Here is a 57,671-nt window from a genome sequence, read left to right as displayed (position 1 = left end):
TCCAAGTAAAAATAAGGTTCTTCCAATACGAGTGTAGGCTGATGCGCAAAAAAGACACGCAGTAATGTCACATACATTCTTTTCGATGAGCTTAGATCCTTGATTTTTACCTTTCGTTCTTCTTTTAAAGCAAAATAATCCACTAACAGAGCGACCCGCTCATTCCGCTCCGTTACATGGATTAGAAAAGTGATCAGCTCTTCCACCGTTAAATGCATATACTCGTTTTGCCCCGCTCGAAATAAATAATATCGGGAATGATCCTCCAATTGATTCATTAAAAGCTGCTTTCGCTTCAAGTCCGTTATAATGCCAATCGATTGGTTCGATGTCATATCGAATTCGATCTTCGGTAGAAATAATTTCCCATCAAAATAGATTGGTTGAAATTGCATGCCATCCTCCTGGTCAGGCCGATATAGGATATATAACAATTATAAGGTTGGGATACTTTTTTGTCAGTTTCTAATGAAAGAGATAACGACATATCTTCTCTAAGCCTAATCAGAATATAAAAAGTCGTTTGATCCTTATGCTTTACATCCGATCCATCTAGCAGGCTATAGTTAGGAATAGGGAAAGTCCCGGTGTTACCAAGTGGCTTTGCCTTGCTCATCATCATCCGAAAGTCGGGCAACGACGTCAACAAAGAAAAGTAGTCGACCCGGAATAATCCCTTCTGGCGACTACTTTTCAAATAAACTACATTTGACAACGGGAACTGTCTCTCAAGCAGTTTTCAAACCACTTTTGGGTTTTAAAAACTTTTCCTGATCCTAGAATATTTTTGAATGGCTATCGTTATCTTCTAAACAACAACTTGCGCTTCTCCAAACTTGGCCCCTGCTCCGCTGCTGCCGAAATTCCGGGAGAGAGATGATATGATGTCAAAGAAAGCAAAAAAAGGGTCGCAACCCTTTTTTCAACATAAAAAGACGCTTGAAATTGTAAGCTACAAATTAAAATTGGATAATTCCAGATTCGGTGTTACGCCAAAGGGCTTGACTAAATCGTTCAATTGAGAAGGCTTTTTTCAAAATTCGGGAACATAAATAAAGGCTCGCCTTCGCTATTGCAAAAACTTATCGGGATCACCGTAACCTCGTTAAATCTCCCGAATGAAATTTTCGATACGTTCCATACCGGTCCTCGCTTTATAAATTTTCCCAACGGGAGCTGATGAACAAAGTGTAAATGCGTTTCCAGACAATTTTCAGCATCATGTATACCGGAATGACTACCAGCATCCCGATAATGCCAAACCAATTTCCGCTTCCCAAAACAAGAAGGATCGTCGTCACCGGATGGATGTCCAGTTTTTTTCCGAAAACATACGGTGAGATCACATTATCCTGAATTTGCTGCGCCACTAAAATTATTACCAGTGCCCAAATACCGATAGATGGAGACTCGATTAAACCAATAATAACAATCGGAACAGATGAAATAATAGCGCCAAACATGGGGATAAAGTTGAGGATAACCGCAATCAAAGTCAATAATAGGGCGTAAGGAAGTCCTATTATAATGAACCCGATAAACATAAGAATTCCTAATGCTAAATTGACAATGACCCTCCCGATAATATAATCATTTAATCCTTTGTCCATATCTCTGGTTACGCGATACACGGTTCTCCGGTATCGAACAGGAAAAAGTTTGGCTAGACCCCGCTTGAAGCGATGGCCCTCCTTCAGCATGTAATAAAGCAAAATCGGAAAAGTAAACAAAACGATAGCGAATTGGGACAGAAAAGAAATAAAGCTGGATAAATAATTGCTTAGAAAGGCGATTCCTTTGCTTAAATAATCAGTCAGATTAGCAAGCAAGTTCGAATCAGACGGAAGGATCTTCGAGAGAAATGAATCCTCTCCCAGATTTTTAATTTGGACATCAAGCTTAACCAGAAAGTTCGGAATGTTTTGCACTAAATTAAACAACTGATCGCGAAGGAGCGGCCAGACCCCTGCAATAAATCCAATAGCCAATATCACCAAGACAACATAAAGTATTAGGATCGCTATAGACCGTTTGATTTTATATCTTTCCATGTAAGCAACTACTGGCCGAAGCAAATAATAAAAGAAGCCCGCAAGCAGCAAAGGGATTAAGATCGCACCCATGACTGCTTGCATCGGCAAGAAAAAGGGTTTTACAAGAGAAAATAAATAAACGATGGCCAGTATAATCAGAACAAACTTCCCACCGCGTGTCCATTTATCAAGCAAGCTCATCTGCATTCACACCTACCTTCAAAATTTGTACATGCCAAATATTATAATATAAACTTTACTGCTTATAAAGGTTGGCTGCTCCATGAGTTGTCCTACTTACAACACGAAACGATGTCCCTTGCCCCTTTAACCGACATGGAAAAGTAACCCGTCTCGCTTGGTGAGACGGGTTTTGATTCCGGCTCTCCCGTCCTTTTCGCTATTGAACCCTCCAGACCTACATCCAAACAATCCCGGCGATATTTCCCCTCCCCCAGCTTCATGTCGATAAAATCGACGACCTGTTGCAGCGAGGCGATTGGGCTGATTGTTTTTTGTGCATTCTACATCTTGGAGCTTACTCCAAGATATAGAATGTGCGCTATCAGAGAAATTTCACGTAATCAGGAGGAGATGCACAATGAAGAAGAACCCGCATGAACATATCGCATTGTTTATAGGCGCAAGCGCCGGGATCAGGAATTGACCCGGAAATTGGACTGGCAGGTGATCACTTTGAACCATTCCGACTTTCCGGAGAACGATATGAGCATCATAAATGCGATCAAGGACGGCATCATGATCCGGAGTGCAGACCAGGCGCGGTATGTATTGAAAAGATTTCAAGCGATTTATGAACAGGAATTTTTACGGGGAAATTTTCAGCTCACCAGGAAATCACTAACCTAAAAGCTGCGTTAATAAACCTTTTTCAACAGTTCGACCATCTCTTCCAAGGTGAGCCCGAAGGACTTGTAATAGGACACCTCGCCAGCCAATTGTTTCGTAACCATTTCGTTACGTATTCGCAGCATCTCGCCGGGCGGGAAATCGGCCACAAAGCAACCTTCTCCCGGTACCGAATGGATCAAACCGCCCCGGATCGTCGTTGTTTTACCTGCACCGTTGACACCGATAAAACCCATGATATATGTTCCCTTAGAAAGCTGGTAATTGAAGGATAAATCGTGTCGATATTGTATTGATCCCGCACCACTAGCGGTTCAAGATCTAACAAGAACCCTGCTGCTGACAACCGATTATATTCATAAATACTTAGCTGAAGAACATCCAGTTGTTCTTGTTCGATAGACTGTTGGAGAGCTTGCACATAGTTCGAAGCAGTCTTCTCAAGTTTCATACTTTTGGGTCTAACAAGCTCAATCTCAATCGAATCGTTCTGGGCATGGAACATGTCACCGTATGTATCATTAAAGTATCTTTTTTCATTGTCGCGATTCATCACCTTCAACTTTAAAGCGTCAGGCGCCGTCAAGCTTGTACAACCTGCCAGTCCAATCACAAGTGAACCTATAAGCAGCAAAGATATTAAATTGAACTTGCGCAACGTAATCCCCCTTTTTTGAAAAACTGATTTCATTTCCCATAAGCTTTGAAGTATGTACACACGCGGAAGTGCGACGTTTGATAAATAATCAAGTGAAATAATTCACAATTATATACATTCCCACACCCTAGCACCTCTAATTTTTATATTAATCTATTATCGGATAAAATAACAGAATCTACTCGGTCCACGACATCGCCGGCTTCCGTGCCCAAAATAGCTAATAGCGTAATCTCATTTCTTCTTTTCGGTTTTAACGCTTTGGGCACGAAACAATCAATATCATATCGCATATAAACAAAAGCCACTCCTGAATAAAGAGTGGCTTTTGGATTTGTTATAAACCTTTCACGCTCGACAGAAAAGCTTCTTCCGGAAATACATCCCCCTAATGCTCCTTATATGTGTTACATTCACAAAGTAAAAAAACAGACTGATTCTCATCAATCTGCCCGTAGAAACTCTATTAAATCTTTGTACAAAATTACTTTTTCTTATAAAACTCATGATACAGCTTCATCAGCGCCCGTTTCTCTATTCGGGACACATAACTCCGGCTGATGCCGAGTTCCTTCGCGATTTCGCGCTGGGTCCGCTCTTCTCCCCCATGTTCCAGCCCGAATCGGCCTTTAATGACTTCCTGTTCCCGCTCATCCAGAATGTCGAGGTTCCGGTAAATCTTGCTCTTCTCCATTTTGAGCTGGACCCGGTCCACGACATCATCCGCTTCCGTTCCAAGAATATCTATTAGCGTAATCTCATTTCCTTCTTTGTCCGTTCCGATCGGATCATGCAGGGATACATCCTTTCGGGTTTTCTTTAGTGACCGTAAATGCATAAGTATTTCGTTCTCGATACAACGGGCCGCAAACGTGGCCAGCTTTGTGCCTTTGTTCGGTCGGAAGCTCTCAATCGCCTTGATGAGTCCTATCGTTCCGATGGAGATGAGGTCCTCCAAATCCTCGCCGGTGTTGTCGAATTTTTTTACTATATGCGCCACCAATCGTAAATTATGCTCGATGAGCAAATTGCGGGACACCGCGTCGCCTTCGGCCATCCGTTGCAGATGCCTCGTTTCCTCTTCTTCCGTCAAAGGCTGGGGAAACGCATTATTTTTTACGTAAGACACAAGCAACGTCAGCTGTTTGATGAACAAAGCTATGGCAGTAATCAATCCGGGCAAAGAAGACACCTCCTGCTGAATCACAATAGAGCAACCTTTAACCATTCCTTCCGGGTCACTTCAATTGTATGTGGGTAAGCGCCTATCTGTGCCTGTACGGGAGAAAAGAAAAAGGATAGCACAGAATGCTGTCCCAATAGAATATAGTGCCGAATTTGTTGAATTACCCCTTGCTCTTCACTATCCATACTCTGTAAAAAACGGTCCAGCATGTCTTCTTCCTTACTGCATAGGCTTTTCTCTTCTGCTGCAAACCAGTGTCGGGCTACTTCCAAGGCCGAAGTGCTTTTGTTCCACATTCACCTCGACCTTCCATGGAGCCAATGCGCATACGACCATCCACTCGGGGGGATCAGATTGAACTCCAATTCGCAGCCAGGCAAGTACGGCTTTCCATATTCGTCTGAGCGGATTACGAGTCGCTATCCGGTGATGATAATTCACTCAGCAAATCTTGCTTCAATCTCTCGATAAACTGCAGTTGTATTTCACATTGGTCATAAATGTTCTCAAAAATCATGAGCACATTCTTTGGGATTTCGGAATAAGCCTCCTTCTCCTTCTGACCGGCCTTCATTTCATCATAAATGTTGCGGATGGCCTGCTGCTGGACCTCTAAGGCTTGGATAATGTTTTCCTTGGGTGCTTCATCGATAAAAGTCAGGACGGTATATAGGGGGGTTGGAAAAACAACGGAAGTTTTCTTAAACGAATCGACCAGCATCCGGTCAAACTCATGCTTACCTTTGGACGTAACGGAATAGATCGCTTTCGAGCGGTTGCCGGTTTGCTCCAAGCTCTGCAAGCTCACCAATTCGTCCTTATCCAGTTTCCTCAAAGCATGATAAATGGACGCAGGCTGCACATAAGCCCATTTGTCTGTCTTTGCAGATTGCATTTTCTGTTGAATCTCATAACCAGACATCGGGCCGTATTTTAATAACAACCCAAGCACCATCACATTTGTCATAAATCTCTCTCCACTCAAAAGTAAATAATAAATACTAAAATTAGAATATTTCCATAATAGTATCGCTGTTTTCAGCATCTGTAAAGATCAGACAATCAAAAAAAGTGCGGTTACTCACTTTACATGCAGCAAACTGGTTGCTATAATTTAACAGAAATCAATACTAAAATTATAGTATTTACTTTTTACTATAATTGATGGAGGACCTCATATTACGAGAAATCATCCTTGGATTTTTAAGCTGGGCTGATTGTTTCGCAAATGTTGGAACAAACAGGAAACCGATCCCGAGCGATTTACAGCATCATCCCGAAAGCTGCTGTGTTGTTCAAACAGCTTCTGATCGAGGCATTCAGCAACTCTTCCGTTATTTTCCCGAGAACTTTTTACACCAGTTTGATTTTAATGGAGGAAGAGACAAGGACGATATCAACGCTGCCTTGGAGCAGCAGGAGTCTGCCATTCTTCAATTGAATGCAGATTAAAGTACTGTCAGGAGAACAAAAAGCAAAGGAGGGGAATCTCTGCAAATATTCAAACGATCTTCAGTCACATAATCGCTCATTGCCAGCTACAGGCCGGCTTAAAACTGAAGAATCAACTGCAATTGATGGATGCTTAATCTATATAACTTAATCATAAACAAGGAGGAAACTATGAACACGTATTCCAATTCCAAACAAAAAGCTGCTTTGCTCGTTGTTGGCCTGGCGATATTTCTGGATATGATGATTTACGGCATGATCGTTCCCATACTTCCGAAATACGCCAGCTCCCTGGGAGCATCCCAAACCGACATCGGCCTTCTCTTCGGAAGCTATGCAGCCGTATTGTTCATTGCAACCCCAATTTTCGGCTTCCTATCGGACCGTATCGGAAGACGCGGCCCTATGCTGTGGGGACTAATCGGCTTAGCTGCGGCAACCTTGTTGTTTGCATTCGCTGAATCTTTTTGGATGCTTATTGCGGCAAGATCCCTGCAGGGTCTCGCAGCAGCCGTCACCTGGACATCCGGTTTGGCTATCCTGGCGGATTTGTACTCTTCTGAGGAACGCGGGAAAGCTATGGGTCTGGCATTGTCGGGTCAGGCGGCAGGCATTCTTCTCGGTCCGACGATCGGCGGTTGGCTGTACGAACTGGGAGGTTACCAACTCCCGTTCCTGTTCGCAGCGGGATTGGCATTAGTCGACGGATTACTCCGTATTTTCTTGCTGCGGGATCTGCCGGAGAACAAAACGAGCAGCTTCCTTTCACCGTTCGGATTGTTACGCAACCGCAGCCTGCTGTTGATTACAGGAGTCGTTATTATAGGAGCAGCGGTACCCAGTGTGCTGGAACCAACCCTTCCCATTCATCTGCAACAAGAGTTCGGCGCAAAGCCGGGCATGATCGGTATGCTGTTTGCCATCCCGACGTTAGCCTATGGTCTTGCAACACCTGTGATCGGCAAGCTTTCCAGTAAAATCGGATACAAGCGTGCAATGCTTGTCGGATTGGTCGCGGTTGCCATCAGTCTACCGCTGGCTGCTCTGCCCAATTCCATGTGGATGCAAGCTGCATCCTTGGTTCTGCTCGGTGTGAGCATGGGCATGGTGCTCGCCCCTTGTCTTCCTGCCCTTGCGGAATTATCGGAAAATAGCGGATTGTCCTCCTATGGAATTACCTTTGCCATTTATAACACGGCCTATTCCATCGGCATGATGCTCGGTCCGGTATCCAGCGGCTTCTTAACCGAAGCCATCGGACTCAAGTATTCTTATCTCGCGGTAGGCTGCGTAGCCCTGTTGTATATGCTGCTCATTCTTCCAGCCATCCGCCGGGTTGATACCGTTAGATATAAGGGGTAGGAACCTGGCAGTGAAGAAGTTACATTAGGGCAAACATAAGCCTTGAGCTGCTGTAATGAACAACAACACGCCGAACGGCAATCGGACAACATGTCCCGGTTCTTCAACGAGATTATGTTGTTCATAAAGGTCGATTTGCCGGGAGGCGGACAAAATCACCGTCTTAAGCTAGTTGATTTTTCTCCGCTTAAGATTGGACCGAGCCTCCGGTTCCGGTCCCGGATTGCGCTATTCCCTTACTCGACTTCACCCCCTTCCTAATCATCGGTAACAAACAAAGCCGTCCCTCGCCCCGAAAGGCGATAGACGGCTTGTTCAATGAAGCGGATTAATTGACTACATGGGCCTGATGCCGAAGCTTCAGCACAAAAGTGCTGCCGATATCCGAACTGCTGTCCAGCTTTAACTCCCCACCCTGAGCACGGGCAAGTAAACGGCTGTAGGTCAATCCCAACCCCAAGCCGCGCACCTTGCGTTTTTTCGATTCCCCGCGATAAAAGCGTTCAAAAATTTGGCTTTGTTCTTCCGCCGCAATCCCGCTGCCGTTATCGCTGACGGCAATTTCAATATGGTTATCGCACGCCGTAAGCAGGATACCGATTTGCAGCGGGCGCTCACAAGTTGAAGCCTGAAGCGCGTTATTCAGCAGATTGACGATAATCTGCTGGATTCTGAGCGCATCCCCGCCGGTTAGCAGATCACCGTCTTCGGAATTCACGGTGACGGTGACTTCATCTTTCTCATGCGCCAGTTTCCATTGGTACACGATCTCCTCAACGAGCACCTTCACATCGAGGCGATCGCTCCGCATCTCCAAACTGCCCGAGGACATCGCGTTGTAATTGAGCAAATCGGCGACCATCCGTTCCATTCGTTCCGATTCTTTGAGCGCGATATCGAGAAACTCCTCTGCTTCCTCCGGGCTAACGACGTCCTCGCGTACAGCCAGCAACAGTCCCTTTATGGATGTGACCGGAGTTTTCAGTTCATGCGTAACGCCGGCTAGCGACAAGGCGCGCCATTCCTCCAGCTGCTTCAGCCGTAAGGCCATGTCTTTAAAGGAACCGACCAGTTCATTGATCTCCCGTTCCCGCGTCTTCACGTTCAACTCGACATCATACGAGCCCGCCGCAATTTGCCTGGCGCTGCGAGCCACGCTGCGAATCGGACGGGACAACTTCCGGGACAAGGAATACAGGGTGATCCAGCCGCACAGAATGAGCGTAAGCAGTAGCACCGCGATCAAGATAATTTCATTCGGACTGTAAGTAAGCGAGCGTTTGGATTGTAGCAGCGATACCTGACCCATCGGCTCACTGCCGCTCATAATCGGCGTTGTCACGGCGAGAAACCGGTGGTCCTTCGAGCGGGCAAGGTCATCCGTCAGTTTGTTTCGCATTTGCCCCTCACTGATCTCCGGCCGGGAAAAGATCAGATTTCCCTGTCTGTCGGTAATAATCAGACAGAGTTCGTTCTTGTCCAAATTGAAATAGACAAACCTGCTTTTCAACAGCTTATCAAATTCAGGCGGGATCACGATCTCTCCGCCAGGGGCAGCTACCCGCTCGGAAATTTCCTGCCCCAACAGGCCCGTCGTCTTCAACCGGTTATCCATCGCCGTTTCCCGGATCCAGTAGACGGCTGCCAGGGCGATGATGGCCAAACCGAGACATAAAATAATAAAATACCGGATCGTCCAGTATGACAAGATCGAGGTTTGTTTCTTATTTATTCTCTGATCCACAACTGATACCCCATTCCCCGTAGCGTACGGATTTCTCCTTCTTCGATCGGCCAATGGGACAGCGATTGCCTCAGCCGCTTGACGGACAAATCGACCGCACGGTCGCTGCCGTCGTAGTCGATTCCCCACACCTGTTCAATCAGCTGCTCCCGGGTAAACGTCCGGTTCGGCCATTCCGACAGAAACAACATCAAAGCCAACTCCCGGGGATTTAACGCGACCTCCGCCCCGTTCACCATAACCTGCTTGGCGGCAAGGTCGATGACCAAATTGCCGTAAATTCGCTTGCTCCCCCGGTCAATCCAGTGCGGCTGTCGGCGCAGTACGGCATTTACCCGCGCAACTACCTCTTCCGGAACGAAGGGCTTAATCATATAGTCATCGGCACCGCCATCGAGGCCCGCCAGCCGGTCGGCAATTCCGTCCCGCGCCGTCAGCATAATAACGGGGCAGGCGCTGGTTTTCCGAATCGTGGACAGCAGTGCCATCCCGTCGGTATCGGGCAGCATCAGGTCAAGCAGAACCAATTCCGGACCATTCACCTCGAATTGCTCCAATGCCGCTGCCCCGGTAGACGCCCTGAGGGGCAAAAATCCTGCCTTCTTAAGATAGGCGGCAAGGACGCGTGAGATCGCCTCTTCATCTTCTACAATAAGTACGGTTTTCACGGCATCCTCCTTTAAATCGCGTAATATTTGCGAATAACTTATTTTTGATATACGTAGATTCTCGTATTTAATCATTTAACATATCCTCGCATCCCCCGCAAGTATCTCAAAACCTTTTATCCACCTAAATTGGTATCCGGTGGAACTTTCACTCGGACATCTTCCCGACACATTAGGGTGTTAGATTAAAAAACAGATCAGGATAGGAGGAATAAATCCATGAACAAAAAAACTAGAAATTGGATTATTACAGGCGCTGCTGCAATTCTACTCGTCGGTGCGGGCGGCTATGCATTTCTAGATCATTATTTAGGCAATCAGGTACAAATAACAAAAGCTATTCCTGCAGGAAGCTCAACCGTTAACTCGGCGCCTGCCGATGCCGCGGCCAACGCGGCGGGCAACCAGGAAGGAGCGGTAGTAGATCCTGCTCAGTTGAATGGAGAATGGGTGACCGCCGCGGACTCGAAAGTTTATTTTTCGGTCACTACTTCCAGGGAGACCGTTAATTTTGAAAATACGGCGGTTAGCGGCAACTGGGTTATCGACCTGGAAGAACCCGCCAAGATGAAAGCTGACGGCAAGATTAACATGACCCAAGTAAGTTCCGGAAACGGCCAACGGGACGGGCATATCCAGCAAGCGGAATTCTTCAACGTAGCGGAATTCCCGGAAGCTTCCTTTACGGCATCCTCCTTCGAGGGGCTGCCTGCAAAATGGACGGAAGGTTCGATCTATGATCTCACCATGAACGGGACACTGACCGTCAAAGGGATCGATAAGGAAGTCTCGTTTGACGGGCAGGCGCTGTATCAGGAAGGTCAAGTTAGATTATCGGGTCTTACGAAAGTAACCTTCGCCGACTTCGGCATGGAAAATCCGCATTCGGTCGTACTCGAAACCGAAAATGACATTTCCGTCCAACTCGAGCTCGTGCTGGAGCGCTAAACCAAATAAATAAGGGCAATGCCAAGGTCAAAGACCTCGGCATTGCCCTTTATTTTTACTTGCTGCATACCCGAATAATTAGCTTACGCCTTAGCTCCGGCCGTTGTATGAGTAACCTGGTTACCCTCTTTTGCTTCCTGCGGAGCTGCATCTGTTGGGGCCGCTTCATTTGTCGTGCGGAGCGGAAGTTCCTTCAGGAAGAATACCAGAACGAATGCCACAACCAGTACGAGCGTAGCCGTCAGAAACACGACGGACAACGTATCGCCGAGCGCATCGCGAATTCCTGCGATCATTTGCGCGAACAAGGGCTGTACATCGGCAGGCAAGCTTGCCTGCGTTTGCTCGATCAGCGGCTTGTTCATCAGCGCTTGCGGATTGGCAAATGCCGTCAATTGCTTCGCCATCTCCGGATCTATTTGACTGAAGTCAGGAGCGTCTGCCGACGTCATCGCTGTCGTCAGGTTGGTCGTCAGGCTGTTTGACATAACCGTACCCATCACCGCGATACCGATCGTACCGCCGAGGTTACGGAACAATTGGGAAGAAGCCGTAACCACACCGAGTTCCTTATGCGGAACCGCATTTTGCGTAGCCAGCGAGAATACGGGCATCCCCAAACCAAGGCCCATACCGAACACGATCATGGCCAGAACCGCCATCCCGACGCTGTTCATAACTACCATCAACGCCATACCTACAATCATGATCGGTACACCGATCAAGGCATAGCGCTTGTACTTGCCTTTTTTTGCAATGAGTTGGCCTGTAATGGCACTCGTTACGACCATAAAAATAGACATTGGCATCGTAACATACCCGGAATAAGTAGGCGAAATGCCCATAACGCCCTGTACGAAGAAAGAGATATAGATCATGGCGCCCATCATGCCGAAGTTCATAATGAATCCGATGATATTTGAAATCGTAACGACGCCGTTTTTAAACAGATGCATCGGCAAAATCGGATTTTTGGTTTTCAATTCCACGAACACAAAAATGATAGCCGAAACTAAAGTAACCGCGAGAAGGCCCAAAATTTGTACCGAACCCCAGTCATATTGCGTACCGGCCCAAGAAAACGCGAGCAACAGCGGTACGATGGTCGTTGTCATGAACAACGAACCGAGATAGTCAATGCTTTCTCCACGCTTGCGATCCACTTTCGGGAACAAGGTAAGAATCATAATGAAGGCAACGATGCCGAGCGGCAGGAAAATCCAGAACAGCCAGTGCCAATCCAGATGGTCTACCAGATATCCGCCAAGCGTCGGGCCAAGTACGCTGGAAAAACCGAAGATCGCAGTCATGAAGCCCATCCATTTCCCGCGTTCACGCGGAGCGAACAAGTCCCCTACCGCCGTAAAGGCCGTGGATTGAATAATGCCGGCGCCGATCCCTTGGATACCCCGGTAAGTAATAAACTGAAATACGTCGTTGGAAGTCCCTGTAAGAAAGGCTCCAGCCATAAACAATAAAATACCGATCAATACAAACGGTTTTCGTCCGAACATATCGGACAGTTTCCCGACCAGCACGGTCGCAATCGTCGAAGTTAACAAATAAATGTTAATCGTCCATGTGTAATAATCCATGCCGTCCAGGATCGAAATAATCCGCGGCATCGCAGTACTCGTGATCGTCTGGTTAATTGCCGCAAAGAACATGGCCGCCATAATGGCGATCATAATCGTTACTTTGCGCTTTGATGATAAGTGTTCCATTTTCTCTCTCCACCTCTGTTTATCTGTTTATCTATGCTTATCTATCTTTCAATAGTGTCAAGCATGGCCGTAAAAATACGCTTCAGATGCATGATATCCTCATCATTCAGCGTATTGAAAATCGTTTGCGTCGATTCCTCGTGATTTTCCGTAATCGTCTGGATAATTTCTTGCCCTTTTTCCGTAATCGCAATGTAAACAACCCTGCGGTCCTTCTCGTCCCGATCCCTTGTAACATAGCCTTCCGTCAAAAGACGGTCCGTGAGGCCTGTGATGGCCGCCGAGGTTAACCCCAGCTTTTCTGCCAGATGCGAAACCTTTTGCTGTCCGGTCTTATTCAAAATATGAAGCATTTTGAACTGCGGAAAGCTTACGTTATATTCTCCTCCCCGTTTGTTCCACTCCTGCGAAATGGCTTTAATGAGAGTGCCGAACATCGTGGTTACTTCAAGCAGCGTTTCCCTTTGTACCAACTGGATTCCCTCCATATTTTCCTTCTTTTTTGTTTGCACCTCGCTTGCGTTGCTTATATTAAAATTTTAATTAAATAACTGAAATAATTATGACTTAATTATTAAAGCATTTACTAATATAATGGAATTGAATGAACTAGTCAAGTGAAATGGTCCGGGAATTTTTGCATCAAATAACAATGCCAAGTACAAATAAGCAAGAGGAATAGTCCTCTTGCTTGAATAGCTTGCTGATTTACTTGTTATGGAGGCTTCGAGCCGCCGGCTGTCGGCCGTCGGGGAACAATTAACTGTGTTTCCTCCAGTTAATTGTTCCGCATATTCCCAAAAATCAAAATTAGATGGAAAACCTCCATCTAATTAAACCTATCCGCCCACAAGTCCCTAACATTCGCAAAATTAACTGGAGGTTTTCCAGTTAACCCCAGCATTTTAGGCAAATCAGCAAAATTAGCTGGAGGTTTTCCAGTTATTATTTCCTTGCGCAAAAATGAAGTGGAGTTTAGTAATGTTAAGTGGTGCTGATATGAGCGCCCAGTAGAGCCAGCAGTTCACTGGTGTTCCTTAATGTGTTCCTTAATGTGTTCCTTAATGTGTTCCTTAATGTGTTCCTTAATATGCCTTAGCGTGCCTTAGTGTGCTTATTGCGCCTTAGTTAGTGTGCCCTAGTGTCCCCTAGTGTTCCTTAGTGTTGCCTTAGTGTGCCTAGTTTGCCTCAGTTTGCCTCAGTTTCCTCAGCTTCCTCAGTTTCCTCAGTTTGCCTCAGTTTCCCCAGTTTCCTCAGCTTTCTCAGTTTCCTCAGTTTGCCTTAGTGGATCCCTGTAAATCTCAGCCACACCCCATTACTCCTCTGTAACTTCCACTATGTTATACTGACCCAAATTATTGCACCCTTCATCCTCAACCTTTATAAGCATGCTTATAAAGCTGCTCGGCCAGGTCTTCAATCAAATCGCCGTAGGCCAATTTGTTGACCCAATGCCCGGGAATTGCCGCGAAGCCGTAGAAGGCTCCCGCCAACTGCCCATATACCGCCGCTGTCGTGTCTGCGTCTTCCCCAAGATTTACCGCCAGCAGAACGCCTTCCTCATAAGTGTTTGACTTATGGAAGGCCCATAAAGCCGCTTCCAGTGATTTAACGACATAGCCGGTACCGCGGATGAGCGGGGGTTCGCTATCTTTATACGACCCTCCGAGCACTTCCTCCACCTTCGGAGCTAATGTAGCAGCCCCCAAGAACTCCTTGATAGGCTTATCCGACAAAATGTCCTCCTTGCTCCATCCGTAAAGCGCGCCGAGAATGCAGGCGGCAAATCCCATGCAGGCATCGATGCATTCCGTCGCGGCATGCGTTGTTTTGGAACTTAGCCCCGCAAAGTGAATGGCACTCTCCGGCTTTGCTCCATAAAACATCGGAACGGGTGCGAGTCTCATGATGGAGCCGTTGCCTGCCGAATTAGGATCTTGCGATCCGGAGTAGCCTTCTCCCGTTCTTTCAAAATTCAAGATCGCCTCTCTGGTGGCGTTTCCGATATCAAAACATTCCCCGGTGGAGCTTAAATAGCCGTGCCGCATCCAGCTGTGATAGCGGGCCATCTGGGCTTTGGGATCGAATCCTTGCTTATTCAGCAAACTCTCCCCCAGGCAGAGCGCCATGGAAGTATCATCCGTCCATTGTCCGGCCCGGAGCTGAAACACGCCGCCGCCAACCATATCGGTCACGGGGGCAAAGGAACCCGGCGCCTGGAATTCGACGGTCGTCCCGATCGCGTCGCCTACCGCCAACCCGATCAGACATCCTTTGTAACGGTCAAGTGAAGATGCTGTCATTTTCTCACCTCATCCAATAGGTTTCGTAGTATAAGCCACTATAATATAATCATAGGAAGCAGGGTTTGGGCCAAAGCACAAACACAAAACAAAACAAAGTAGCAGAGAGCAAGGTAAAGTAACCAAACTATCCAAGCAAGCCAAGCAAAGGAGTGAAATTCATGTCCGCATCCGGTCTTAACCCCCGTTTTCGACATTATACCATCATGGGATTATCCCTTTTGATGATCATTATGGCCTGTAGCTTCACCCGTGAAAGCAACGCGGCTGCCGCCACGGACAGCAAGCCTCATCCGGAGGGCATAGAGGAGCCTGTCGTCATCAAGCAGAACAAACTGCCGAAAGGCTTTGTTTATCTGGATGAAGTCATTCCGACCGCCCAGTATGATATCCGGTATTATAGCGATAATAACTTTATCGGGCAGCAGATTAAAGGGTATGAAGCGCCGCTGGCTATCCTGACGTCCAAAGCGGCCAAAGCTCTGAAAAAAGCGAATGAGGAGTTGGACAAGCAAGGATACCGGCTCAAAATCATCGATGCCTATCGTCCGCAAAAAGCCGTAAACCACTTCATCTCCTGGTCCAAGAAAAGCGATGATATCCTGATGAAGGACCTGTTTTATCCGGACGTCGACAAAAAGAATCTGTTCAAGCTGGGTTACCTTTCCGGCAAATCCGGACATTCCCGGGGTAGCACGGTCGATCTGACTCTCGTCTATAAAAGAACCGGCGAAGAGGTCGATATGGGCAGCCGGGTGGACTTTCTAGGCGAAATTTCCAGCCATGGCACGAAGCTGATTACGAAAGAGCAGCGGAAAAACCGGTATATTCTAAAAACCGCCATGGTGAATCAAGGCTTCAAGCCTTATAGCAAGGAATGGTGGCACTATACGTTAAAAAATGAACCGTATCCCTCCACCTATTTTAACTTTGACATTGAGTAATCGGCTCGCTTAAAAAAGTTCTGATCCGGCCCGGACGGCCCCGTGATCTTCCGCATTCACGTAAAAGCCGGGCTGCGTATCAGTCAAGACTTCATATTCTTATTCACAGCTCCATCCATTCCGCTCGTCCTTCGACCTTCACGAGCGTTTTTCAGATTGTGCCTCGCTATAAACTCCACGATATTGCCCGCAGGATCTTGAAAATATACTGAGTGGGCATTCCATGAGTAAAACACACTTCATCCTCTTCGTCTTCCATCTAGAGCGTAACCCGGCTGCTCAGCCATATCCTCAATAATCTCTAGTCCCAAGACCTGGCCGTAAAATAATTTAAGTTGTTCCAGCGACCCTGTCTGCAAAAATGATGGGCGACCGGTGTCAAACCTTGGTTGAAGCGCTAATCAAAAGACCGGCAGTTGCACAGGCAACAACCGGTCTATTCTTTAACTATTCTATGGAATCGGCAATCCGGTCGCTTTGCGGAAATAACGCATCATAGGCTGGACAGGGCTCCCGGTCAAGAAACTGACGCAAGGGATCCGGCATTTCTTCGTATAAATGCTTGAGCGAAGATCCATTGTAGATATTGCCGATGATCACCGGGTGGCACAGCTCGGAAATGAGGATATCTCCGTTGCCGTGCAAATGAAGCTGCTTCTTCCCTTCAATACAATGGGGAAAATAGACGCCCGGCTGCTCCGCGAATCCAAGTTCATTCATAAAGCGGTCCATGCAAGTGAAATATAGGGCCATATCCTCTTTTTTTCGGGCGATCAGTCCGTTAACCGCGCTCTTTAAAGCTTCCCGCGCAGCGATCGATTTCCACCCGGTGTGATCCATCACAATGCTGTTCTGAATTTCATGAGTGCGGACGCCAAGCATATAGACATGGTCGCTTATTTCATCCATGTGGTACTCGGTTTCGTTGAATAGCAAGGTTTCCAGTACCGTATCCAACCCCGCTTCGGTACAAAGCGCGATATTTTCCCGGATTTTATGATACACGCTGGGATGAATCCGATAATAATCGCTAAACGATTCGGCGTTCACGAAATTAAAAGAAATATGGATATTCGTCAATCCGGCATCGGCCAACTGGCCAATACGTCCTTTATCCAGCAGACTGGCATTGGAATTTAATTGCGTATGAATGCCCCGTGACGAACAATAATTTACAACTTCCACGCAATCCCGGAATTTCAGGGTCACTTCTCCGCCGGATAGACGCACTCTTTTCAAACCCGGCAATTGTTCCAGCACTTCGATAATTTTCCCGGCACTAATGCTGTTTCCGTCATTTCGGTTATAGGCACAGCAATAGTCGCACCGAAAATTACAATTTGAGGTCACGCCTACTTCCAGCCCCTCAAGCTCATACGTTTCCGGTCTTTCCAGTTCCAAAGCCTTATAGGTCATTCCGTCCGATCCTCCTGTTTTTTCGCCCTTACGCGGGGCGTTTCAACACTAGCGATTATAAGGGCAGACGCGGGATAAAAATATGAGGAAAGCCTCTTTTTTGCCTAAAACTTGATCTGAATCAAGGTTTGAAGCAGGATTCACTGATAGAATAAAACCAAGGAGGGATTCACAATGGAAAAAAAATCGCTTGGCACACTCCAGGATTATCAAGAAGATAAATTTACGAAGCGCATTGCCTTTCAAAAAGGGGAAAGCGTGGTGTTCGTTTTGAATTTCATGCCGGGACAAAAATTACCGTCTCATCGCCATCCCGGCACCGATGTGTACATTCTGGCTCTGGAGGGAAGCGGAACGGTTACGGTTGACGGAACCGAGTCTGGACTTGCCAAAGGGGAGATCGTCCATCTTCATGGTGACGAAGAATTCTCCTACGCCAATGATGGAGACACCCCCGCCTCTTTATATGTCATCCTGACGAAGGTACCCGAACCCCGCTACGCTGAAAATATTTAATTGAACGAAGCCGAAAATAGAAGCAGCCTTATGCCGCATACAACGGAATAAGGCTGTTTCTTTTTCTGGTTTGTAAGCCCCTAATTACGATTTATAACTTCAAACGGTAGATTGCTTTGTTCTCCAGCCCTCGGATAAAAGGCGTCCAATCCTCCGTATCCGGCGTCGTATTCAAGGCGTCTTCCACCATTTGCAGCTTGGCGTCCATGGCATCGATGAAATGGAGCGCCACGGCTTCCGCCATTTGCGGCTGAACCGGGCTCCCCCATTCGCCGAGGTTATGATGCGACAGCACCAGATGTTGCAGGCCCATCACCTTGGACGATTCAAGCTCGATGCCCAGCCGGACAGCCGCCTCCGTAATCCAGTTGGACGCCATCGAAATATGCCCGACCAGCTTGCCTTGCACGCTGTATTCGGACACGATGCCGAGTTGGGCCACCATCTCTTCCGGCTTGGCGATATCATGCAGGATGATGCCGGCTTTCAGTAAATCTTCGTTCAGAAACGGCCGCTGTTTGCAAATAAATTCGCCAAGCTCCAGCATCCGGACCGTATGATAGGCGAGCCCGCCGAAGTAAGCATGATGATGGCTTTTTGCCGCCGGAGCCTGCTCCAGTTTCTCCTCCACTTTGCCGACGCAAAAACTGACGATGTCCCGGATCTCCTGATCGGCGATTCCGGCAATCACCTGCTTTATAGTATGAATGAGTTCCACCGATGAGATCGGAGCGGATCGAATAAAATCCGTCAATTTCACGCCGTCCTCCGGCTTTGCAGGACGGATTTGCCCAATTTTCACCTGTAATCTGTCACGGTAAGTTTGCACGAGCCCCTTCACCTTAACGAGACCCATCGGAAAAAAAGCCTCCTTATCGACAGCAGAGGCGTCCCACAGTTTTGCGGGCAGCTCCCCGGTCGCATCGGAAAGCACGATATCGAGATAATCCTTCGGCGGCGTACTGTTGGTCTGTTTAACTTCTACCTCCTTGAGCAGGTAAAAGCCTACAAATTCATCCTGATTCCCCAGTTGTCTAATCAATGTCACGCTAGATTCCCCCACAAAAGTAATAGTTTCATTATACTACGGGATTCGGTACAAAGATCATCGTTCGACAATAATTGTCAAAAACAAAAATCCCCCCCGGGTCACTTAGCAACCGGGGGGGGATTTCGTTACGGCAGGGGAATTTTATCTGCCTGCGGCTTCAAGGGCCACTTTTATAGCATCGACCACTTTGCCCGACAAGGTTTTGATCGAGTCGGTATCACCAAATGCAGCCGGACGGTATGCGTACTTATGCATGGCTCCGGTCGTCGGAGTTTCAATCTCTTGCTTCACGGCCAGTTCGTCCGCCGACAACTTGTCGGCAGCCTTGATCTTGCCGTTCGCATCCAGATAGAATACTTCCATCTTGAACGGTACATTTTTCTCTACGGTAACCATGACATAAGCTGATTTGTCGGCATTGGCACCGGCAAAAATACCGTTGGCATAGGCCGTTTTATACGATTCGGCGATTTCGGCTTTCTTGAATGCACGGTCCACTGCCGATTTAAACGCATCGCTGCTGCTCGTAGCGCCGGATACGGCATCCACATCCGCAGCTTTTTCACGGGTTACGGCTTGAAGATAGCTGGTCTTCAGAATCGGGATCGCTCTTACCACATCCGCATAAGCCGATGCCCCTCTGTCTTGAAGATCGACACCGACACGGAACAAGTCAATGCCGACAATGTTTCCGTTGCGCAGCGTAACGTCCGCCCGGTTGGTTCCTTTGTCGTAAGCATCGCCATAAGCGGTAAACTTACCGTCTTTATAGCTGCCTTGCACGGTGGACGCATTAAGCAGTGCATCCGCAAAAGCGGCTTTAGCTGCCGACGAAACAACTTCCTGACCTGGGATCAGAGCCAGACTCGTGCCCTTTTTAACCAGACCATCACTCAAAGAAGCAATCAGCGCCTTTTGGCCTTCGGTCAGATTTTCCACTTTAATCAGCTTGCCGTCTTTATCGAACAGATGAATTGTAACTTTGGTTACTTTGTAGGCTTGGAAATCAGCCAAAACGAGAGCCTGCGAGCGGTTGTCTACCCCGGCAAAAGTACCTTCAAAATAGGTTTTGCCTACAGGTATTTTCAACGCTTTTTCAAAAGCTCTTTCTACAGCTTCGTTCCAGCTATGGCTGCTTTCCGTTGCTCCGGAAATGGCATCCGTATCGCTATAGTTCTCGATATACGAACCGTTGGCAAGCAGTTTTGCAATCATCGGGGCATTGGCTTTTACGACATCTTCATAAGCGGTTTCGCCGCGATCGATCAGGTTGGCCCCCAATCTGTACAGCTTCACGTCAACCAGCTTCCCGTTGCGGATATATACGTCGGCACGTTCAACGCCTTTATCCCGGGCAGCGCCATAAGCGGAGTAGAAACCGTCAACATATTTCGAGTCATTGTTGATCTTCGCATTTTGCTCGGCATCCCAGAACGCGTTAACCGCAGCTTTAAAGTCAGCTTCCAGACCTTTAACGGCAACGGCTTTCGTTCCCCGGTACAGCAATTCATTAGCAATCGTGTACACCGTTTTTGCTTGTTCAAGAGTCATTGCGGTTTCGTCAATGGCTTCTCCTTTTTCATTCATAGGGTACACCTTCACGCCTACCAGTTTAGTTTTGTCGTAGTTGGCAAACACCATATATTTACCTTCCGGGTCCACACCCATATGTTCGCCTTCAAAATAAACCTCGCCTGCCGGCTTCTCTGCCAGCGCTCTTACGAACGCCCGGTCCACCGCCAGCTTCCAGCCGTTGCCGGAACGGGTGGCTCCGGAAACGACGTCAACATCGGCGGCTTGTTCCCGTGTTTTGCCGCGCAGACTGTTTTCCATAGGCTCATAAGCCTGCCACAGCCCGTTGTAATTGTTCCGCACATCCCGATCGATCAGTTTCGTGCTGGTTCTCAAAAGCTCTACGTCAGCAACCTTACCGTCCCTGATCGTAACCTTAGCGCCCTCTGTTCCCTTCGAATAGGCAGTTCCGTAAGTAACGTATACCCCGTCTTGATAAGGATTTTGAGGTTTTTCAGCAACTACTGGAGTTTTTGACGTAGTCTTGACTGTTTCTTTCACGGCTGGAACAGTCGTCTTCGTGGTAGCCGGCTTAGTTGTCGCTGGTTTTGTTGCTGGTTTTGTTGCCGGTTTTGTTGCCGGTTTTGTTTCCTGTTTCGTTGTCGTCTTGGCAGGCGTCGATTCTTTCGCCGGCGTTTTCGTTGTCGACTCCGCTTCCGAGGCGGCGGATACGACGTCGATGTTGGAAATCTTCAGCGGCGATAAATCGACCGTTAATGCCAGCGAAGATAACACCATCGTTGCACACACTGTTAAGGAAACAAGCTTTTTCAAATGCAATCCTCTCCTTTAATTAAAATCAGAAGTTATGTACCCGACTCTTAAAGTCAAACCAATTTAAAATGGATCGCCCCTTCCTTCCAATCGATCCTCCGCCTGCTCCGGTAAGCAATAAGGTGAAAATTTTCACAATTAATTGCAAAAAAAATCCCGCCAGCAACGGTTTCGATTTATGATACTGAATATCCTTTATCTATAGCTGTACCATATATCACAAGGGTGGCAACATATATCACTTTCATTATTTCGTTGTCTTTTCCAACCTGTAAGTTTCCTGATCCGGGTCGCATCCTCGTCAAAAGCCCTTACCATGATCGATGTCAATCTTCCGATATCCTGTTCGTAAATAGGTTCGAATTCGAGTTGGACATGGTCATCCATACAGCATTCCTCCTGCAATTGGTAAACATCTTCAGTAGACCATCGCCTCTACCTACGTGAAAAAACAGCCTCCGAACATTTTCGGCGGCTGTCCTTCTTTTACCTGCTATTCGTTTGATGCTGCCTATCACCTTTAATCGATGTTTCCGATGGCGATCCAGGTAATGAAGCCATAATTGATATGGCTTTCTTTAATCCTTGTTACTTCCACTATAGCCATCTCCGGCGTTTGTTCCTTCAGGGTAGCGTAATAGGCCGATTGGTTCGTCATCGCCACAATAACATATTGCGAGTTTGAGAAAGGCTGTTCGAACATGACCGTAATGTTTACGGACTGCTCATTTTTTATCAGTAAAAATGCACACATTCCGAACTGCTGCAAAGCCGGCTGCCCGGCAAGCGTCTGCACGGGTGTAGCAGCCAGATGTTCCGGTTGAACCGCTCCCGGCTGCAGATGGCGGGAACTGACCACAGCCTCGCCGAGATGCTGCTCAAGCACTGCCCCGTCAATTAGATGAAGACTGGACACGGTATTCGGCTGCAAATGATCCGGGCCTACCGCCTGATTGCCGAGCACCTCGGCATTTACTGCCCCCGATTGCAGATGTTTTCCTCCGATCGAATCCGGCCGCAGATCGGTACCGTTGATTCCGCCCTCCGGCAGCAGGCCGTCCCGCTGCAAGTCGGAGGACAGATGCCACGCTGTCACCGTATTCGGCTCGATATGGTGCGCCTGAACCGCAGCTTCTGCGAGGTGTACGGCTTCGACGGCGCCCTCGCTCAAATGTTGCGGGAGGATCACGCCGTTGCCCAAATGTTGCGGGAGGATCACGCCGTTGCCCAAATGCTGTTCGAGAACTGTGCTGTCTGCCAGGTGCTGACTGTGCACGGCTCCCGTTTGCAAATGATCCGGGCCTACCGCCTGATTGCCGAGCACCTCGGCATTTACTGCCCCCGATTGCAGATGTTTTCCTCCGATCGAATCCGGCTGCAGATCTGTACCGTTGATTCCGCCCTCCGGCAGCAGGCCGTCCCGCTGCAAGTCGGAGGACAGATGCCACGCCGTCACCGCATTCGGCTCGATATGGTGCGCCTGAACCGCAGCTTCTGCGAGGTGTACGGCTTCGACGACGCCCTCGCTCAAATGTTGCGGGAGGATCACGCCGTTGCCCAAATGCTGTTCGAGAACTGTGCTGTCTGCCAGGTGCTGACTGTGCACGGCTCCCGTTTGCAAATGATCCGGGCCTACCGCCTGATTGCCGAGCACCTCGGCATTAACGGCCCCCGATTGCAGATGTTTTCCTCCAATCGAATCCGGCTGCAGATCGGTACCGTTGATTCCGCCCTCCGGCAGCAGGCCGTCCCGCTGCAAGTCGGAGGACAGATGCCACGCTGTCACCGTATTCGGCTCGATATGATGCGCCTGCACCACGGCCTCTGCAAGATGAATAGATTCGACTGCGCCCTCGCTCAAATGCCGCGGGAGGATCACGCCGTTACCCAAATGCTGTTCGAGAACTGTGCTGTCTGCCAGGTGCTGACTGTGCACGGCTCCCGTTTGCAAATGATCCGGGCCTACCGCCTGATTGCCGAGCACTTCGGCATTAACGGCCCCCGCCTGCAGATGTCCACCGCCAATCGAACCCGATTGCAGGTCGGCCCCGTTGATTCCGTCTATCGGCAGTAAACCGCTTTGCAGCAATTCAGCCGATAAATGCGCAGCCGTTACCGCGTTGAATCCGATATGGCCGGACTCCAGCACGCCTTCGGCAAGATGACGCGCCTCGATGATGCCTTCTGCCAAATGCTGTGAATGAACCGTGCCGTGGCCTAAATGATGCTCCAGTACCGCTCCGATCGTCAAATGTTGACTATATACGCTATTCATCTGCAGATGGTCCGGGCCTACGGACTGGCGGCCCAATACCTTGGCATCCACGGAAGCTACCTGCAAATGTTTACGGCTTATCGCCCCCGGCTGTACATCGCTGCCGGTAATCCCGTTCTCCGGCAACAAACCGTCCCGCTGCAAATCGCTGGACAAATGCCACGCCGTCACCGCTTGCGGCCCGATATGGCCTGAATGTATTGCTGATTCCGCGATATTATCGTCCTTAACGGCGCCTTCCGCCAGATGCTCGGTCTGGATTATTCCAAGGCCCAGGTGCTGTTCAAGCACGGATCTCTCCGCAATATGCTGACTTTGCACGGCCCCGGCCTGCAAATGTTCCGAGCCTACGGACTCACGGCCCAGCGCCTCACCGATTACGGCTCCCGCCTGCAAATGCTCGCTTCCGATCGAACCGGGCTGCATATCTTCTCCACGGATTCCGCTCTCCGGCAACAAACCGTTCAGTTGCAGGTCCTCGGACAAATGCCACGACGTTACCGCTTGAGGTCCGATATGGTCGGAATGTATTGCCGATTCCGCGATATTGGCGCCCTCAACGGCGCCTTCCGCCAGATGCTGCGTCTGGATTACGCCGCGGCCCAAGTGCTGTTCAAGTACCGAACTCTCCGCAATATGCCGGCTTTGCACCGCTCCAGGCTGCACATGTTCCGAACGTACGGACTCGCGGCCCAACGCTTCACTGTTCACGGCGCCTGCCTGCAAATGCTCGCTTCCGATCGAACCGGGCTGCACATCTTCTCCGCTGATCCCGTTCTCCGGCAGCAAACCGTTCAGTTGCAGATCCTCGGACAAATGCCACGACGTTACTGCTTGAGGTCCGATATGCCCGAAATTTATCGCCTCTTCGGCAATATTGACGCCCTCAACAACGCCTTCCGCCAGATGCTTCGTTTGAATGATGCCCTGACCAAGATGCTGTCCGAGCACCGCCCCGTCAGTCAAATGTTGGCTTTGGAGTACCCCGGTTTGCAAATGTTCCGGGCCTACCGCTTCACGGCCCAGCGCCTCGGCGGTTACCGCTCCGGTTTGCAAATGTTTGCCGCCAATCGAACCGGGCCGCACATCTTCTCCGCCGATTCCGTTCTCCGGCAATAAACCGTCCCGCTGCAGGTCCTCGGACAAATGCCACGCCGTTACCGCATTTGGTCCGATATGGCCGGAATGTATCGCCGATTCCGCGATATTGACGCCCTCAACAATGCCTTCAGCCAGATGCTTCGTTTGAATGATGCCATGGCCCAGATGCTGTCCAAACACCGCTCCGTCAGTCAAATGCTGGCTTTGCAATACCCCGGTCTGCAAATGTTCCGGACCTACTGCCTCACGGCCCAGCGCCTCGGCGGTTACCGCTCCGTTTTGCAAATGTTTGCCGCCAATCGAACCGGGCCGCACATCTTCTCCGCCGATTCCGTTCTCCGGCAATAAACCGTCCCGCTGCAGGTTCTCGGACAAATGCCACGCCGTTACCGCATTCGGTCCGATATGACCGGAATGTATCGCCGATTCGACGATATGGGCACCTTCAACGGCGTCTTCTCCCAGATGTTTCGCCTGGATTACACCGTGGCCCAAGTGTTGTTCAAGTACCGTTCCAGTACCGATGTGCCGGCTTTGCACCGCCCCGGCCTGCAAATGTTCCGCACCTACGGACTCGCTGCCTAACGCTACAGCGTTCACCGCTCCCGCCTGTAAGTGACTGCCTCCGATCGAACCGGGCTGCACATCTTCCCCGCTGATCCCGTTCTCCGGCAGCAGACCGTCCCGCTGCAGATCGCCCGCCAAATGCCACGTGGTCACCGCGTTCGGTCCGATATGAATGGCTTGCACCGCCGCCTCCGTGAGATGCCCGCTCTCGACGGAACCTTCTGCCAAATGCTGCGGTCCGATTGCGGCGCTGCTCAAGTGCTGTCCGAGCACTGCTGCGTTGCCGATATGCCGACTTTGCACGGCTTCAGCCAGCAAATGCTCCGGACCCACGGACTGGCTGCCCAGCGCCTCAGCGCTTACGGCCCCGGCCTGCAAGTGAATCCCACCGATCGAACCGGGTTGTAGGTCCGATCCGCCGATTCCCTCTTCCGGCAGCAAGCCTTCCCGCTGCAGGTCCGTGGACAAGTGCCACGCCGTCACCGCGTTCGGTCCGATATGAATGGCTTGCACCGCCGCTTCCGTGAGATGCCCGCTCTCGACGGTGGCTTCCGCCAGATGCTGGGCGTGCACCGCGCCGCCGCCAAGGTGCTGTTCAAGCACCGCTCCGTTTGTGATATGCCGGCTTTGCACCGCCTCAGGCTGCAAATGATCACAGCCTACGGACTGACTGCCCAGCGATTCGGCGCTTACGGCATCCGCCTGCAAATGAGTGCTACCGATCGCCCCCGGCTGAATATCCGATCCGCCGATTCCTTCTTCCGGCAGCAAACCTTCCCGCTGCAGGTCGGCGGACAAATGCCAGGCAGCCACCGCGTTAGGTGCGATGTGTCCGGAATGCACGGCCGCATTCGTAATATGTCCGCCTTCAATGGCGTCTTCCGTCAGATGCTGCGCACGGATGACACTTTTGCCGACATGCTGGCTCAGCACCGCACCAGTCGTCAAGTGTTGGCTGTACACCGCGTTCGATTGCAAATGTTCCGAACCTACGGATTGGATCCCCAACACCCCGGCGTTTACGGACCCTGCCTGCAAATGCTTGCGGCCGATCGATTCCGGCTGCACATTTGCTCCGCTGATTCCCGCCTCCGGCAGCAATCCATCACGTTGCAACTCGGCGGAAAAATGCGACACCGTTACCGCATTGGGCGCGATATGACCGGATTGCACCGCCCCTTCCGCAATGTGGCCGCCCTCGATGATGGCCTTAGCCAAATGGCGGGACTGAATATTACCCGGAGATAGGTGCTGGCTCTGCACCGCTTCATCCATAAGATGATAGCATTGGACCGACTGGAGCTTCAGATGCAAAGCGCCTACCGATTCGTTTTGCAGTACCTCGCCATCGACCGCCCCTTTCAGAAAATGCTGACGGCGAATCGATCCCGCCTGAAGATCCTCTCCGCTGATCCCCGCCTCCGGCAGCAAGCCGTTATGCTGCAATTCGGGAGATAAATGAGCGACCGTTACGGCATTGATTTGAATATGGCGGGGTTCGATCACCTGGTCGGCGAGTATCCTGCCATTCACGCTGCCCGTCGCCAGATGGCGGGGCTCAATCAACTCTTCCGTGAGATGCTCGCTGCGAATCACCGCTCCGGCAAGTTGATGGCTTTGAACGGCCTGAGGCTGCAGATGGACGGCGCCCACCGATCTTTCTTTCAGGACATCGGAATCCACGATCCCCTTTTGCAAATGAGCACGCTGGATGGAAGCCGGCTGAAGATCTGCGCCGCTGATCCCTTCGCCCGGCAGCAGGCCTTCTTTTTGAAGACCGCCGGATAAATGCTCCCTTTTTACCGCGCCCGAGGTCAGATGGCGGGAATCGACGACTCCGGTCGCCAGATGAACTCCCTCCACGCTGTTTTCCCCCAAATGACGGGTCTTTACCGCGCCTGCTGCCAATTTCCCGGCCGTAACCGCTTCGCTTTGAATCGTGCGTTCCGAAACGGCTTCCGATGCGAGATGCGGTTCATGTACCGCACCCTGCTGAACCTGCTCCGTGCCGACTGCGCCGGCTGCCAGATGCCGGTTCGCGATGGCATCCTCCGCCACTCCTTCGGCTTGGATCGCCCCCGGGGCAATGTGCCAGGATTCCAAGGAACCCGGAGCGATTTTGGATGCCACAATGCTACCCTCGGCCAGCTTCGGGGCGGTAACCGCCAAATCGTTCAGCTTGTCGGTTGTGACGCTCTCCGGCGATAGTTTTAAAGAGGTAATCGCATGGTCTTGCAAATGTCTGGAAAATATCGCTCCGCTGCCTATGTGTTCCTCTTTAATCGTTCCGGCCTGAAGGAGACTGCTGTCAATGCTGTTCTCGGCCAGATGGAGCCGGAAGATCGATCCCGGCAAAATATGCCTGGAAGCAATTTGCTCCGGGCCGATGGCGGCTCCGGTTACCGCTCCGGGTGCAAGCTTGCTCTCCGTAATATTGCCGTCGGCCAGCTTGGAACCCGTAACACTTCCATTTTGAAGATGCCTTTCGGCTACCGACTCCGATGCAAGATGAGCCGATGAGATCGACGCCCCCTCAATTTTGTTGCCTGTCACCGCTCCACGTCCCAGATGGCGTTCCTGAACGGCCTCTATGGCGATTTGCTCGCCCATCACCGAGCCGGGCGACAAATGAAACGATGTTACCGATTCCTGGGCCAACTGCGGACCATGAACGGCGGATTTGGCAAGATGACGGGTCAGGACCGCTTCATCGGAGATTTTATTCGGCAAAATGCTCTGGTCGGCAATTTTGGATGAAGTAATCGCCTGATCAACCACTTGCGAAGTACCGACGGATTGGTCGGAAAGTTTCGTGGACAAAATGCTTTTATCCGCCAAATGTCTGCCATGGATTTCCCCGTTGCCGATCTGAACTTCGCCGACGCTTCCCGGCTTCAAATGGTAGGACTCCACGACACCTGGAAAGATGTGGCGGGACTGGATGACCTGATCGCCGATATGGGAGGAAGAGACAATCCCGCCCCTGAGTTGCTCGGTTCCCACGCTCGATGCGCCCAAATGTTCATTGCTGATCATGCCCGGAGCCAAATGCCGAACCGTGATGGCATTCTCGGCCAAATGTCTGCTCTCGACGGCCCCTTCCTGCAATTTCGACGCCGTAATCGCTCCATCCCGAATTTTGGAAGCCGTTACGGAGGCTTCTCCCAGCTTCGAAGTATCTACGGCTCCGTTTTCCATATGAATGGAACGGATTGCGGCGCTGCGGATTTTCTCCGGAGTTACGGCCTGATCCTGGATCAGATCCGTAGTCACGATCCACTCGCTCAGATGGCGACTCTCGATTGAGTTGTCCGCAAGCTTGCCGCCGTCAATGATCCCGTCTGCAAGCTTATCCCCGGTGACGCTGCCGTCTTCCAGCTTGCTGCCTCCGATCGACCGGTCGCGGATATTTCTCCCTTCCACGGCTCCGTCAATCAGATGGTCGCCCCGAATCGACAACGGGGCTACTTTGGAAGCGACGACGGCACCATCGGCCAGCTTGCTTCCAAGCACCGCATAGTCGGCCAGCCATGCCGAGCCGATCGTCCCGAATTTGATTTTGCCGGAATCGATAGTATACGGTGCGATTTTATCGCCCGTGACCGATGCATCCGTCAAATCGTCGGTGTAGATGATGCCCCCTTGAGTTTCCGGAGACTGCTTCTCCTCCAGCAGCGTCTCCAGTTCCTTTACATGATCCTTTTTCGAAAAAACCGGTACAGGAGCCTCTTCAATAATAATGACCGGCTCTTTTTTCACCTCCTGTTTTATCTCAGGTTTTACCACGGGCATTACCTCGAAAGGCTCCTCCTCCTCCACCTCTTCCACGTTCGTAACTTCCAAGACAGGAAGAGACTGATGAATTTTCATCTCTCTGGCCAGATCACTTCTGATACCGGAATTCCCTTCCTCCAGCATAGTCAACTCGTTTATTTCCGGATTATCCACATAGTAGAGCGACTTTCTCGCTCTGCTGGGTTTCGTGGTTCTGATTTTCTTTTTCAGAGCCGTCCTCTCCTTTGCCACAAGATGATCGTCTTAGGCATCATATGCGGAATTTTGGGCCCTTGTCACAGCTTCGCTTCCCAGCGCGATCAAAAAGCAGAAAAGTTTCTTTGCAATTCTTCCATTATCCCGCCGGCAAAGCGGGTCAACAACAATTAGTCTATAAACAGCAAAAGGCTCCTGCATGGATACAGTACGAGAACTTGACTAACTAGCCGCCATTCGAGGCCCGTCTTGCTGTCCACTGCCCCACTGTTCAGGTCCGTTGGTCCGTTCCTCATCTGTTAAAGTTAATATGAATGTTTTCTCTCGCTACACACGGCCCATTGCTCCAGATCCCACTACCAGAGTCCGCTCCAGGTCCTCAGAGAATTTAACTGGAAAACATGTAGGTAATTCTCGCAATTGGCCGATTCCGACTCCATTAACTGGAGAATCTCCAGCTAATTAACGGATTGAAGCTGAAATCGGGCCAATTGGTCTAATTTAACTGGAGGTTTTGCAGTTATTCTCCCAAAACCAGCCGCAATCAGAAAAATAACTGTAAGAAATCCAGTTGATTGCCACAAGGAACTCTCTCGCACGCACCACACTCCTACACCTACGCCTACCCCACCCCCTCCAAAAGCACAGATACATTCCCCATAAACCTCATAAAAAAGACCGTCCCTATCGCTGCTGCTAAAAACAGCGATGGACCGGCCTTTTCCCGTTCAAATGTTTACTGCTCTCTTACCCACACGCTCATTTCGCCTTCTCCGCGATTCGCCCAGGCGTAGTAAGGGATGAACTTGACGGTGTCGTTCTTCATTCCCGGCGCCGGTTCCGAGCTATACAGTCCGCCGGGCCATTCCTCGTCCCGCAGCCGAAGCGCTTCGGCCTCGATGGATACGATACCGCCGAGAAGGCTGTCTTCCTTTCCGGCCCTGAATTCCGCATCCCGCGGCAATACGATCTCGTGCAAATGTGGTCCGTTATCCGCCTGTTCCAGGCAGTAAACGAGCGGTCCCCTTTGCAGCGCAACCTTCCCGGCATTCGCGCGGACCAGTGGATGGCTGTATATTCGCGTGACCGGCATCTCAACTCGCAGCTCAAGAATGTCGCCCGGCTGCCATGCCCGCTCAATACGGGCATAGCCGTTGATCATAGTCTGATCGTTCAGCGGATAGCCCGCCCCGTTTACCGTCAGCGATGCCTCTTTGCACCAACCCGGAATGCGCACCGCCAAACCAAAAGCTTCCCCGGCTTCCGCCCGGATCACTTCCAGCTTGATCTTGCCGTCCCACGGATAGTTTGAAGTTTGCTTCAGTGTAACTTTGTTTCCTGCAACCTCAAGCGCCGCTTCCCCGCCGATATATAAATGCGTGTACAAGGTGTTCCCTTGCACCGTGTAAATATATTCGCCCAAGGAAGCCAGCAGGCGGGCCACGTTAGGCGGACAACAGGCGCAGCCGAACCATTCCTGGCGCACCGGCTTGATATGGTCGTACTTGCGGTTCGCTCCGCCGCAAGCCTTCGGATCGACCTCCAGCGGATTTACATAGAAGAAATGCTTGCCGTCGCGAGACATGCCGCCAACCACCGTATTGTACAATGCTCTTTCCATCACGTCGGCAAATTGGGACTCCGGCGCGATCCGCAGCATCCGCTGGGCAAAGAAGATCAGTCCGATCGAAGCGCAAGTCTCCGCATACACCGTATCGTTCGGCAGATCGTAATCGAACGAAAAGGCTTCTCCCTGCGGCATGGAGCCTACACCGCCCGTAATGTACATTTGCCGGGATACGATGTTATCCCATAGCTTCCGGCAGGCGGCAAGCAGGGATTTATCCCCCGTTTCGGCCGCTACGTCCGCCATCCCGGTCAGCATATAGAGCAGGCGAACCGCATGGCCGATGGCCTTCTCCTGCTCCCTCACCGGCAGATGCGACTGGTTATATTCCAAGTCGACCGCTTCATTACCTGACGGCCAATGGGTTTTCCCGCCGCGTTCATCCAACTGGATCTGATAAAAACTCGGCTTTTGCCCCCGTTGATCCACAAAATAACGGCCGAGCCGCAAATAGCGTTCATTCCCCGTCGCCTGATACAACTTCACGAGCGCCAGCTCGATCTCCTGGTGTCCGTCATAACCCGCCAGTTTCCCCGGCTCGGTTCCGAAGACGGAGTCGATATGATCCGCGAACCGGCTGACGACGTCAAGCAGCTTTCTTTTTCCCGTAGCTTGGAAATAGGCTACTCCCGCTTCGATCATATGGCCCGCGCAATAAAGTTCATGGCATTCCGCCAGATTGGTCCACTTCTGACCCGGTTCTTTTACCGTAAAATATGTGTTCAAATATCCGTCATCCTGCTGGGCCAGTGCAATAATATCGATCAGTCCGTCCGCAATTTCCTCCAAGGCCGGATCACGCTTCGCCTCTAACAGATAGGCCACCGCCTCGAGCCATTTGGCAATATCGCTATCCTGAAACACCATGCCGTAAAAATCGCCCTGTTCCAGACCTGCCGCAATTTTAAAATTGCGAACGGCTCCACTCGGCTCCGCACTGCCTACCCGGTCATTAAGCGCTTCCCATTGATAAGGGACGACCACATCGCGTACCAGTTGAATATAATAATTCCAGAATTCATCCTGAATCTGAACTTGATTTAAAGGCACTCTTGCAGAGTGAACCATTTTATCCGTTCCCGTTCCGTACATAATTGAAGAGCCCTCCCTTTTTGAAATATCATACTGACAAGATTTATTCTAGCTTATGTATATAATAAATAATATAATTGTAACCAACCTAATATTTATAATATTTCACACAAAAAAATGAGGGAAACTATATGATCAAAGCCACCGAAATTGTCCACATCCCTGCACCGCCGGCTCCATATTTCCTGGATTGCGGCTATGCCGTTTATAACGCCGGGGATCAGCATCCAAACCGTAATAACATCGGCATATTCGATTTGCTGTTTATCGAGAGAGGCACTTTGTTTATTGGAGAGGAACAACGTCAGTGGGAACTGAAGGCCGGCCAATCGCTGTTACTGCTGCCGGACCGGTACCATTACGCCGTCAAACCCTGCGAGGACCGGTGCACGTTTTACTGGCTCCATTTTCATACCATCTGTTCCTGGCAGGAGACCTTATCCGAAACCCCCGCTACCCTTCCGACGGAAGAACACTCCAGATTCTTCAAAACAGCTCCGTATTCTATCCAATTGCCAAAAATGTGGAATCTGCCCTATCCCGGCCAGACCTACCAGTTGATGGACCGGTTGCTCCAGTATTCTGCCGAACGGCAATCCAGCGCCTACTGGTTGCAGCAGCAGACTTTCGAAGAATTGCTCAGGATGATGGACCTGCGTCAACTGGAACAGTACGCTTCTCCGGTCGTTACCTTGGCGGAACAGGCGGAAGCATACATCAAGAACAATTACCGCTCCGAACTGACGAGCCAAAGTTTCTCGGAGGCGCTTCATTTTCATTACAACTACATTACCCGATGCATGAAGCAGGTCTACGGCATGACGCCTAACGACTATTTGCTTCACCATCGCCTTGAACAGGCCAAGCTGCTGCTGCTCAAAACCGAATGGCCGATTTCGGAAATCGCCAAGGAGGTCGGCTTCAGAAACGCTCCCTATTTCTCTAACCGGTTCACCTTGAAAAACGGCTGCTCTCCCCAGCAGTTCCGCAAGCAATATTCGAAATAAAATAAAAAGCTGCTTCTTCCGCCAAAGGATGGGGGTAAGAAACAGCTCGCAATCCGACCGTTATTCAGCGGTATACGTTCATGGGCTGATGGAACGGGACTTCCTGATACATCTGCCCCATAGTCTGCAGGGTTTGATCCGGGGCCTTAGCCACCATGTACCAACCTTTGCGAACCATGTAATTCCATACTTCAAAGGCTTGATGGGAGCACATCCGGAATGCATCCTCCAAAAATACCCGTAATTGGACCGTCGAACACTCAAATGTAGCCCATGCATACTCCCGGCCCGCTCTCTTTAAGGTAAGCAAGTACGAGGTTGCGATGCCACGGTCGTCAAGCTGATTCAGCTTGACCTGCGGCTGAATCGGTATATTACCAGCAGTTACGCTTGCTGTTGCAGGCGTCATCGGATTCACGGTGAGCTTAGGCACATCCAATTGATCTTGGGAGCCTTGCATTTTTGATGCAAACTCCACTTTCATATTGTAATCCTGGATATGCACGGCATAGTGGCGGGAAATCATATCCCGCAGTTCAGGATCCTGGGCCTGGTTCAAAAATAGCGCCATACTTTGGATGGAGTTCGTGCAACTCAGCAGCAGTTCGCTTAATTCATACGCTTCGTGGGCACCTAATATCAAAATTATCCTTCCTTTCGAATAAAAGAATCGGGATTTTCCCCATCTTATTTTCCCATCCTCCGCATTTCTTATCCCGATAACCTTCATAAACAAAAAAAGGGAACCCCGTATCCACGGAATCCCCTACTTTTCAATAAAAATCCATCATCATCCGGTTTTGCCCAGCTTGGTAATCGTTTTCTGCTTGAGCGATGCTTCGCCCTCTATTGCCTTCTCTTCATATTCAAAATTCACGGCATCGTCGGGGTTCAACCCGTCCGCTGTTCCTTGAACACTTTCACTCAATTGAAAAGATTCCGGTACCCCGTTCATCATGATTTCAGCGGAATGACTGTCCTCGAGTCCCACCCAGGTTCCTGTTCCTTGTTTCGTTTTCGAGGTATTTTCGGAATCCGGCTGATTCGTTCCCGTGTTGCCCGTACCCGTGTCATTCTGGTTGTTTGGCGAGGACGGATTTGCCGCGTTTCCGTCGTTCTCGGTATTTCCGGTATTTCCGGTATTTTCAGTATTACCGGCATTTCCGGCGTTACCGTTGTTTCCAGCGTTATCGGCGTTTCCGCCACAAGCTGTAAGCGCGAGTGTCAGAACTGCTACTGCTGCACATGTTAGTAATTTTTTATGTCTAGTCATAAGTAACACCTCCATAATAAAGAACGAAGGACCGTCCGGAAAAGTTACAGGTTTAATCATAGTAGCCTGCGTTATCCTCCATAAGCGTTTCGGCCTTCACTGTTACTATGGATTAACCGTTGGCATGGATCATAAAACAAAACCGCCTGCTAGTATAAAATCTGCTAGTCAGGCGGCCCTCTTTTTCACAAAATATAACATTTCTATTGCTTCTATTCGGCTACCTCTCCGGTATCCTCCGATTCCTTGCGCGCCGCGGACATAAACAAAATGATCAATAGAAATGCGATTAGCGCCATAAACGGAATGGTAATGAAGCCCCACCAGTTCAGATAATCGAAATTGCACGGAATCCCCACTTTACATGGAAGCAGCTTGGACATAGCCGGAATTTTTTGCTCGGCATAGTGGTACAAGGAAATGCAACCGCCGATCACACTGAGAGGAATGGCATAGATGGCTGCCGAACGGTCATTGCGGTAAGCGGCGATCCCCAAAACTATGACCTGAGGATACATGAAAATCCGCTGAAACCAGCACAATCTGCACGGTTCATAATGCAGTACTTCGCTCAAATACAGGCTGCCCGCAGTAGCTATAAGCGAGACCAGCCAGGCGAGATAAATGCCGTAATTCCTAAAAAATGATCGCATCCGCCCATTCCCCCTACTAAATTACTTACTTAACGCTTCATCGATGGCTCGCTTGAACTCATCGTAGTTTCCAAGATTCCCTGTAAACTCTATGCCGTTAATATAGAAGGTAGGTGTGCTGTCGATATTGAGCTTACCGGCTTTGCCGTACTGCTCGTCCACTTCGTTTTGATACGTTTTATTTTCGATGTCTTTCTGAAGCAAGTCATAGTCGACCGGAAGATTGATTTCTTTCGCCAGCCCGACCAAAAAATCAACCGTAGCCCATTGGGTCTTTTCCTCGCCTTGATTCTCATAAATAGCGTCAAAATAAGTCCAGTATGCCTCTTTGTTCTGGTGATAAACGGATTGCACAGCTAGCGCCGCCGTCGATGAATCCGGTCCGATAAACGGCAGGTTCATGAAATGAAAGGCGACGTCACCCTGCTCTATATAATCGCTGACTAACTGAGTTTTGATAGTATCATTCGCTATTTTACAAGCCGGACATTTGAAATCTCCGAATTCCACGATTTTAACCGGTGCATCGCTTTGGCCGAGCACGGGCAGATTATCGTAGTCAAAAGATGCAGCCTTTACGACAGGCTTCGGATCCAATGACAATACAACAGCGATGAGAACGAGCAAAACTCCCACCGTCGAGAACCAGATCAGCCGTCTTTTCCGCTGTTGTTGCAACTTCTTTTCCGCTTCCGCTTTTCGCTGCGCCAAGGCGTTTCCTTGCTTTTTCGGTGGCAATACAACCCCTTCTTTCTTCATTTAGAATAATTCCAATGTTTGATCCTGCAACCATTCTAGTTACAAAATCACTTTTCGTCAAGCTGAGAGGAAAAGTGAGGAAAATGCAAATTTTCACTGTACTAAAAACAAAAAAAGATGGCCATGCGGCCACCTTTTCCATTCGTGTCTTATGCGTCATTTCCGTCCGCCGTACCTGTGTCACCTGCATCCGACTCGCCGGCCGTTTCCTCCGATTCAGCACCCGTGCCGGTATCCACTTCCTCATCAACCACCCGCGGCAGCACAATCGATGCCAGCAGTTCCTCTTCCGAGCCAATGAGCGTAACGCCTTTCGGCAGGGTTACATCCGCCGCCGTTAATTTGTCGCCCGTGCCGAGCTCCGTCACATCGACTTCGATGCCGGCCGGCAAATTGTCCGGCAATCCTTCCACTTCCAGTTCCGTAGCCTGAACTTGCAGGATGCCTCCTGCCTTCGTTCCCTTGGCCGTTCCGCTTAAATGCAGCGGCACCTTGACGCGAATCGGTTTATTTTTGGACACTTTCTGGAAATCCACGTGGACGACGACTCCGCTCCGTTGCTGAATATCTTTAATCAATGCCGGGAAGGTCTCCCCACCCTCGATCCTCAGATCAAAAAACTCGGACCGTCCCGTGCGCGATACTTTCGCCAATTCTTTGGCATCGACATGAATCGGCAAGCTTTCCGCCTGGGCTCCATATATGACCGCCGGAATCCGTCCGCCTTGTCTCAGAAGCCGCAGCGACGCCCGGGTAAATTCTTCCCTCCGTGAAGCATCCAATTGTTGGGTTTGGTGGTTCGTTGCCATAATGCATCTACCTCCTGAAATTTATGCCATATGACTATCTTACCCAAATCAGGCTGTTCCTTAACGGCGAGGGACATAAAAAGAGGACATAGCCTTCGATTCCCATAGTCAGGTGAGAGTGGAAGAAGAACCGGAGTAGCAAGCGGTACACGCTAGCAGATACGGATGGATGCGTTAGGAGCTCGACGGGGCCGACGGATACCGGATCACGATTCGACGAAGCTGATTAGTTACTGGTCAGTTGCGGGTTAATTACGGGTTAATTACGGATTAGTTACGAGTTAGCTACGAGTTAGTTAATGATCAGTTACTAAATCAGTTACCGGATTGACTCCGAATGTTACTAACCGTTGCGCGTAAAGTTCGGGTGAATGTTCGACAATTGCTTTAAACGGATGTGGAGGGGTGAGACTGGCATCAATAAGGGCTCTGAGGATGATAGGCAATACTGAATGCTCAGTAATGGTGAATGCTAGAGTGCGTTGAAACTTTAACGGACATAGGAGACCTTAACTAACCGTTTTTTTGGCCTCCTCGCAATCTAACGGACACAGGAGACCTTAATCTCCTAAAATGGGCTCATTTCGTTGAAATTTCGCGGGAATAAGCGCTCTGGTGTCCGTTAGAATTCCCCCCCCCATTTTCGGGAGGGTTAACGTCTCTCATGTCCGTTAGAAAATAAAGCCGCAGGTTCATGAGCCAGGGAGCAGATTGCCTAGACAGCAGACTGCATAGATAGCAGATTCCATTAACAGCAGACAGTATGGACATCCAACAAATAAAAAACCGGTGCCCAAAGGCACCGGTTGAATAGATGAAACCCAAAATGCTGGAAAAGAAAAGTTCAAAATGGTTGCAGACCGAAGAACAACAAACGGTCACCCGTAAACTTGCTTAATGTCCGATTCCCCGGACAAGCTGCACGACCTCTTCAGCCGTCTGCTTTTGCAGGGCCAGATCCGCCAGATCCTTCATCTCCGCTTTGGACAGCTTGGAGATTTGCGAACGAGCCGGAAGGATCGAGGTTGCGCTCATGCTGAATTCATCGAGTCCCAATCCGAGCAGCAACGGAATCGCCGTGGCGTCGCCCGCCATCTCCCCGCACATGCCGGCCCAACGGCCTTCCTTGTGAGCGGCGTCGATGACCATTTTAACCAGGCGCAAAATCGCCGGATTGTACGGCTGATACAGATAAGATACGCGCTCGTTCATCCGATCCGCAGCCATCGTATATTGAATGAGATCGTTCGTGCCGATACTGAAGAAATCGACCTCTTTGGCGAACTGATCCGCCAGCACGGCGGTCGAAGGAATCTCGACCATAATGCCGAGCTGAATGGAGCCGGATACGGCAATGCCTTCCGAAACCAGCTTCTCCTTCTCTTCCAGCAGAAGCACCTTGGCCTGCCGGAATTCATCCAGCGTTGCGATCATCGGGAACATGATCCGCAGGTTCCCGTACGTGCTCGCCCGCAACAAGGCGCGCAACTGGGTGCGGAAAATATCAGTCCGCTCCAGGCAAAGCCGAACGGCGCGGAAGCCGAGGAACGGGTTCATTTCCTTCGGAAGATCGAGATAAGGGAGCTCCTTGTCCCCGCCGATATCCAAAGTTCTGACGACGACCGGCTTGCCTTCCATCTTTTCCAGTACTGTTTTATAAGCGTTAAACTGGACTTCTTCAGAAGGCAATTCGCTCCGACCCATGTACAAGAACTCGGTGCGGTACAGACCGACGCCCTCGCCGCCATTCTCCAACACGCCCGTAACATCGTTCGGGGTCCCGATATTGGCCGCGAGCTCAACATGTACCCCGTCCTCCGAAACGGTCGGGATCTCACGCAGCTTTTTCCATTCTTCGATTTGGCGAAGATGGTTATCGCGCTTAGTCTTATACTCCTCAAGCACCTCCGGGGCCGGGTTTACGATCACGACGCCGTCCAGCCCGTCGACGATAATCATGTCGCCAGAGTTGACTTGAGCCAGTACATCTTTCGTTCCTACGACAGCCGGAATTTCAAGGGATCGCGCCATAATAGCCGAATGCGAAGTTCTGCCTCCGATATTCGTAGTAAATCCCTTCACGTATTTCCGGTTGAGCTGAGCCGTATCCGAAGGAGTCAAATCTTCGGCAATGACGATCACTTCTTCGCTGATCTCTGCAGGATTCACATAGGAAAGTCCGAGCAGATGCGTCAGCACCCGCTTGGTAACGTCGCGCATATCCGCCGCGCGCTCACGAAGATACGCGCTTTTCATATTCTCAAACATGCTGATAAATTGCTTGGATGTTTCATCCAACGCATATTCAGCGCTCACTTTTTCCGCCGTAATTTTATCGCGAACCGGAGTCAACAGCTCCGGATCATTCAAAATCAACAGATGAGATTCGAAAATCTCCGCTTTTTTCTCGCCCAGTTCTTGAAGCGTGCGCTCTTTAATCGCTTCAAGCTCCCGTTGGGATGTTGCCAGGGCTTCCTCCAAACGGGCAAGCTCGGCAGCCGGATCATCACCATTTTGACGTTTCACTGTATAGTCAGGATGCTCCAATTTGAAAGCAGCGGCAATCGCAACCCCGGCCGATGCGGCAATGCCGTCTATCTTAAGCATTCACTTCGCCTAACCCTTCGTTAATCATCACATCCGTGAGCGCTTGAAGGGCTTCCGCAGCATTTTCACCCTCTACTAATAAAGTGATCGAATCCCCTTTTTCCAAACCGAGAGAAAGAACGCCCAAAATCGATTTCAGCGTTACTTTTTTACCGTTGGCTTCCGCAAAAGCTTCCGCCTCTTTAAATTTATTAGCGGTGTTTACCAATGCCGTTGCAGGGCGTGCGTGAATACCGTCTTCGTCTGTAATTCTGAAGTTTTTTTCCATTGTGTATACATCTCGCTTTCTTATTATGAGTTCTCCCTTTATTTTAAGGGATCGTAACCACCAAATCCAACTTTTGCCTTCGCTATAGTGTCTTAGCGGATCGTTATGATATTCTCTTCGCCCTTTTTCAAAGCACCGGATTTCTTCAGAGTTACCTCCGAACCTTCCGGCAGATTGGAGAAGATGATCGGCGATATAATGGAAGGGGCGTGCTCTTTCACATATTCGAGATCCACTTCCATGATCGGCTGTCCTGCGGAAACCAGGTCTCCCTCATTCACAAGAACGTTGAAGCCTTGCCCTTTCAGCTTAACGGTGTTTACCCCGATATGCACGAGCACTTCCTTGCCTCCGTCGGACATGATTCCCACAGCATGCTTACTAGGGAATACATTGAATACTTTACCGTAAACCGGAGAGCAGATCGTGCCGTCATGCGGAAGAACCGCGAAACCATCACCAGTCATCTTTTCGGAAAATACCGGATCAGGTACTTTAGTGATGTCCATCAGTTCGCCGTTCACCGGCATTACGATATCCTCCTGGATGACCGCATCGCCGTCCTGGGCTGCCTGCTGTTCCACCGCCACAGGTTTTTGTTCCGCTGCCGGAGCGTCAGGCTTCGTCGGGATCGCCGGCGTTTTACCGCTCATAATATCCGCAATCTGTGATTTGATGGTGTCCGATCTTGTACCGAAAATAGCCTGAATGTTGTTGCCTACTTCCAAAACGCCGGAAGCTCCAAGTTTTTTGAGCCGGTCCTTATCGACATTTCCTTTGTCCTTGACTTCGACCCGCAAACGGGTAATGCAAGCGTCCAAATGGGCGATATTGATTCCTCCGCCAAGCGCGGACAGAATGTTGTGCGGAAGTTCATCCTGCGTAACGGCTTTTCCTTGATTCGTACCGCTCTCCTCTGTTGCCGCGGCGTCCTCGCGACCCGGCGTCCTCAGATTGAATTTGCGGATCACGAACCTGAATCCGAAATAGTAGATCACGGCGAGAATTAATCCGACGATGATCACATACCACCAAGGGGTGCGTCCCGGTATAACCCCAAAGATCAGATAATCGATCAATCCGCCGGAAAAAGTCATTCCGATTTTCACGCCGAGGATGTGCATGGTCATGAAAGACAGACCTGCAAATACGCAATGCACCGCAAAAAGTATCGGAGCCACGAACAGGAACGAGAATTCCAACGGTTCGGTGATCCCTGTCAAAAACGATGTCAGGGCCGCGGAACCCATGATACCCGCAACATACTTTTTGTGCTCGGGTCTTGCTTCATGATAAATGGCAAGCGCAGCGGCCGGTAAGCCGAACATCATGAACGGGAATTTCCCTGTCATGAACGTACCTGCCGTAAACGGTTCGCCATCGCGCAATTGCGCCATGAATATCTGCTGGTCGCCTCGGATAAGCTGCCCTGCATGGTTTACATATTCCCCAAATTCAAACCAGAACGGGGAATAGAAAATATGATGCAATCCGAACGGAATCAGGGCACGTTCCACAATCCCGAAAATGAACGCGGACAGCGTCCGGTTCTGCTCCAGCATAAAATGCGACGCAGAATTCAATCCGGACTGAATCGGCGGCCAAATAATAACCATGATCAAGCCCAGAATGACGGATGTCGCAGCCGTCATAATCGGTACAAACCGTTTACCCGCAAAAAAACCGAGGTAGGAAGGCAGTTCGATTTTGAAGAAGCGGTTGTACATGCTTGCCGCCAAAATCCCGACAATAATACCTCCAAACACACCGGTAGCGAGCGTCGGAATCCCCAGCACGTTCGAATACGCGGGATCGGTCCCGATCATGGACGGTACGACGCCGATCACCGAGCCCATCGTTACATTCATAACGAGGTAGCCGATGATCGCAGCCAATCCGGCTACGCCTTCACCGCCGGCCAGTCCCACCGCTACGCCAACCGCAAACAACAGCGCAAGGTTCGTAAATACGATTTGCCCCGCGTTCATCATTACAGTAGCAATGGCGTGTACTGTATGGTTATCCAGAGCTGGCACGAGATCCAGGAACTCCGGACTAACCAGCATATTCCCTATCCCAAGAAGCAGACCGGCAGCTGGCAGCAGAGCAACTGGAAGCATAAGCGCCTTCCCGACTCTTTGTAAAACGCCGAATAACCTCTTAAACATATACATCCTCCTACGCACAATCTTTGAAGTTTTAAACAACAAAAAGACACGAATCAATAAAGTTTCCTAATCGTATATCCTTATTTACGGTTATAATACCCCGCAAATCGGCGATACAATCAAAAACCTTTTATCAACTCATGCCTGATCGAATCAGTCACACATTGTGATATGTTGTTGTTTATCGCAAAGATTATAACAAACCTGCTTAGCAAGCGCAAGTTACGTTATTGAAGTTGAGGAGGAGCCACGCGGTGTAAATGCATAGTCAAGTAACTGACTTCCGCGGGATAGACGGGCTTGTTCAAACGCTGTTCCATTAGCGCCGTCAACTTTCCCGCAAGGGAATAAAGCACGGGATATTCCTGTCTTAAGAGGTTATCGAGTTTTTCCACTTCACCGACCTGCTCGCCGCGGCGAATACGTTCAATCGCAAACCGCAAATGCGTCAAGAGTCGGGAATAATCCAAAGAGTTTCGCAAAATCGTAAACTTCAGTTCGCTTTCCACCAAGGCAACCAGTTCGGCAATCAGTTGGGTATGTCCCCGAACTTCGCTGATATGCCGGTTTGTTAACGCGCTGTTGATATGCAGGGCCACGAATCCGATTTCATCTTCCCCTAGATCGACTCCTAATTTCCGGTGAATCAAACCGATTGCATACTCCGCCAATTCATATTCCTCAGGATATATTTCCTTGGTTTCATACAGAAACGGATTATGAAAAGCGAGATCCTGCTCAGCCCTTTTGATGGCAAAAGCGAGGTGATCCGTGAGAGCGATATGTATATGCTCGTTAAGTTTAGCCTGTGTCTTTTTTGTGATATACATAATGATCTCACCAATGATCTCAATCAATTGCTCATCAACCTGCGGAACAAGCTGTTTGTACTGCTCTTGTTCATGCTGGTTCGTCAGAATGAACATTTTTTCTACCGATTCGAGAGGAATAGAATCGCCAGTCTTCCGGTTAAAACCAATGCCTTTTCCGATCACGACCACTTCGCCGTGTTCGGGATGATGGGCAATGATGACGTTGTTATTCAACACTTTGGCCACTTGAAGGCTATTCACAATTGCACCTCATTTTAAATGCATTATTCTATTCTCCGGAACGCTAATGCCTATTATAATCGACGTCTCTTATCCTTGCCAGCCTTTGCATTAAATAATACAAAAGCATCCCTCAGGCTTGAGGAATGCTTCAGTATAAACGTAATTTATTGCCGATTTATGGGGTTTCCTGGGATGCCGCGCTTTCGAGCAACACGGAAGCTTTGGCCGCCGGTACCGGCGCTGCGGCTGGCTGCGCTATCTTGCCTTTGGTCAGTCCCTGGATAAGCTGATCCAAATCGATGCCGGATACGTTCTTTAACATTTCGGGCGCCGTCGCCATCAGCTCGGTGACATAGTTGCTGACGCGTGCAGCCCCTTCGCCTTTGCCGGTATCAACTACTGTCAGCTTATCGATCGTTGAGAGCGGAGCCGCGATTTTACCGGCCAGCTCAGGCAGCATCTTCACGACGATATCGAGGATGGCCGCCTCGCCGAACTTCTGGAACGCCTCGGCAAGCTTTTCTTTCGCCTCGGCCTCGGCCAGCCCCCGCAAACGGATGATTTCGGCATCCGCCGTACCTTTGGCCCGTTCCGCATCCGCGATAGCGAGACCCTCCAGCCGCTTTTGTTCGGCCGATGCTTTTGCCTGCGTCTCTATGGAATACTGCAGCGCATCCGCTTCGCGCATCTTCCGGGCTTTATCCGCTTCCGCCGCTTGCTCCACGGCATAACGGTCCGCGTCGGCTTTTTTCTTTACCTCCGCGTCATATTGTTTCTGCCGGACCATAATTTCTTTATCTTGCAAATCAATTTCACGTTCTTTGCGGACAAGTTCAACCTTCATTTGTTCCTCGACCATCGTCTGTTTGGCCCGGGCTTCCTGAATATGATAAGCCTGGTCCGCTTCGGCTTTGGCGGTATCCTGTTCCTTCTTAAACGAAGCGACCTTCAATTCTTTCTCTTTGGAGGCTTCCGCAATATTCGTATCCCGCACCAGCTCTGCCTTTTGTCCGGATTCCTCGGCAAGCGCTTTCTGAATTCGCGCGTCCCGCACCGCTTCCGCCTCGGCAATCTCCGCATCCCGCTTGACCGCCGCGATCCGCGGCTTCCCTAGCGCTTCAAGGTACCCATGCTTGTCGCGTACGTCCTTGATCGTGAACGAAACGATTTGAAGACCCATTTTTTTCAGATCCCGTGCCGCCACGCCTTGAACTTCCTGGGCAAATTTATCGCGGTTCCGGTACACTTCCTCAACAGTCATGGAGCCGAGAATGGACCGCAGATGCCCTTCCAGCACTTCCTGCGCTTCGCCTTTGAGCGATTCAATCGGCTTGCCCATGAACTGTTCCGCCGCTGTCGCTACATCCTCCACCACACTCCCTACCTTGATGATCGCAACCCCGTCTGCAGATACAGGAACCCCTTGTTCCGTGTACACTTCCGGCGTCATAACGTCCAGCTTGTGGGACAACAGGGACATGAATTCCGCTTTTTGGAAAATAGGCCATATAAACGCGCCGCCCCCACGGACGATTTTGATCTTGCGGCCTGATTCATCCCCGGATATATTTTTGCTCCCGAGAAAAGACCCCGTCACAATCATCGCTTCATCCGGGCTAACCGTTTTGTAGCGAGCCCAGAAAGCCAACCCAAGCACGATAATGACGGCAATCACGACAATGGGGATCAACAAGAAGTCAGGTACTGTTTCAAACAATCACATCATCTCCTTTTGTTGTTCTGTTTCATAAAGCTCGGATACTTGAACCACACCGTCTTTCAAATCAACGATCACCACCAGGGCTCCCGCGGGAATGTCCCGTCTGTCCCAGCTTGCTGCCGTGTGCAGCGTATTGCCGGCAACGAATTTGACCATAATCTCCCCGTAGCCTTTCGAGGGGATCGGTACGGTAACTTCACCGAGCTTCCCGGGAAGTTCGGCATGGGAATACCCGATTGAATTCTCGCTGTTCTCCATCGGCTTCACATAGGCAAAGTAGATGATCACGGAAATCAAAAGCGCAATCAGAATCGCCAGAATCATTACGGCGGTGTCATTAAGGCTAGTGTAGCGAATTAGCAGAACTCCGGCTCCGCCAAATGTCGTGATTGCGGATGCCGTGACAACCGGTTTTAAAAAATCCGCCGAGATAGCATCGAATATGCCTTCGAGCCAGCTTCCCAGCAAATCTCCGAGAATGGCGCTAATAAATGCAAACAATGCCCCGCCGACGAAACAACCCCAGAATAAAATCTCCAAACCGTTCCCCCCTTTCAGGTTCAATCTTTCACTATATGTTATTTGTTACGTAAATACTTCTCTATTGTTTCAATAAATTCCCTGCTTACGAATGAAAAGACCCTCTTCCTTTCGGAAGAGGGTCTTGGTAAATCCCTGTATTATAAGGAATTTCTGTAGATATTCAGAACATCTTGTTTATCAAGCTGCGCGAAATTTCCGAAGGAACCGAAGCGGACCGCTTTATCGGCCATAAACTCCAAACTGCTGTCATCGATCTTATAATCGGCCAACCGGCTTGGCGCACCAATCGAATTCCAGAAACTCCGCAGCGCTTTAACGCCTTCCTCGGCTATTTCACGATCGCTCTTGCCTTCCGGATTCACATCGAATACATTGATTGCCATCCGTTTAAACCGGGCAACGTCATGATGCATCACATGCTTCATCCAATTCGGGAACAGGATGGCAAGCCCGCCGCCATGCGGAATATCGTATACTGCCGATACGGCGTGTTCAATATTGTGAGTAGCCCAATCGCCGGATAACCCCATATTTAAAACCCCGTTGAGGGCCATGGTGCCGCAATAAAGAATCGTTTCACGGTATTCGGTGTTTTCCAGGTCTGCAATCAATTTAGGCGCTGTTTCGATCACGGTGCGGAGCACGGTTTCACAGAATCCGTCCTGAACGAGCGTGTTGGTTTCTTTATGAAAATAGTGCTCGAATACATGCGACATGATATCTACCAAGCCGTATACGGTTTGATCCTTCGGCAGGGACACTGTATTTTCCGGTTCGAGGATCGAGAACGCAGGGTAAGCTAATTTGCTGCCCCAGCCCAGCTTCTCTTTCGTTTCTTCATTCGAAATAACCGAGCTGCCGTTCATTTCCGATCCGGTCGCCGCCATCGTCAGCACCGTACCCAGGGGAAGCGCATCCTTCGGAGCGGCTTTCCGCTCGGCGAAATCCCACATATCGCCGTCATATTTAGCGCCGACCGCAATCGCCTTCGCACAGTCCAGCACGCTGCCGCCGCCGACCGCCAGCACCAGCTGAATCCCGTTCGCTTTGCACAAATCCACGCCGCGATGCACGGTCGACAGCCGCGGGTTCGGCTCCACGCCGGCCAGTTCGGTCACTTCAGCGCCGATTTCCTTCAAAATAGCCGTCACTTTCTCATATAGACCACTACGCTTAATACTGCCACCACCATAAACGAGCAGCACTTTACTGCCGTACCGGGGAATCTCCTGTTTCAAAGCCTTCAATTGATCCTTGCCGAAAATCAGCTTGGTTGGGTTATGGAATTGAAAACGATCCATGTTCGTTCCCTCCTGGTTATATAAATAAGTTAAACATACCACCTTTAATTATACTTCCATTCAAGTCGCGAAAACAAACGCCTGGGTAGCCAAAGTCTCATCCCGCTTCCGACAAGTCCAGTATTTCGCCGACCTTAGCCGACCAGTTCCACGCAGTACTTCGGAACGCTCACGTCTGGCTTCATTGGGTCAAGCTAAAAGAAGGTCAGGTCTGGTTGGATACATTCAAACAGGACGGTAATTTCAAGCCAATCATCGCAACCTCGATTTGCTGCAATGCACAAATAAGCCTCAGGCCACATCGGCCTAAGTCTGCCAATATATAAAAGCTGTCCTCCTTAGGAGGACAGCTCTTGATAACCGGCGGCGCCGACGAAACGACGGAACGCTTCGCGTCCGGCTTCGTTTACCTTAAATACGCCGGCGTGGCCAAGAATCTCCGCAAACTTGCGGCCTACTTCTTCTTTGAGCAGCGCGTCGGCTTGCTTGCGCTCCAGCTTCATGCCGTGGCGGTCAACCAGTTCGCGAATCCAATCGGCGTGCACGGCCAGCGGGCTGTCACCCTTCGGATTCGAAACCGCCGCATCGTACAATCCGGCATCGCCGCTCAGTATGCCGGCAATATCGGCGAGTTCCTGTTTCAGGCGGCCCGGCAAAATCGCGAGGCCCATCACTTCGATCAAGCCGATATTCTCTTTTTTGATGTGATGCATTTCCCGGTGCGGATGGAACAACCCCTCGGGATGCTGCTCATTGGTACGGTTGTTGCGCAGTACGATATCCACTTCGTATCCGCCGTCCGCGCTCCGCCGGACGATCGGCGTCACCGTATTGTGAGGTACGGGTTCGCCTTCGGTATCTTCGCTAAAGGCCAGCACTTCTGCTGCAGGATCGCTGTAGGCTTTCCACTTTTCATACATATCGTTCGCTGCTTCCAGCATCACGTCGGGATCCTGCCCTTTAAGCCGCAGCACCGACATCGGCCAATGCACCATGCTCGCTGTCACTCCGGCGAATTCCGGATGGCTGAACACCGCTTCGATCGGTGCTTTTTCCAGCGGGAACGTGTGCCGTCCGCCCTGGAAGTGGTCATGCGTCAGAATGGAGCCGCCTACGATCGGCAAATCCGCATTGGAGCCGATAAAATAATGCGGAAACCGTCCGGTAAAATCAAGCAGACGCTTAAAGGTCAGCTTCGTCAGCTTCATCGGCACGTGATCATGATGGAACACGATACAATGTTCATTGTAATAAACGTAAGGCGAGTACTGGAAAAACCACGGTTCCCTGTTCAATTCGAGCGGGATGACCCGCAGATTTTGCCGGGCAGGGTGGTTGATCCGCCCTGCATAGCCCACGTTTTCCCGGCATAGCTGGCACTTCGGGTACACCGGAGGCGGCAGCAGCTTGGCCATCGCAATTTCCTTCGGATTCTTTTCCGGCTTGGAAAGGTTAATCGTGATTTCCATGTCGCCGAAGGACGTCGGCTGGTTCCAGTAAATATTTTGCGCAACCCGGTCCATCCGGATATAGTTGCTGTCTACGGACAGCTTATAGAACTCGTCCGTAGCTGCTTGAATGCCGCCATTCTCCGCCGTTTTACCGAATTTGGCGATCGTTTCCGAAGGACGCGGCATCAAAAGTCCCATAATGCGGGCGTCCAGCAAATCGCGATAAGTATCCGTATTCTCCGGAATCAGCCCGATTTCAACGCCGTAGTCGATCAATACGTTCAGCGGCTGCTGCGGTCCAGTCAGTACTTCCTCTGCGGTTTCGCCCGCGAATGGCTCGTCAAACCCGTACAACTCCAGCAGCCGGTTTCGGGAATAATCAAGGTCCCACCAGTCAATCAGCCCTTGCTGCAAAGCATAGTGAGTCAGCCGTTCAATCGCATGCTGCGCATTTTGTCTGTTATGGTTCGCTTCAGCTTCCACTATTCTTCACTCCTTAGTTGTCACCATAGCCGTCAGGATGATGGAGATGCCACTCCCAGGCACTGCGGATAATATCGTCCAATTTGTTGCGGGTAGGCTGCCATCCGAGCACGGTTCTCGCTTTGTCCGAAGATGCGATCAAAACGGCAGGGTCTCCTTCGCGCCGCGGGCTAAGGACGACCGGAAAATCGCGGCCGGTAACTTCTTTGACCTTGGCGATAACCTCTTTGACCGAGAAGCCTTGACCGTTGCCGAGATTGAACACGTTGCTGTCCCCGCCGCCGATCAAATACTCCACCGCGCGCAGATGGGCATCCGCCAGATCGCCGACATGAATATAATCGCGGACGCAAGTACCGTCCGGTGTATTGTAGTCGTCGCCGAACACCTTGATGGAATCCCGTTGCCCCAACGCCGTTTGCAGAATCAGCGGAATCAAGTGGCTTTCCGGATTGTGATCCTCACCGATTTTCCCGCTTTCATGAGCACCTGCGGCATTAAAGTAACGGAGAGCCACATACTTGATGCCAAGTACCTGATCAAACCAGGCCATCATCCGTTCCATCGTCAGCTTCGTTTCTCCATAAACGTTCGTAGGATGAGTAGGATCCGTCTCTTCAATCGGCACCTTATCCGGCTCGCCGTAGGTCGCCGCCGTGGAGGAGAAAACGATTTTCCGCACATTTGCGGCATCCATCGCTTCCAGCAGGCAGAGCGTTCCGTAAACGTTGTTGTCATAATATTTAACCGGATTTTGCATGCTTTCGCCGACCAGGGAATTGGCGGCAAAATGAATCACCGCTTCAATCTCATTCTCGGCAAACAGTTTGGCGAGCAGTTCTTTATCGCGCAAATCCCCTTCATACAACTTCCCGCCAAGCAAGGCTCCTCTGTGCCCGGATTGCAGATTGTCGATGACTACGACTTCCTTGCCTTTGTCCAGCAGTTCCGCTACCGTATGGGAACCGATATATCCGGCTCCGCCAGTCACTAAAATCGCCATGTTCAGCTCTCCCCTTTCACTTCATGGACTCCATTGCCGACGCCGCATACATAAAACTCGCCTTCCAGGCCGGTACGTTCCTTGTAAGCCGCACCTACCTCCGATACAAAGCGATCTACGGCATCTTCATGAACGAGGGATACCGTACAGCCGCCAAAGCCGGCTCCGGTCATCCGTGCGCCCAGCGTACCTTCAATCTTGCGGGCTTCCTCGACCATTACATCCAGTTCCATACAGCTTACTTCATACAGATCGCGCAGGGAATCGTGAGAGGCGTTCATCAACTCTCCGAATGACACCAAGTCGTTTGCGCTAAGCGCATCTACCGATTTCAGCACGCGGGCGTTCTCTTCCACCACATGAGTTGCGCGACGGAGCAGCACTTCATCGCTAAATTTTCCTTTTAGTTGTTCAAAACGTTCCGGCGAAAGATGAGCCAAATACTGGATTTGAGGTTCTTCCTCCTGCACGATACGAAGCGCTGCGTCGCACTGTTCCCGGCGTTCATTATATTTGGAATCCACTAGTCCTCTACGCTTGTTAGTATTGCCGATCACCAACTTGTTCGCTCCCGTCTTGAACGGTACCAGTTTATACTCCAGCGTGTCGCACATGAGCAGAATCGCATGGTCCTTGGCTCCATTCGATACGGCGAACTGGTCCATAATTCCGCTGTTAACGCCAACATAGAGGTTCTCCGCTTTTTGCGAGAGTACGGCAATCTCGACTTTATCCGTAGGCTGGCTCTCCATGGACAGCAGCGCGTAGGCAGTTACGACTTCAATGGAAGCCGAAGAGGATAAGCCCGCTCCATTCGGAATTTCTCCGTGGAACAGCAGATCATAACCACTCGTGAGTGAAACTCCTTTTTTCCCAAGCTCCACAATCACGCCTACCGGATAATCAACCCATTCTTCCGTTTTGGCCTTACCCAATTCTTCCAGTCCGATTTCGGCCGTGTAAGGCAAATTGGTTGATGCAAATGTTACTTTCTTATCATCGCGTTTCCGGACGGCAACCGTGGTTCCGAATTCTAGAGCGGCCGGCAGCACGTAACCGCCGTTGTAATCGATATGCTCGCCGATCAGATTGACCCGGCCCGGAGCATTGAAGATTCGTACAGTCTCTCCGCTTTCCCCGCAACGTGATATAAACAATTGTTCCATTTCCTGTTTCTTCATTAGCGTACACCCCATCTTCATGGAATCTTATGTTCTTGTACCTAGTATAAGAAAAAGCATTGTTTTTGATAATGCATCTATGCGAGAATAATATGGACAAATGTGACCACCCTTTTGTAAAGGAGTCTCTCTTATGACCCAAGAAACGTATAGCGCGGCAGCCAATCCGGAAGTTTACGGGGTCAGTGACCTGCATGTCCTGTTCGCTGGCGAAAGTCAGACCCAAGCTGACCACCGGCTCGGACCAAAAGTCTACGATTACTTCCTGCTTCATTTCGTCGAACAAGGAAAAGGAAGCTTCCGGACGGAATTCGCCCATTATGATCTCAGTCAGGGTGATTGCTTCCTGATCCAGCCCGATCAGCTCGTCAGCTACGCTTCCGACAACGCCGAGCCTTGGCGCTATCGCTGGATCGCGTTTACCGGAGCCAAGGCGCATGACCTGATTCAGCGCGCGGGTTTCACCCCGCAGCTTCCAGTGTTCCGGCCCGGCGATGACAGCCGGGTTCCCGGACTGCTTGAAGCGGTGCTTCAAGCTTTTCGCAGCAAGAAACCGAGCTCCCATTTAGCCTCACTGGGTTGCTTGCATCTTATCATGGCCGAAGCGGAAGACACGCTGGTAAGGGAGTTTGCCTTTCCGGCAGGTGAAACGGGAGTACAGCGCATCGTCAAACAAATGATCCACTATATGTCCAGTCAATATGCGCATCCTATGTCGATCGAGCAAATGTGTTCAAGTCTCGGATACAACCGGGCTTATTTATCGCGGATTTTCAAAAAAGAAACGGGACATACCCCCGTCACCTACTTGCTGAAACTGAGAATCGACAAATCGCGCCAGTTGCTCCGCGAGCGCCCCGAATTGTCGATCGAACAGATCGCCGCCTCCGTCGGCCTGGCGGATGCCTTGTATTTCTCCCGCCAGTTTCGCCGCTTCCATGGCGAATCGCCCAGCGAATACCGAAAAAATGCATCCGGCCGCCCAAATCGCAAAAACACCCCTACTCCATAGCTCAGGATATAGGGGTGCCGCTCTCTCGAAGGCCGATGAACGGTCTTCCTATATTATTGGTGATCTCCATTCGTATTTAAAATCGTTTCGATGCGGGTCAGCTCTTCGTCCGAGAACTCCAGCTTGCTGAGCGCTTGCACATTCTCCTCGATTTGGCTGACCCGGCTGGCGCCGATCAGGGCGGAGGTCACTTTGCCTCCGCGCAGCACCCAAGCAAGCGCGAACTGCGCCAGGCTTTGGCCGCGGGCCGCCGCCATTTGATTCAGCGCACGAACTTTCCGCAGTGTTTCCGGAGTAATTTGTTCTTCCTTCAAGAACCCCGTCGAGCTCTTGGCCCGGGAATCATCCGGAATGCCGTTCAGGTATTTGTTTGTCAGCAGCCCTTGAGCCAGTGGGCAGAAAGCGATACTGCCGACGCCGTTCTCTTCCAGCACGTCCTGCAGTCCGTTCTCAATCCAGCGTTCAAGCATGGAATAGCTTGGCTGGTGAATAAGTAAGGGCGTGCCGAGTTGTTTTAAAATGGCGACAGCCTCGGCGGTCTGCTCCGCGGAGTAGCTGGAAATGCCTACGTACAGCGCTTTGCCCGAGCGTACGATGTGATCGAGCGCCATCATCGTTTCTTCCAGTGGAGTTTCCGGGTCCGGACGGTGCGAATAAAAAATATCGACATAATCGAGTCCCATCCGTTTCAAACTCTGATCCAGACTGGAGACCAGGTACTTCCGCGAACCCCATTCCCCGTAAGGTCCGGGCCACATATAATAACCGGCTTTGGTGGAAATCACCATTTCATCCCGGTACGGAGCGAAATCCTTTTTCAAAACCTGCCCGAACATCTCTTCTGCCGAGCCCGCGGGAGGTCCATAGTTATTAGCCAGGTCAAAATGGGTAATTCCCAGATCAAAAGCGCGGCGCAGCATTTCACGCCCGTTTTCAAACGTGTTGACGCCTCCAAAGTTATGCCAGAGACCCAGTGAAATCGCCGGAAGCTTCAAACCTGACCGGCCCACCCGGTTATATTTCATAGTTTCATAACGATCATCGCTAGCAGTATAGACCATGTTTTCCCATCCTTCCTGAAGTGAAATGTCTTTGAGACACATCATAGCTCGTTCAAATATCTTTGGCAAGAAACCGTTTTCTTGCCAGAGCTCCGTCATGAACCGCTTTCCATCCGGCGGAGCCAGTCTCCCGTTTCTTTCATTACCCTGCCGATCGGTTCTTTAATGTGCAAATCGGCCCTGGAATCATAGGCGGTTGAGGAAGCATTGAGCAGCACCGTCCGGCTTCCCCTGAAATAAGTGATCAGCGACGCGGCAGGCTGCACTGTCAGGGATGTACCTCCAATCAGAAGCAGATCAGCTTCCGCGATCGCTCTAACCGTGTCTTCGATTGTTGCTTCATTTAAGCTTTCTCCATAAAGGACGACATCGGGCTTCACCACCCCGCCGCAGGCTTTGCATTGCGGGACAACCCCCTGGCTATTCATCACCTCATCCAGCGTATGAAAGCTCCGGCATTCCATGCAATAGTTGCGGTGAATGGAACCGTGCAATTCCAGCACCTTACGGCTGCCTGCCATTTGATGCAGACCATCTATATTTTGCGTGACGACAGCCTGAAGCTGCCCTGCCTTTTCCAAGTCGGCCAGCAAGAGATGAGCCGGATTCGGCTTTGCTTCCGGATGAATCATCTTCGACTTATAGAAATCGAAGAACACTTCCGGATGCCGATTAAAGAAACGCCGGCTTAATATTTCCTCAGGCGCGTACGGCGAGTCTTTTTCGGCCTGATAGATCCCGGCTGCGGAACGAAAATCGGGAATGCCGCTCTCCGTCGAGATGCCCGCGCCGCCGAAAAAAACGATATTCCGGCTTTCCTTCATCCATTCGGCCAATGTTTTCGCTTGCGGTATCGACATTTCCACGTCTGCCATCTCAATTTCCTCCCTGCTGACCAGCTTCTTCAAACGCTGCAGTCAGTTTTTCATATCCCGGAACAATGACGTCGGCATCCAGCAAATAAGAGGCTCCGCCGCCTTCAAGTGCGATTCCGACCTTCCAATAGACTCCCGCTTGCTTGCCCATCGCCATATCGGCGTTGCTGTCCCCGAAAACAAGGCACTCTTCTGGGGGAACCCCCAATTCATGCATCGCCAAAATCGCCATTTCGGGATCGGGTTTGCCCTTAACCACGCGGTCCCGCCCTACCACGCTCCTGAAATAGTCGCGAATTCCGAGCCATTCCAGATGTTTGATCGCCTCCGGAGTAGTGTCCGACGTAACAACGCCAAGTTCGATTCCGACGAGGCGGCAGGAAGACAAGAATGCCTTCAATCCAGGGATAGGATGGGCGCTGCGCCGTTTCTCGACCTCCACCATCGCGGATGCACTGAATTGGCGAACTTGGACCACGGCTTCATTCCAGGGCACGCCGGCGACATATAGCTGCCAGGCCAGAAGCGCCGTTACTTCTTCTTCCGTTCCCATGGCGAGCGGGCCGGTTTTATCGTACCCTCCGACATGGTTATCCTGATCGTAGCGCAATCCAATCAACCTGGATTTCTCTACGGGAAGCCTGGCTCCCAGCACGGCCAGATGCCCCTCCAGGAGTTCCGTCAGGGTGTTCGCCCAATCTCCCCAAAGCTGCATAAAATCAAGCAGCGTTCCGTCTTTGTCAAACAAAATCCCCCGGCACGGAACAAAAATCTCATTTATATATATTCCGGGCATCAAGGCATCACCTCCCGAGTCAAAATTCAGCATATGATTCTCAATATTCCTATTGTACCCCTAGCGGAAAAAAGAGACAAAACCCGCCTAAAGGAGGGTTCATGAGATGGACACAACTAAAGGCTCTGACAGCGTTTTCTATTGTGATAATAATCACAAGGCTTCGTCAATAAAAAGAGTATTTTAAACAAGAGAACATTGCTTCAAATTTTTAATATTTCGCTATGCACGATCCGATTAGCGAAGCTGCAAGGAAAGGGGTCTACGTCATGTCGGCTAACCATATAAATCAACGAGGAGAGACGTTTTTTCTCAACTTGCGCTTTTTGCTCATCGTTTGCGTTTTTGTCGGCAATGCCATCGAACCGCTCATAACCCGAATGGAAGGAATGCATTCCCTGTATTTGTGGATTTTCACCTTCCATATGCCCCTGTTTGTATTCGTGACCGGCTACTTTGCCAAGTCCAGCCTGACCGGTGAAGCCGGCCGCAAGGTCATGCTGCAAATCGGATTGCAATATCTTATTTTCCAAAGCCTATACTCCGTGCTTGACGTTACGATATTTCAAGTTGATGGAATTCACCATTCCTTCTTCGCGCCATATCTGCTGCTTTGGTTCCTGGCCAGCCATTTATGCTGGCGGCTGCTGCTGCTTGCACTCCGCAAGTGCTCCCCGCTTCAGCAGCTCGTCATCTCCGTCGCGCTGGGCGTATTGGTCGGCTACCTGCAACTGGACGGAGTCTGGTTCAGCATCTCCCGAACGTTTGTGTTCCTGCCTTTCTTTATCGCAGGCTATCATTTCTCCTTTGCCGCATTGGAAATCATCCTCACGCGAAAAGTCAGAATCGCCGGAATGGTGCTTTCCGCCGGTTTATTTCTGGCGATTTTCCTAAGCGGATCCCGCTTCATCCCAGGCTGGCTATACGGCAGCATGACTTATATGCAACTGGATCATCATGAATGGTATGCCGGTTTGTACCGTTTGGCTCTTTACTTGCTGCAATTGATCGCTGGGTCTGTTTTCCTTTCATTTGTACCGCACAAAGAAAGCCGTTTGACCGATTTTGGCCGAAGAACGCTGTACGTCTTCCTGCTGCACGGACTGATTATCCGTTTGGCCGCCGCGACGCCGCTGTACGATTACGTCCATACCGGCGCAGCCGGCCTGGCTGTGATCGTCGGTGCCATAGGCTTGACGCTGCTGCTAAGTCAACCGGTTGTACGTAAATGGACATCTCCTGCGATCGAACCACCGGTACAATGGGCGCTGTCCTTGACTCGCAGGGCGAGCGGACATTCCGGAGTCATAAGCAAGCATCAATAGCTTCTCTAATGAAAATAACATATTTTGATAGAATCAGAATAAAAAGGGACCTTTAGGCCCTTTTTTCTTTTTATGCAGATTGTTGGTTTCAAACTAAGTGACTGTGGTAAATAAACCATACGCAGGATAAAACGACTTAAGGAGTTGATATGCATGGCACGGGGTAAGGGCAAAATGAGCCGTGAGGAAGCAGGCCGTTTAGGAGGACAAGCCACCTCCAAGAATCACGGCAAGGAATTCTATCAGGAAATCGGCCAAAAAGGCGGAGAAGCAACCTCCAGAAACCATGACAAGGAATTCTACCAGGAAATCGGCCAAAAAGGCGGGGAAGCCACGTCCGAGAAATACGACAAAGAGTTTTATCGCGAAATCGGCCGTAAGGGCGGAGAAGCTCGCAATAACAATAATGAATAATGGAAACAGGCGGGTAATTGCTTAGTTTCTTTATGAAAGAAGCTCCGGCAGCACCGGGGTTTCTTTTTTCTGTCGGTAGAAAAAGCGGAATACATATGATAGACTTTAAAGAAAACCTTTAGCGGTGTAAAGTTCATAATCAATATATTTCATATTTCTAGTGGGGGGAATCTTCATCATGGCAGCAAACAAAATGCGTTCAGACATGATCAAAAAAGGCTTCGACCGCGCTCCTCACCGCAGCTTGCTGCGGGCCGCAGGCGTGAAGGACGAAGATTTCGGCAAACCGTTTATCGCGGTGTGCAACTCTTATATCGATATCGTGCCGGGACATGTCCATCTACAGGAATTCGGCAAGATCGTCAAAGAAGCAATCCGCGAAGCCGGCGGTGTACCGTTTGAATTCAACACCATCGGTGTGGACGACGGCATCGCGATGGGCCATATCGGAATGCGGTATTCCCTGCCGAGCCGGGAAATTATTGCCGACTCCCTGGAAACCGTAGTATCCGCGCACTGGTTCGACGGCATGGTCTGCATCCCGAACTGCGACAAAATCACGCCCGGCATGATGATGGGCGCGTTGCGCGTCAACATTCCGACCGTGTTCGTCAGCGGCGGCCCGATGAAGGCCGGCGTGGACAGCAAAGGACGCAAGCTGTCGCTTACTTCCGTATTTGAAGGCGTCGGCGCTCACCAAGCCGGTCAAATCAGTGATGATGAACTGCTGGAACTCGAACAATACGGCTGTCCTACCTGTGGCTCCTGCTCGGGCATGTTCACAGCCAACTCCATGAACTGTCTGGCTGAAGCAATGGGCTTAGCGATGCCGGGCAACGGAACGATCCTGGCCGTAGCCGAAGAGCGCCGCGAATTCGTAAGACAATCCGCACGTCAGCTCATGGAACTGATCAAGATCGACCTCAAGCCACGTGACATCGTTACCAAAGAATCGATCGATAACGCGTTTGCACTCGATATGGCCATGGGCGGCTCCACGAATACGGTGCTGCACACGCTCGCCTTGGCTCAGGAAGCAGGAATCGATTATCCGCTTGAACGTATCAATGAAGTAGCGAACCGCGTGCCTCACATCGCCAAGCTGGCACCGGCTTCCGATATTTTCATCGAAGATGTTCATCGTGCCGGTGGCGTAAGCGCCGTGCTGCATGAATTGCTCAAGAAACCAGGAGCCATTTTCGGAGACCGGATCACGGTGACAGGCAAAACAATCGCCGAAAACGTGGAAGGCTGCGAGATCCTGGATCATAACGTCATCCATCCGATCGACAAGCCGTATTCAGAAAAAGGCGGTTTGGCCATTCTGTACGGCAACCTGGCTCCGGAAGGCTCCGTTATCAAAGTTGGCGCCGTAGATCCTTCGGTTGGCGGCTACCATAAAGGTCCGGCCATCTGCTTTGATTCCCAGGAGTCGGCACTCGAAGGAATCGCGAACGGCAAAGTGAAGGAAGGCAGCGTCGTTGTCATCCGCTACGAAGGGCCGAAAGGCGGACCGGGGATGCCGGAAATGCTGGCGCCTACGTCGCAAATCGTCGGCATGGGTCTCGGCGCCAAAGTCGGCCTGATTACCGACGGACGCTTCTCCGGCGCTTCCCGCGGCATCAGCATCGGCCATATTTCTCCGGAAGCCGCCGAAGGCGGGCCGATCGCCTTTGTCGAAGACGGAGACATCATCGAGTTGGATTTGAACAACCGGAAAATCGAGCTCCAGGTCGATGACGAAGAAATGGCGCGCCGCCGCGCCAACTGGAAAGGCTTCGAGCCTAAAGTGAAGACCGGCTACCTGGCGCGTTATTCCAAGCTCGTTACCAACGCCAGCTCCGGCGGGGTATTGAAGATCTAAATATTCATAGTGAGCATAAGAAAAAACCGTCCGTGCTGTTGCCGGACGGTTTCTTTTGTATCCTGGATATATAAGTGCTATGAGCATGGAATCGTCGTGCTTAAAACCGCCTCTTCTTCGATTTCTTCATTCTCTTGTTTTGCCGCCATCTTCCGGTGAGACCCGTCCGT

At 50.5% G+C, this 57,671-nt stretch carries 46 protein-coding genes (2 of these 46 cut by a window edge); 10 read left to right on the top strand and 36 right to left on the bottom strand.

Annotation, left to right across the window (positions count from 1 at the left end; genetic code table 11):
* Both DFP94_RS00540 and DFP94_RS00535 read right to left on the bottom strand, forming a co-directional pair.
* Positions 1 to 395: the 5' end (the start) of a LytTR family transcriptional regulator DNA-binding domain-containing protein gene (locus tag DFP94_RS00540; protein ID WP_114494508.1), read on the bottom strand. The gene continues 541 nt to the left of window position 1, outside the view; 395 of the gene's 936 nt are visible here — the first part of the coding sequence; it begins with the start codon at positions 393 to 395; its stop codon lies beyond the left edge, outside the window.
* 759 nt (positions 396 to 1,154) lie between these two features.
* A complete protein-coding gene (locus tag DFP94_RS00535) occupies positions 1,155 to 2,234 on the bottom strand; it encodes an AI-2E family transporter (RefSeq protein WP_181872981.1) in 1,080 nt (359 codons plus the stop codon).
* Positions 2,235 to 2,696: 462 nt separating this feature from the next.
* Here DFP94_RS00535 and DFP94_RS00530 point away from each other — a divergent pair, with 462 nt between their 5' ends.
* Positions 2,697 to 2,903 carry a hypothetical protein gene (locus DFP94_RS00530; RefSeq protein ID WP_147273823.1) on the top strand — a complete coding sequence of 69 codons (207 nt, stop codon included), beginning with the start codon at positions 2,697 to 2,699 and terminating at the stop codon, positions 2,901 to 2,903.
* An 8-nt stretch (positions 2,904 to 2,911) separates the two neighbouring features.
* Here the strand turns inward: DFP94_RS00530 and DFP94_RS00525 are convergent, their stop codons facing one another.
* The 5 genes from DFP94_RS00525 to DFP94_RS00510 form a co-directional block, all read right to left on the bottom strand.
* Positions 2,912 to 3,139, bottom strand: a complete 228-nt coding sequence (locus DFP94_RS00525; RefSeq protein ID WP_181872980.1) for an ATP-binding cassette domain-containing protein — start codon at positions 3,137 to 3,139, stop codon at positions 2,912 to 2,914.
* Complete coding sequence (locus tag DFP94_RS25250) at positions 3,082 to 3,561, bottom strand: type 2 periplasmic-binding domain-containing protein (protein ID WP_147273822.1); 480 nt, start codon at positions 3,559 to 3,561, stop codon at positions 3,082 to 3,084. Before DFP94_RS25250 ends, DFP94_RS00525 begins: the two co-directional genes overlap by 58 nt.
* Positions 3,562 to 4,045: 484 nt before the next feature.
* Positions 4,046 to 4,744 carry an RNA polymerase sporulation sigma factor SigK gene (gene sigK, locus DFP94_RS00520; protein WP_114494504.1) on the bottom strand — a complete coding sequence of 233 codons (699 nt, stop codon included), beginning with the start codon at positions 4,742 to 4,744 and terminating at the stop codon, positions 4,046 to 4,048.
* A 20-nt stretch (positions 4,745 to 4,764) separates the two neighbouring features.
* Positions 4,765 to 5,043 carry a hypothetical protein gene (locus tag DFP94_RS00515; RefSeq protein WP_114494503.1) on the bottom strand — a complete coding sequence of 93 codons (279 nt, stop codon included), beginning with the start codon at positions 5,041 to 5,043 and terminating at the stop codon, positions 4,765 to 4,767.
* Between the two features lie 113 nt (positions 5,044 to 5,156).
* Entirely contained in the window at positions 5,157 to 5,714 is a 558-nt protein-coding gene (locus DFP94_RS00510; protein ID WP_114494502.1) for a PadR family transcriptional regulator, read from the bottom strand.
* A gap of 656 nt (positions 5,715 to 6,370) precedes the next feature.
* Between DFP94_RS00510 and DFP94_RS00505 the strand changes: the two genes are divergently transcribed.
* The gene (locus DFP94_RS00505) at positions 6,371 to 7,561 is read left to right on the top strand and encodes an MFS transporter (RefSeq protein WP_114494501.1); all 1,191 of its coding nucleotides are present in this window, start codon (positions 6,371 to 6,373) and stop codon (positions 7,559 to 7,561) included.
* Between the two features lie 328 nt (positions 7,562 to 7,889).
* Here DFP94_RS00505 and DFP94_RS00500 read toward each other — a convergent pair whose 3' ends face one another.
* Entirely contained in the window at positions 7,890 to 9,305 is a 1,416-nt protein-coding gene (locus DFP94_RS00500) for a HAMP domain-containing sensor histidine kinase (protein ID WP_245954402.1), read from the bottom strand.
* Positions 9,290 to 9,973, bottom strand: coding sequence for a response regulator transcription factor (locus DFP94_RS00495; RefSeq protein ID WP_114494500.1), 684 nt, complete (start codon positions 9,971 to 9,973; stop codon positions 9,290 to 9,292). Before DFP94_RS00495 ends, DFP94_RS00500 begins: the two co-directional genes overlap by 16 nt.
* A 219-nt stretch (positions 9,974 to 10,192) precedes the next feature.
* Between DFP94_RS00495 and DFP94_RS00490 the strand changes: the two genes are divergently transcribed.
* A complete protein-coding gene (locus DFP94_RS00490) occupies positions 10,193 to 10,921 on the top strand; it encodes a YceI family protein (protein WP_114494499.1) in 729 nt (242 codons plus the stop codon).
* 83 nt (positions 10,922 to 11,004) lie between these two features.
* Here DFP94_RS00490 and DFP94_RS00485 read toward each other — a convergent pair whose 3' ends face one another.
* The 3 genes from DFP94_RS00485 to DFP94_RS00475 all read right to left on the bottom strand — a co-directional run bounded on the left by DFP94_RS00485 (position 11,005) and on the right by DFP94_RS00475 (position 14,948).
* On the bottom strand, positions 11,005 to 12,645 hold the full coding sequence (locus tag DFP94_RS00485) for a DHA2 family efflux MFS transporter permease subunit (RefSeq protein WP_114494498.1): 1,641 nt from the start codon (positions 12,643 to 12,645) through the stop codon (positions 11,005 to 11,007).
* A 41-nt stretch (positions 12,646 to 12,686) separates the two neighbouring features.
* Positions 12,687 to 13,118, bottom strand: a complete 432-nt coding sequence (locus DFP94_RS00480; RefSeq protein ID WP_114495714.1) for a MarR family winged helix-turn-helix transcriptional regulator — start codon at positions 13,116 to 13,118, stop codon at positions 12,687 to 12,689.
* A 900-nt stretch (positions 13,119 to 14,018) separates the two neighbouring features.
* On the bottom strand, positions 14,019 to 14,948 hold the full coding sequence (locus DFP94_RS00475) for an ADP-ribosylglycohydrolase family protein (protein ID WP_114494497.1): 930 nt from the start codon (positions 14,946 to 14,948) through the stop codon (positions 14,019 to 14,021).
* A 161-nt stretch (positions 14,949 to 15,109) separates the two neighbouring features.
* Between DFP94_RS00475 and DFP94_RS00470 the strand changes: the two genes are divergently transcribed.
* Positions 15,110 to 15,892, top strand: coding sequence for a M15 family metallopeptidase (locus tag DFP94_RS00470; RefSeq protein WP_220270880.1), 783 nt, complete (start codon positions 15,110 to 15,112; stop codon positions 15,890 to 15,892).
* Positions 15,893 to 16,339: 447 nt separating this feature from the next.
* Here DFP94_RS00470 and DFP94_RS00460 read toward each other — a convergent pair whose 3' ends face one another.
* A complete protein-coding gene (locus tag DFP94_RS00460; RefSeq protein WP_114494496.1) occupies positions 16,340 to 17,308 on the bottom strand; it encodes a radical SAM protein in 969 nt (322 codons plus the stop codon).
* 174 nt (positions 17,309 to 17,482) lie between these two features.
* Between DFP94_RS00460 and DFP94_RS00455 the strand changes: the two genes are divergently transcribed.
* On the top strand, positions 17,483 to 17,824 hold the full coding sequence (locus tag DFP94_RS00455) for a cupin domain-containing protein (protein ID WP_114494495.1): 342 nt from the start codon (positions 17,483 to 17,485) through the stop codon (positions 17,822 to 17,824).
* Between the two features lie 91 nt (positions 17,825 to 17,915).
* Here DFP94_RS00455 and DFP94_RS00450 read toward each other — a convergent pair whose 3' ends face one another.
* From DFP94_RS00450 to DFP94_RS00430, 4 genes are all read right to left on the bottom strand, one after another.
* Positions 17,916 to 18,872 (bottom strand): 3'-5' exoribonuclease YhaM family protein, encoded by a 957-nt coding sequence (locus DFP94_RS00450; RefSeq protein ID WP_114494494.1) that lies wholly within the window; start codon positions 18,870 to 18,872, stop codon positions 17,916 to 17,918.
* Between the two features lie 144 nt (positions 18,873 to 19,016).
* Complete coding sequence (locus DFP94_RS00445; protein WP_245954400.1) at positions 19,017 to 21,221, bottom strand: FMN-binding protein; 2,205 nt, start codon at positions 21,219 to 21,221, stop codon at positions 19,017 to 19,019.
* A 520-nt stretch (positions 21,222 to 21,741) separates the two neighbouring features.
* Complete coding sequence (locus tag DFP94_RS00435; protein ID WP_114494491.1) at positions 21,742 to 29,190, bottom strand: WIAG-tail domain; 7,449 nt, start codon at positions 29,188 to 29,190, stop codon at positions 21,742 to 21,744.
* 700 nt (positions 29,191 to 29,890) lie between these two features.
* Positions 29,891 to 31,873, bottom strand: coding sequence for a glycoside hydrolase family 127 protein (locus tag DFP94_RS00430; RefSeq protein WP_245954398.1), 1,983 nt, complete (start codon positions 31,871 to 31,873; stop codon positions 29,891 to 29,893).
* 131 nt (positions 31,874 to 32,004) lie between these two features.
* Here DFP94_RS00430 and DFP94_RS00425 point away from each other — a divergent pair, with 131 nt between their 5' ends.
* Positions 32,005 to 32,880 (top strand): helix-turn-helix domain-containing protein, encoded by an 876-nt coding sequence (locus DFP94_RS00425; protein WP_114494490.1) that lies wholly within the window; start codon positions 32,005 to 32,007, stop codon positions 32,878 to 32,880.
* A gap of 64 nt (positions 32,881 to 32,944) precedes the next feature.
* Here the strand turns inward: DFP94_RS00425 and DFP94_RS00420 are convergent, their stop codons facing one another.
* The 15 genes from DFP94_RS00420 to DFP94_RS00350 form a co-directional block, all read right to left on the bottom strand.
* Positions 32,945 to 33,523 carry a spore coat protein gene (locus DFP94_RS00420; protein ID WP_181872979.1) on the bottom strand — a complete coding sequence of 193 codons (579 nt, stop codon included), beginning with the start codon at positions 33,521 to 33,523 and terminating at the stop codon, positions 32,945 to 32,947.
* Between the two features lie 147 nt (positions 33,524 to 33,670).
* On the bottom strand, positions 33,671 to 34,153 hold the full coding sequence (locus DFP94_RS00415; RefSeq protein WP_147273821.1) for a hypothetical protein: 483 nt from the start codon (positions 34,151 to 34,153) through the stop codon (positions 33,671 to 33,673).
* 212 nt (positions 34,154 to 34,365) lie between these two features.
* A complete protein-coding gene (locus tag DFP94_RS00410) occupies positions 34,366 to 34,806 on the bottom strand; it encodes a disulfide oxidoreductase (protein WP_114494487.1) in 441 nt (146 codons plus the stop codon).
* 21 nt (positions 34,807 to 34,827) lie between these two features.
* The gene (locus DFP94_RS00405; RefSeq protein WP_114495711.1) at positions 34,828 to 35,544 is read right to left on the bottom strand and encodes a DsbA family protein; all 717 of its coding nucleotides are present in this window, start codon (positions 35,542 to 35,544) and stop codon (positions 34,828 to 34,830) included.
* Between the two features lie 170 nt (positions 35,545 to 35,714).
* The gene (locus tag DFP94_RS00400) at positions 35,715 to 36,374 is read right to left on the bottom strand and encodes a 50S ribosomal protein L25 (protein ID WP_114494486.1); all 660 of its coding nucleotides are present in this window, start codon (positions 36,372 to 36,374) and stop codon (positions 35,715 to 35,717) included.
* Positions 36,375 to 37,268: 894 nt separating this feature from the next.
* Positions 37,269 to 38,981, bottom strand: a complete 1,713-nt coding sequence (gene ptsP / locus DFP94_RS00395) for a phosphoenolpyruvate--protein phosphotransferase (RefSeq protein ID WP_114494485.1) — start codon at positions 38,979 to 38,981, stop codon at positions 37,269 to 37,271.
* Positions 38,974 to 39,249 carry an HPr family phosphocarrier protein gene (locus tag DFP94_RS00390; protein WP_114494484.1) on the bottom strand — a complete coding sequence of 92 codons (276 nt, stop codon included), beginning with the start codon at positions 39,247 to 39,249 and terminating at the stop codon, positions 38,974 to 38,976. Before DFP94_RS00390 ends, ptsP begins: the two co-directional genes overlap by 8 nt.
* 92 nt (positions 39,250 to 39,341) lie before the next feature.
* Positions 39,342 to 41,417, bottom strand: a complete 2,076-nt coding sequence (gene ptsG / locus DFP94_RS00385) for a glucose-specific PTS transporter subunit IIBC (RefSeq protein WP_114494483.1) — start codon at positions 41,415 to 41,417, stop codon at positions 39,342 to 39,344.
* 227 nt (positions 41,418 to 41,644) lie between these two features.
* Positions 41,645 to 42,490: a glucose PTS transporter transcription antiterminator GlcT gene (gene glcT, locus DFP94_RS00380; RefSeq protein ID WP_114494482.1), complete on the bottom strand. Its 846-nt coding sequence runs from the start codon at positions 42,488 to 42,490 to the stop codon at positions 41,645 to 41,647.
* 157 nt (positions 42,491 to 42,647) lie between these two features.
* A complete protein-coding gene (locus DFP94_RS00375; RefSeq protein ID WP_114494481.1) occupies positions 42,648 to 44,189 on the bottom strand; it encodes a flotillin lipid rafts scaffold protein FloT in 1,542 nt (513 codons plus the stop codon).
* A complete protein-coding gene (locus DFP94_RS00370; RefSeq protein ID WP_114494480.1) occupies positions 44,190 to 44,732 on the bottom strand; it encodes an NfeD family membrane protein in 543 nt (180 codons plus the stop codon).
* Between the two features lie 140 nt (positions 44,733 to 44,872).
* Positions 44,873 to 46,036 carry an iron-containing alcohol dehydrogenase gene (locus tag DFP94_RS00365; RefSeq protein WP_114494479.1) on the bottom strand — a complete coding sequence of 388 codons (1,164 nt, stop codon included), beginning with the start codon at positions 46,034 to 46,036 and terminating at the stop codon, positions 44,873 to 44,875.
* 338 nt (positions 46,037 to 46,374) lie between these two features.
* Entirely contained in the window at positions 46,375 to 47,970 is a 1,596-nt protein-coding gene (locus DFP94_RS00360) for a UDP-glucose--hexose-1-phosphate uridylyltransferase (protein WP_181872978.1), read from the bottom strand.
* 13 nt (positions 47,971 to 47,983) lie between these two features.
* A complete protein-coding gene (galE, locus tag DFP94_RS00355) occupies positions 47,984 to 48,973 on the bottom strand; it encodes a UDP-glucose 4-epimerase GalE (protein ID WP_114494477.1) in 990 nt (329 codons plus the stop codon).
* Positions 48,974 to 48,975: 2 nt separating this feature from the next.
* Positions 48,976 to 50,154, bottom strand: coding sequence for a galactokinase (locus tag DFP94_RS00350; protein WP_114494476.1), 1,179 nt, complete (start codon positions 50,152 to 50,154; stop codon positions 48,976 to 48,978).
* Between the two features lie 133 nt (positions 50,155 to 50,287).
* Between DFP94_RS00350 and DFP94_RS00345 the strand changes: the two genes are divergently transcribed.
* Positions 50,288 to 51,166 (top strand): AraC family transcriptional regulator, encoded by an 879-nt coding sequence (locus DFP94_RS00345; RefSeq protein ID WP_114494475.1) that lies wholly within the window; start codon positions 50,288 to 50,290, stop codon positions 51,164 to 51,166.
* Positions 51,167 to 51,219: 53 nt separating this feature from the next.
* Here DFP94_RS00345 and mgrA read toward each other — a convergent pair whose 3' ends face one another.
* From mgrA to DFP94_RS00330, 3 genes are all read right to left on the bottom strand, one after another.
* Positions 51,220 to 52,227: an L-glyceraldehyde 3-phosphate reductase gene (gene mgrA / locus DFP94_RS00340; RefSeq protein ID WP_114495710.1), complete on the bottom strand. Its 1,008-nt coding sequence runs from the start codon at positions 52,225 to 52,227 to the stop codon at positions 51,220 to 51,222.
* A gap of 95 nt (positions 52,228 to 52,322) precedes the next feature.
* Positions 52,323 to 53,102, bottom strand: coding sequence for an NAD-dependent protein deacylase (locus tag DFP94_RS00335; RefSeq protein ID WP_245954396.1), 780 nt, complete (start codon positions 53,100 to 53,102; stop codon positions 52,323 to 52,325).
* 1 nt (position 53,103) lies between these two features.
* Positions 53,104 to 53,898, bottom strand: coding sequence for an HAD family hydrolase (locus DFP94_RS00330; RefSeq protein ID WP_114494474.1), 795 nt, complete (start codon positions 53,896 to 53,898; stop codon positions 53,104 to 53,106).
* A 269-nt stretch (positions 53,899 to 54,167) separates the two neighbouring features.
* Here DFP94_RS00330 and DFP94_RS00325 point away from each other — a divergent pair, with 269 nt between their 5' ends.
* The 3 genes from DFP94_RS00325 (at position 54,168) to ilvD (ending at position 57,501) form a co-directional block, all read left to right on the top strand.
* Complete coding sequence (locus DFP94_RS00325; RefSeq protein ID WP_114494473.1) at positions 54,168 to 55,223, top strand: acyltransferase family protein; 1,056 nt, start codon at positions 54,168 to 54,170, stop codon at positions 55,221 to 55,223.
* Between the two features lie 153 nt (positions 55,224 to 55,376).
* Positions 55,377 to 55,637 carry a KGG domain-containing protein gene (locus DFP94_RS00320; protein ID WP_114494472.1) on the top strand — a complete coding sequence of 87 codons (261 nt, stop codon included), beginning with the start codon at positions 55,377 to 55,379 and terminating at the stop codon, positions 55,635 to 55,637.
* 178 nt (positions 55,638 to 55,815) lie between these two features.
* The gene (ilvD, locus tag DFP94_RS00315) at positions 55,816 to 57,501 is read left to right on the top strand and encodes a dihydroxy-acid dehydratase (protein ID WP_181872977.1); all 1,686 of its coding nucleotides are present in this window, start codon (positions 55,816 to 55,818) and stop codon (positions 57,499 to 57,501) included.
* Positions 57,502 to 57,578: 77 nt separating this feature from the next.
* Here ilvD and DFP94_RS00310 read toward each other — a convergent pair whose 3' ends face one another.
* Positions 57,579 to 57,671, bottom strand: the end of a protein-coding gene (locus DFP94_RS00310) for a polysaccharide deacetylase family protein (protein ID WP_114494471.1). 1,329 nt of this gene lie beyond the right edge of the window; only the last 93 of its 1,422 coding nucleotides appear in the window; the start codon falls outside the window, past its right edge — the gene reads right to left on this strand; the stop codon is at positions 57,579 to 57,581.

This window comes from Fontibacillus phaseoli, from assembly GCF_003337355.1.
In the GTDB taxonomy this organism is placed as follows: Bacteria; Bacillota; Bacilli; order Paenibacillales; family Paenibacillaceae; genus Fontibacillus; species Fontibacillus phaseoli.
Note: the sequence above shows the minus strand (reverse complement) of the source record. Positions and strands in the feature narration are given on the sequence as shown.

Coding starts and splice junctions, on each gene's coding strand:
- DFP94_RS00535 (WP_181872981.1), bottom strand. CDS start 2,234: ATGAGCTTGCTTGATAAATGGACACGCGGTGGGAAGTTTGTTCTGATT.
- DFP94_RS00525 (WP_181872980.1), bottom strand. CDS start 3,139: ATGGGTTTTATCGGTGTCAACGGTGCAGGTAAAACAACGACGATCCGG.
- DFP94_RS00515 (WP_114494503.1), bottom strand. CDS start 5,043: ATGTGGAACAAAAGCACTTCGGCCTTGGAAGTAGCCCGACACTGGTTT.
- DFP94_RS00510 (WP_114494502.1), bottom strand. CDS start 5,714: ATGACAAATGTGATGGTGCTTGGGTTGTTATTAAAATACGGCCCGATG.
- DFP94_RS00505 (WP_114494501.1), top strand. CDS start 6,371: ATGAACACGTATTCCAATTCCAAACAAAAAGCTGCTTTGCTCGTTGTT.
- DFP94_RS00490 (WP_114494499.1), top strand. CDS start 10,193: ATGAACAAAAAAACTAGAAATTGGATTATTACAGGCGCTGCTGCAATT.
- DFP94_RS00485 (WP_114494498.1), bottom strand. CDS start 12,645: ATGGAACACTTATCATCAAAGCGCAAAGTAACGATTATGATCGCCATT.
- DFP94_RS00475 (WP_114494497.1), bottom strand. CDS start 14,948: ATGACAGCATCTTCACTTGACCGTTACAAAGGATGTCTGATCGGGTTG.
- DFP94_RS00470 (WP_220270880.1), top strand. CDS start 15,110: ATGTCCGCATCCGGTCTTAACCCCCGTTTTCGACATTATACCATCATG.
- DFP94_RS00460 (WP_114494496.1), bottom strand. CDS start 17,308: ATGACCTATAAGGCTTTGGAACTGGAAAGACCGGAAACGTATGAGCTT.
- DFP94_RS00455 (WP_114494495.1), top strand. CDS start 17,483: ATGGAAAAAAAATCGCTTGGCACACTCCAGGATTATCAAGAAGATAAA.
- DFP94_RS00430 (WP_245954398.1), bottom strand. CDS start 31,873: ATGTACGGAACGGGAACGGATAAAATGGTTCACTCTGCAAGAGTGCCT.
- DFP94_RS00425 (WP_114494490.1), top strand. CDS start 32,005: ATGATCAAAGCCACCGAAATTGTCCACATCCCTGCACCGCCGGCTCCA.
- DFP94_RS00415 (WP_147273821.1), bottom strand. CDS start 34,153: ATGACTAGACATAAAAAATTACTAACATGTGCAGCAGTAGCAGTTCTG.
- DFP94_RS00410 (WP_114494487.1), bottom strand. CDS start 34,806: ATGCGATCATTTTTTAGGAATTACGGCATTTATCTCGCCTGGCTGGTC.
- DFP94_RS00400 (WP_114494486.1), bottom strand. CDS start 36,374: ATGGCAACGAACCACCAAACCCAACAATTGGATGCTTCACGGAGGGAA.
- ptsP (WP_114494485.1), bottom strand. CDS start 38,981: ATGCTTAAGATAGACGGCATTGCCGCATCGGCCGGGGTTGCGATTGCC.
- DFP94_RS00390 (WP_114494484.1), bottom strand. CDS start 39,249: ATGGAAAAAAACTTCAGAATTACAGACGAAGACGGTATTCACGCACGC.
- ptsG (WP_114494483.1), bottom strand. CDS start 41,417: ATGTTTAAGAGGTTATTCGGCGTTTTACAAAGAGTCGGGAAGGCGCTT.
- DFP94_RS00365 (WP_114494479.1), bottom strand. CDS start 46,036: ATGGATCGTTTTCAATTCCATAACCCAACCAAGCTGATTTTCGGCAAG.
- galE (WP_114494477.1), bottom strand. CDS start 48,973: ATGGCGATTTTAGTGACTGGCGGAGCCGGATATATCGGTTCCCATACG.
- DFP94_RS00350 (WP_114494476.1), bottom strand. CDS start 50,154: ATGAAGAAACAGGAAATGGAACAATTGTTTATATCACGTTGCGGGGAA.
- DFP94_RS00345 (WP_114494475.1), top strand. CDS start 50,288: ATGACCCAAGAAACGTATAGCGCGGCAGCCAATCCGGAAGTTTACGGG.
- mgrA (WP_114495710.1), bottom strand. CDS start 52,227: ATGGTCTATACTGCTAGCGATGATCGTTATGAAACTATGAAATATAAC.
- DFP94_RS00335 (WP_245954396.1), bottom strand. CDS start 53,102: ATGGCAGACGTGGAAATGTCGATACCGCAAGCGAAAACATTGGCCGAA.
- DFP94_RS00330 (WP_114494474.1), bottom strand. CDS start 53,898: ATGCCCGGAATATATATAAATGAGATTTTTGTTCCGTGCCGGGGGATT.
- DFP94_RS00325 (WP_114494473.1), top strand. CDS start 54,168: ATGTCGGCTAACCATATAAATCAACGAGGAGAGACGTTTTTTCTCAAC.
- DFP94_RS00320 (WP_114494472.1), top strand. CDS start 55,377: ATGGCACGGGGTAAGGGCAAAATGAGCCGTGAGGAAGCAGGCCGTTTA.
- ilvD (WP_181872977.1), top strand. CDS start 55,816: ATGGCAGCAAACAAAATGCGTTCAGACATGATCAAAAAAGGCTTCGAC.